Annotated in this window: 49 protein-coding genes (1 of these 49 running past the window's edge); 26 read left to right on the top strand and 23 right to left on the bottom strand. The window is 71.1% G+C overall.

The genetic code is table 11. The features are described 5' to 3' along the window. Positions 1-588 carry the start of an NADP-dependent phosphogluconate dehydrogenase gene (gene gndA / locus ACZ7MG_RS21980; protein ID WP_471391203.1) on the bottom strand. The gene continues 852 nt to the left of window position 1, outside the view, so 588 of the gene's 1,440 nt are visible here — the first part of the coding sequence; the start codon lies at positions 586-588; the stop codon falls past the left edge of the window. Between the two features lie 335 nt (positions 589-923). On the opposite strand from gndA, the gene ACZ7MG_RS21975 reads away from it, so the two are divergent. Next, positions 924-2,075, top strand: a complete 1,152-nt coding sequence (locus ACZ7MG_RS21975; RefSeq protein WP_471391205.1) for a transglycosylase family protein — start codon at positions 924-926, stop codon at positions 2,073-2,075. A 45-nt stretch (positions 2,076-2,120) separates the two neighbouring features. On the opposite strand, the gene ACZ7MG_RS21970 is transcribed toward ACZ7MG_RS21975, so the two are convergent. Further along, complete coding sequence (locus ACZ7MG_RS21970; protein ID WP_471391208.1) at positions 2,121-3,275, bottom strand: DMT family transporter; 1,155 nt, start codon at positions 3,273-3,275, stop codon at positions 2,121-2,123. A gap of 228 nt (positions 3,276-3,503) precedes the next feature. On the opposite strand from ACZ7MG_RS21970, the gene ACZ7MG_RS21965 reads away from it, so the two are divergent. The 5 genes from ACZ7MG_RS21965 (at position 3,504) to ACZ7MG_RS21945 (ending at position 10,054) form a co-directional block, all read left to right on the top strand. Beyond that, on the top strand, positions 3,504-4,244 hold the full coding sequence (locus tag ACZ7MG_RS21965) for a (2Fe-2S)-binding protein (RefSeq protein WP_471391211.1): 741 nt from the start codon (positions 3,504-3,506) through the stop codon (positions 4,242-4,244). A 94-nt stretch (positions 4,245-4,338) separates the two neighbouring features. Continuing rightward, positions 4,339-5,490, top strand: coding sequence for a glycogen synthase (glgA, locus tag ACZ7MG_RS21960; RefSeq protein WP_471391213.1), 1,152 nt, complete (start codon positions 4,339-4,341; stop codon positions 5,488-5,490). A gap of 55 nt (positions 5,491-5,545) precedes the next feature. Next, complete coding sequence (glgC, locus tag ACZ7MG_RS21955) at positions 5,546-6,766, top strand: glucose-1-phosphate adenylyltransferase (protein ID WP_471391216.1); 1,221 nt, start codon at positions 5,546-5,548, stop codon at positions 6,764-6,766. A 177-nt stretch (positions 6,767-6,943) separates the two neighbouring features. After that, positions 6,944-8,290 carry a wax ester/triacylglycerol synthase family O-acyltransferase gene (locus ACZ7MG_RS21950; RefSeq protein ID WP_471391219.1) on the top strand — a complete coding sequence of 449 codons (1,347 nt, stop codon included), beginning with the start codon at positions 6,944-6,946 and terminating at the stop codon, positions 8,288-8,290. A gap of 261 nt (positions 8,291-8,551) precedes the next feature. Then, entirely contained in the window at positions 8,552-10,054 is a 1,503-nt protein-coding gene (locus ACZ7MG_RS21945; RefSeq protein ID WP_471391222.1) for an SDR family NAD(P)-dependent oxidoreductase, read from the top strand. Here the strand turns inward: ACZ7MG_RS21945 and ACZ7MG_RS21940 are convergent. After that, on the bottom strand, positions 10,033-10,530 hold the full coding sequence (locus tag ACZ7MG_RS21940; RefSeq protein WP_471391224.1) for a hypothetical protein: 498 nt from the start codon (positions 10,528-10,530) through the stop codon (positions 10,033-10,035). The genes ACZ7MG_RS21945 and ACZ7MG_RS21940 overlap by 22 nt on opposite strands. A 495-nt stretch (positions 10,531-11,025) precedes the next feature. On the opposite strand from ACZ7MG_RS21940, the gene ACZ7MG_RS21935 reads away from it, so the two are divergent. Beyond that, the gene (locus ACZ7MG_RS21935) at positions 11,026-11,196 is read left to right on the top strand and encodes a hypothetical protein (RefSeq protein ID WP_471391226.1); all 171 of its coding nucleotides are present in this window, start codon (positions 11,026-11,028) and stop codon (positions 11,194-11,196) included. Positions 11,197-11,247: 51 nt separating this feature from the next. After that, on the top strand, positions 11,248-11,730 hold the full coding sequence (locus ACZ7MG_RS21930) for a GNAT family N-acetyltransferase (RefSeq protein WP_471391228.1): 483 nt from the start codon (positions 11,248-11,250) through the stop codon (positions 11,728-11,730). A gap of 6 nt (positions 11,731-11,736) precedes the next feature. On the opposite strand, the gene ACZ7MG_RS21925 is transcribed toward ACZ7MG_RS21930, so the two are convergent. Next, a complete protein-coding gene (locus ACZ7MG_RS21925; RefSeq protein ID WP_471391231.1) occupies positions 11,737-13,092 on the bottom strand; it encodes an amidase in 1,356 nt (451 codons plus the stop codon). Between the two features lie 138 nt (positions 13,093-13,230). Further along, positions 13,231-14,655, bottom strand: a complete 1,425-nt coding sequence (locus tag ACZ7MG_RS21920; RefSeq protein WP_471391389.1) for a lipase maturation factor family protein — start codon at positions 14,653-14,655, stop codon at positions 13,231-13,233. A gap of 77 nt (positions 14,656-14,732) precedes the next feature. Here ACZ7MG_RS21920 and ACZ7MG_RS21915 point away from each other — a divergent pair, with 77 nt between their 5' ends. Then, on the top strand, positions 14,733-16,817 hold the full coding sequence (locus ACZ7MG_RS21915; RefSeq protein WP_471391234.1) for a SpoIIE family protein phosphatase: 2,085 nt from the start codon (positions 14,733-14,735) through the stop codon (positions 16,815-16,817). Positions 16,818-16,984: 167 nt separating this feature from the next. Further along, on the top strand, positions 16,985-17,854 hold the full coding sequence (locus tag ACZ7MG_RS21910) for an Fpg/Nei family DNA glycosylase (protein ID WP_471391236.1): 870 nt from the start codon (positions 16,985-16,987) through the stop codon (positions 17,852-17,854). Between the two features lie 130 nt (positions 17,855-17,984). Here the strand turns inward: ACZ7MG_RS21910 and ACZ7MG_RS21905 are convergent, their stop codons facing one another. The 4 genes from ACZ7MG_RS21905 to ACZ7MG_RS21890 form a co-directional block, all read right to left on the bottom strand. Then, a complete protein-coding gene (locus ACZ7MG_RS21905) occupies positions 17,985-18,644 on the bottom strand; it encodes a hypothetical protein (RefSeq protein ID WP_471391239.1) in 660 nt (219 codons plus the stop codon). A gap of 228 nt (positions 18,645-18,872) precedes the next feature. Beyond that, a complete protein-coding gene (locus tag ACZ7MG_RS21900) occupies positions 18,873-19,388 on the bottom strand; it encodes a hypothetical protein (protein WP_471391241.1) in 516 nt (171 codons plus the stop codon). 155 nt (positions 19,389-19,543) lie between these two features. Continuing rightward, positions 19,544-20,089, bottom strand: coding sequence for a sigma-70 family RNA polymerase sigma factor (locus tag ACZ7MG_RS21895; protein ID WP_450943071.1), 546 nt, complete (start codon positions 20,087-20,089; stop codon positions 19,544-19,546). A 164-nt stretch (positions 20,090-20,253) separates the two neighbouring features. After that, entirely contained in the window at positions 20,254-20,715 is a 462-nt protein-coding gene (locus tag ACZ7MG_RS21890) for a universal stress protein (RefSeq protein ID WP_471391245.1), read from the bottom strand. A gap of 151 nt (positions 20,716-20,866) precedes the next feature. Between ACZ7MG_RS21890 and ACZ7MG_RS21885 the strand changes: the two genes are divergently transcribed. Continuing rightward, the gene (locus tag ACZ7MG_RS21885; protein ID WP_471391246.1) at positions 20,867-21,724 is read left to right on the top strand and encodes a polysaccharide deacetylase family protein; all 858 of its coding nucleotides are present in this window, start codon (positions 20,867-20,869) and stop codon (positions 21,722-21,724) included. 36 nt (positions 21,725-21,760) lie between these two features. On the opposite strand, the gene ACZ7MG_RS21880 is transcribed toward ACZ7MG_RS21885, so the two are convergent. After that, complete coding sequence (locus ACZ7MG_RS21880; RefSeq protein ID WP_471391392.1) at positions 21,761-22,432, bottom strand: class F sortase; 672 nt, start codon at positions 22,430-22,432, stop codon at positions 21,761-21,763. Between the two features lie 345 nt (positions 22,433-22,777). On the opposite strand from ACZ7MG_RS21880, the gene ACZ7MG_RS21875 reads away from it, so the two are divergent. Beyond that, the gene (locus tag ACZ7MG_RS21875) at positions 22,778-23,269 is read left to right on the top strand and encodes a hypothetical protein (RefSeq protein WP_471391249.1); all 492 of its coding nucleotides are present in this window, start codon (positions 22,778-22,780) and stop codon (positions 23,267-23,269) included. 130 nt (positions 23,270-23,399) lie between these two features. On the opposite strand, the gene ACZ7MG_RS21870 is transcribed toward ACZ7MG_RS21875, so the two are convergent. The 3 genes from ACZ7MG_RS21870 to ACZ7MG_RS21860 form a co-directional block, all read right to left on the bottom strand. Then, positions 23,400-23,918 carry a hypothetical protein gene (locus tag ACZ7MG_RS21870; protein WP_471391251.1) on the bottom strand — a complete coding sequence of 173 codons (519 nt, stop codon included), beginning with the start codon at positions 23,916-23,918 and terminating at the stop codon, positions 23,400-23,402. Positions 23,919-24,158: 240 nt separating this feature from the next. Next, complete coding sequence (locus ACZ7MG_RS21865) at positions 24,159-24,923, bottom strand: bestrophin-like domain (protein ID WP_471391253.1); 765 nt, start codon at positions 24,921-24,923, stop codon at positions 24,159-24,161. 27 nt (positions 24,924-24,950) lie between these two features. Then, positions 24,951-25,616, bottom strand: a complete 666-nt coding sequence (locus ACZ7MG_RS21860; protein WP_471391256.1) for a hypothetical protein — start codon at positions 25,614-25,616, stop codon at positions 24,951-24,953. A gap of 273 nt (positions 25,617-25,889) precedes the next feature. Between ACZ7MG_RS21860 and ACZ7MG_RS21855 the strand changes: the two genes are divergently transcribed. The 3 genes from ACZ7MG_RS21855 (at position 25,890) to ACZ7MG_RS21845 (ending at position 30,154) form a co-directional block, all read left to right on the top strand. Further along, positions 25,890-26,885, top strand: a complete 996-nt coding sequence (locus ACZ7MG_RS21855; RefSeq protein WP_471391258.1) for an SCO0930 family lipoprotein — start codon at positions 25,890-25,892, stop codon at positions 26,883-26,885. 315 nt (positions 26,886-27,200) lie between these two features. After that, positions 27,201-28,013 carry an SAM-dependent methyltransferase gene (locus tag ACZ7MG_RS21850; RefSeq protein ID WP_471391260.1) on the top strand — a complete coding sequence of 271 codons (813 nt, stop codon included), beginning with the start codon at positions 27,201-27,203 and terminating at the stop codon, positions 28,011-28,013. After that, entirely contained in the window at positions 28,010-30,154 is a 2,145-nt protein-coding gene (locus tag ACZ7MG_RS21845) for a putative bifunctional diguanylate cyclase/phosphodiesterase (protein ID WP_471391263.1), read from the top strand. The genes ACZ7MG_RS21850 and ACZ7MG_RS21845 overlap by 4 nt, the downstream gene beginning before the upstream one ends. Positions 30,155-30,300: 146 nt before the next feature. On the opposite strand, the gene ACZ7MG_RS21840 is transcribed toward ACZ7MG_RS21845, so the two are convergent. Next, a complete protein-coding gene (locus tag ACZ7MG_RS21840) occupies positions 30,301-31,185 on the bottom strand; it encodes a LysR family transcriptional regulator (protein WP_471391265.1) in 885 nt (294 codons plus the stop codon). Positions 31,186-31,323: 138 nt separating this feature from the next. On the opposite strand from ACZ7MG_RS21840, the gene ACZ7MG_RS21835 reads away from it, so the two are divergent. The 6 genes from ACZ7MG_RS21835 (at position 31,324) to ACZ7MG_RS21810 (ending at position 37,767) form a co-directional block, all read left to right on the top strand. Further along, positions 31,324-31,995, top strand: a complete 672-nt coding sequence (locus tag ACZ7MG_RS21835; RefSeq protein ID WP_471391395.1) for a succinate dehydrogenase — start codon at positions 31,324-31,326, stop codon at positions 31,993-31,995. A 2-nt stretch (positions 31,996-31,997) separates the two neighbouring features. Beyond that, positions 31,998-33,956, top strand: a complete 1,959-nt coding sequence (locus ACZ7MG_RS21830; protein ID WP_471391268.1) for a fumarate reductase/succinate dehydrogenase flavoprotein subunit — start codon at positions 31,998-32,000, stop codon at positions 33,954-33,956. Then, a complete protein-coding gene (locus tag ACZ7MG_RS21825) occupies positions 33,953-34,702 on the top strand; it encodes a succinate dehydrogenase/fumarate reductase iron-sulfur subunit (RefSeq protein ID WP_471391271.1) in 750 nt (249 codons plus the stop codon). The genes ACZ7MG_RS21830 and ACZ7MG_RS21825 overlap by 4 nt, the downstream gene beginning before the upstream one ends. Positions 34,703-34,898: 196 nt before the next feature. Continuing rightward, positions 34,899-35,924, top strand: a complete 1,026-nt coding sequence (locus ACZ7MG_RS21820) for a hypothetical protein (RefSeq protein WP_471391273.1) — start codon at positions 34,899-34,901, stop codon at positions 35,922-35,924. A gap of 156 nt (positions 35,925-36,080) precedes the next feature. After that, on the top strand, positions 36,081-36,851 hold the full coding sequence (locus tag ACZ7MG_RS21815) for a GNAT family N-acetyltransferase (RefSeq protein ID WP_471391276.1): 771 nt from the start codon (positions 36,081-36,083) through the stop codon (positions 36,849-36,851). Between the two features lie 4 nt (positions 36,852-36,855). Next, positions 36,856-37,767: a lysophospholipid acyltransferase family protein gene (locus ACZ7MG_RS21810; RefSeq protein WP_471391279.1), complete on the top strand. Its 912-nt coding sequence runs from the start codon at positions 36,856-36,858 to the stop codon at positions 37,765-37,767. Here the strand turns inward: ACZ7MG_RS21810 and ACZ7MG_RS21805 are convergent. From ACZ7MG_RS21805 to ACZ7MG_RS21780, 6 genes are all read right to left on the bottom strand, one after another. Further along, entirely contained in the window at positions 37,760-38,785 is a 1,026-nt protein-coding gene (locus tag ACZ7MG_RS21805) for an LLM class flavin-dependent oxidoreductase (protein ID WP_471391282.1), read from the bottom strand. The two genes, ACZ7MG_RS21810 and ACZ7MG_RS21805, sit on opposite strands and share 8 nt — an antisense overlap. Positions 38,786-39,024: 239 nt before the next feature. After that, entirely contained in the window at positions 39,025-44,220 is a 5,196-nt protein-coding gene (locus ACZ7MG_RS21800; RefSeq protein ID WP_471391285.1) for a family 43 glycosylhydrolase, read from the bottom strand. A gap of 261 nt (positions 44,221-44,481) precedes the next feature. Next, positions 44,482-45,441 carry a GNAT family N-acetyltransferase gene (locus ACZ7MG_RS21795; protein ID WP_471391288.1) on the bottom strand — a complete coding sequence of 320 codons (960 nt, stop codon included), beginning with the start codon at positions 45,439-45,441 and terminating at the stop codon, positions 44,482-44,484. A gap of 359 nt (positions 45,442-45,800) precedes the next feature. After that, positions 45,801-46,523: an FAD:protein FMN transferase gene (locus tag ACZ7MG_RS21790; RefSeq protein WP_471391290.1), complete on the bottom strand. Its 723-nt coding sequence runs from the start codon at positions 46,521-46,523 to the stop codon at positions 45,801-45,803. Positions 46,524-46,527: 4 nt separating this feature from the next. Next, positions 46,528-47,244: an FMN-binding protein gene (locus ACZ7MG_RS21785; RefSeq protein ID WP_471391293.1), complete on the bottom strand. Its 717-nt coding sequence runs from the start codon at positions 47,242-47,244 to the stop codon at positions 46,528-46,530. A 27-nt stretch (positions 47,245-47,271) separates the two neighbouring features. Beyond that, positions 47,272-48,615, bottom strand: a complete 1,344-nt coding sequence (locus ACZ7MG_RS21780; RefSeq protein ID WP_471391296.1) for a ferredoxin reductase family protein — start codon at positions 48,613-48,615, stop codon at positions 47,272-47,274. Positions 48,616-48,763: 148 nt separating this feature from the next. On the opposite strand from ACZ7MG_RS21780, the gene ACZ7MG_RS21775 reads away from it, so the two are divergent. Genes ACZ7MG_RS21775 through ACZ7MG_RS21760 form a run of 4 tightly spaced genes read left to right on the top strand, consistent with a single transcriptional unit; the run spans position 48,764 to position 52,826 of the window. Next, on the top strand, positions 48,764-49,453 hold the full coding sequence (locus ACZ7MG_RS21775; protein ID WP_471391299.1) for a response regulator transcription factor: 690 nt from the start codon (positions 48,764-48,766) through the stop codon (positions 49,451-49,453). Then, entirely contained in the window at positions 49,450-50,910 is a 1,461-nt protein-coding gene (locus ACZ7MG_RS21770; RefSeq protein ID WP_471391301.1) for a sensor histidine kinase, read from the top strand. Before ACZ7MG_RS21775 ends, ACZ7MG_RS21770 begins: the two co-directional genes overlap by 4 nt. Positions 50,911-50,941: 31 nt before the next feature. Next, positions 50,942-52,117, top strand: coding sequence for a sensor histidine kinase (locus ACZ7MG_RS21765; RefSeq protein WP_471391304.1), 1,176 nt, complete (start codon positions 50,942-50,944; stop codon positions 52,115-52,117). Between the two features lie 52 nt (positions 52,118-52,169). Further along, entirely contained in the window at positions 52,170-52,826 is a 657-nt protein-coding gene (locus ACZ7MG_RS21760) for a response regulator transcription factor (protein ID WP_471391306.1), read from the top strand. Positions 52,827-52,875: 49 nt separating this feature from the next. Here ACZ7MG_RS21760 and ACZ7MG_RS21755 read toward each other — a convergent pair whose 3' ends face one another. The 3 genes from ACZ7MG_RS21755 to ACZ7MG_RS21745 form a co-directional block, all read right to left on the bottom strand. Beyond that, positions 52,876-54,348, bottom strand: coding sequence for a DUF1996 domain-containing protein (locus ACZ7MG_RS21755; RefSeq protein ID WP_471391308.1), 1,473 nt, complete (start codon positions 54,346-54,348; stop codon positions 52,876-52,878). A 205-nt stretch (positions 54,349-54,553) separates the two neighbouring features. After that, positions 54,554-55,597 carry a zinc-dependent alcohol dehydrogenase gene (locus ACZ7MG_RS21750; RefSeq protein WP_471391310.1) on the bottom strand — a complete coding sequence of 348 codons (1,044 nt, stop codon included), beginning with the start codon at positions 55,595-55,597 and terminating at the stop codon, positions 54,554-54,556. Positions 55,598-55,663: 66 nt separating this feature from the next. Then, the gene (locus tag ACZ7MG_RS21745) at positions 55,664-56,431 is read right to left on the bottom strand and encodes an SDR family NAD(P)-dependent oxidoreductase (protein ID WP_471391312.1); all 768 of its coding nucleotides are present in this window, start codon (positions 56,429-56,431) and stop codon (positions 55,664-55,666) included. Between the two features lie 119 nt (positions 56,432-56,550). Here ACZ7MG_RS21745 and ACZ7MG_RS21740 point away from each other — a divergent pair, with 119 nt between their 5' ends. Further along, complete coding sequence (locus ACZ7MG_RS21740; protein ID WP_471391315.1) at positions 56,551-57,027, top strand: MarR family winged helix-turn-helix transcriptional regulator; 477 nt, start codon at positions 56,551-56,553, stop codon at positions 57,025-57,027. The last annotated feature ends 164 nt before the right edge of the window (positions 57,028-57,191 follow it).

The following is a 57,191-nucleotide window of genomic DNA, read 5'->3' as shown; positions in this document are numbered from 1 at the left end:
CATGTCGGCGTACTCAATGCCGTTGTGGACCATCTTCACGAAGTGCCCGGCGCCGTCGGGGCCGACGTGCGTGACACAGGGCGCGCCGTCGGCGGCCTTCGCGGAGATCTTCTCCAGCATCGGGCCGAGGGAGTCGTACGACTCGACCGGGCCGCCCGGCATGATGCTCGGCCCGTTGAGCGCGCCCTCCTCGCCGCCGGAGATACCGGCGCCGACGAAGTGGATGCCCTGCTCGCGGAGCGCGGCCTCGCGGCGGCGGGTGTCGGCGAAGTGCGCGTTGCCACCGTCGATGATCATGTCGCCGGGCTCCAGGAGCGGCGCGAACTCCTCGATCACCGCGTCCGTCGGCCCGCCCGCCTTCACCATGACGACCAGGCGCCGGGGGCGCTCCAGCGCCTGCACGAAGTCCTTGGCGGTCTCGGCCGCGATGAAGTCGCCCTCGTGCCCGTGCTCCTCGATCAGCGCGTGGGTCTTCGCCGCGGAGCGGTTGTGGACCGCGACCGTGTAGCCGTTGCGGGCGAAGTTACGGGCGAGGTTGCTCCCCATGACCGCGAGGCCGGTGACGCCGATCTGGGCTGAAGTGCTCATACGGTTGGCTCCTATGGATCCTGATATCGGTGGTGCCGTTCCTGCCCGCCAGTATTGTCCTTCCGGCCATCCTGACGTGCACCGGCCCCGTCCGCGCTGCGCGGCCTGCCGTGGGTGAGTACGGGGGAAGGGCCCTACCTGCCTCAATGGGGAGCGCAACCCGGGTGTTTGTGCGCCGTCGCTCGTCACGCGCGCGCCGGAGGGCGTCACTTACGCGCCGGAGCAGGGCGCTAACCCGCCACGCACGGGACGGGAGCGGCTGATTTTTCGTCTTGTCATGGCCGGTTCGGGGCGCTTACTTTTGCGGCTCATGGCATAGGCGAGGGGGCTCTTCCATGGCCGTACGCGGTCGGCACCGTCGGTACCAGCCGAACAGGATCAATCGCGCCTCACTCACGGTCACGGCGGGCGGCGCCGGGATGGCGCTCCCGCTGATCGGCACCGGGGTCGCGGAAGCGGCCGATGTCGAGACCTGGGACAAGGTCGCGGCCTGCGAGTCCACCAACGACTGGAACATCAACAGCGGGAACGGCTATTACGGCGGTCTGCAGTTCAGCCAGTCCACCTGGGAGGCCTACGGCGGCACCGCCTACGCCGCCCGCGCGGACCTGGCCACCAAGGAACAGCAGATCGCGATAGCCGAGAAGGTCCTCGACGGACAGGGCCCGGGCGCCTGGCCGGTGTGCTCGCAGCGCGCGGGCCTCACCCGCGGCGGTGACGGGCCCGCCCGGCAGATCGAGGATGTGAAACCGCAGACCACGCCCCAGTCACAGGCCGGCAAGGTCGAGATGTACACGGTCGTCCGGGGCGACACCCTGTCCGAGATCGCCGACTCCCAGGACGTCCGGGGCGGCTGGCGCAAGCTCTACGAGGCCAACCGCAAGGCCATCGGCTCCGACCCGGACGTGATCATCCCGGGCCAGCGGCTGAGCCTCGACACGGCGGGCCAGAAGAAACAGCAGAAGCAGGAAGGGAAGCAGGAAAAGAAGCAGGAGAAGCAGAACAAGCAAGAGAAACAAGAGAAGCAGAAGCAGAAGCCGCAGAAACAGAAGCAGCAGGCGTCCGACAAGCAGCAGGAGTCGGCGTCCTTCGTCGCCCCGGTCAGCGCTTCCCTCGGCACGCCCTACCGCGCCTCGGGCTCCTCCTGGTCGAAGGGCTACCACACGGGCGTCGACTTCCCCGTGTCGACCGGCAGCACGGTGAAGTCCGTGGCCGCCGGTCAGGTCGTCACCTCGGGCTGGGGCGGCTCCTTCGGCTACCAGGTGGTGATCCGGCACGCCGACGGCCGCTACACGCAGTACGCGCATCTGTCGGCGATCTCCGTGAAGGCCGGCCAGAGCGTGGGCACGGGCCAGCGCATCGGCCGCTCCGGCTCCACCGGCAACAGCTCGGGCCCGCATCTGCACTTCGAGGTGCGGACCGGGCCCGGCTTCGGCAGCGACATCGATCCGATCGCCTATCTGCGGGCGGGAGGGGTCCGGATCTGACGTGGCCACCTGACATGGTGCGGGAGGCCCGTCCGGGCCTCCCGCTCAGGTTTTCACGCGGTCGCGATGCCGGTCGAGGAGAGTCCTGGGCACGTACAACTCGCCGTGGAAGGGCTGCAGCAGCAGGCCGGGCGCACCGTCGTCCGCGCCCGCCGTCGCCGTGCTCCGCCCGAGGAACGGCGCCGGTACGACCACCCGCTGGTCCAGGCCGATCGTGGCACCGGCGCCGGTGACCTCCGCGGTCTGTCGCGGAAGCCCCGCGAGCAGCTCCTCCAGGGTCAGGGACTCCCGCTCCCGGCCGGTGACCGGAACCGTGGCGTCCGCGCCGGCCGCCTCGGCCCGCTCCAGCTCGGCCCGCTCCGCCTCGGCCTCGTCGCCGAGGCGCTCGGTGGTCAGCAGGATCAGACCGCCCGCCGCGACGACACCGCAGCCCAGCGCGAGCAGGGTGCCGGTCGTGCCGTAGCGGAACGTCTCGCCGAACATCGTGATGCCGACCGCGGCCGCCACCACCGGGTTCACCACGGTGAGCGTGGCCAGTGGGGCGGTGAGGCCGCCGCCCCGGTAGGCCGCCTGGGACAGCAGCAGACCGGCCGTGGCGAAGACGCCTATGACGGCGAGGGTCGGCAGGTCGGAGAGGGTGACGCCGTCCGTCCAGTCGACGGCGACCGTCTTGGTGAAGACCGAGGACATGCCGAACGCGACACCGGAGGCGATCGCCAGCAGGATGCTGCGCACCGCCGGATGCCGGTGCGCCGCGCGCGCCGCCACCATCAGCGCGGCCACCCCGCCCCCGCTGACCATGCCCACCAGCACCCGCTGGGTGGTGTCCAGCGACTGCGCGTCCGCCGTGCCCACCAGGGAGAGCAGGCCCGCCAGACCGACCGTCGCCATGATCGCGCCCCGCCAGGCCGTCGCGCCCGCCCTGCGGCCGACGAAGAGCGCCGCCATGGGCAGGGCGAAGACGATGGTCAGCGCGCCCAGCGGCTGCACCAGGCTCAGCGGGCCGTAGGCCAGGGCCACCACGTGCAGGACCCCGCCGAGGCCGTTCAGCCCGACGGCGGCCCACCAGACCGGCCGGCGCAGCGGCGCGTAGGACTGGCCGGGTGAGGACACCGCGACACGCTCCTGGACGATCGCCCCGCCCGCGTACGCCACGGCGGAGACGAACGACAACAGCACGGACAACGCGAGGGCGCTCATGTGCGGCTCCTCAGCGAAGCGCGGGGGCTCCCGGCCCGGCGCGGTGAACGCTCGGCTTTCATGGTGACCACGATGCCTCGCCGAAGCGCTCACGTCGTCGTACCTGAGCACTCAATACGTCCTACTGCCGTTGGAGTACGACCGACCCCACGTCATACCCAAGGTGGGCGACACGGAGTGCAGACCTCCAGGCGAACTCGCCCCCGCGGCCTGGTACTACTCGTCCTCGTGAATCACGACCCCGGCCTCACCGCGCTCGCGGCCCTCGGCGGTTTCTCCGTACTACGCACGGGAGAACCGCCGCACGGCCGGCCGCCGACCCTCGCGGAGGCCTACGCGGCACGGGATGCCGATGTGAAAGAGGAGGTTTACGCGAATCCCGTAATTTTTCGTGTCCGCAAGGTCGCCCGGAGTGTGCGGGCCCCCGAGCCGCGCGTGGCCGCCTCCCTCGCCCACCTCGGCCTCGCCGCCCGGCTGTGGTCGGTGGCCCTCGGCGCGGCCGCCCTGTACGGCCGCGTCCCCGACCTCGATCCGCGTCTGCTGCGCTGGGACGCGGACGCGAGCGCCCCGGACGACCTGTGGCTGACCGAGCTACGGAGCCTGCCCGCCGAGCGGATCGGGGAGGTCGTCCGGGACGGCCATCTCCTGCCGCTGGCGGCCGCCCTGCGCGCTCAACTGCCCGTCTCCGAGCGGCTGCTGTGGGGGAACGCGGGGTCCGCGCTGATGGGCGCCGTGCGCCAGATCGACCGCTGGGCCGCCGCCAACGGCCGTACGGAGGTGGCGAGTCGGGCCCGCGCGCTCGCCGCGGAGCTGTTCGCGCTCCCGGGCCTGGCGGGCACGCTCGACCCGGTGACGTACCGCCGTCGCAGCTGCTGTCTCTACTACCGGCTGCCCGGCGGCGGGCTGTGCGGCGACTGCTGCTTCGACCGCACGCCCGGCGCACGCCCCCTCCGGGGTCCCCGCCCCTGACATCCGGCGCGCGCCCGCGCGCAATCGTGGTCTTCCGCAACCGACCCTTCTGGGTGACCATGTGGGAACCAGCCGCTGAGACAGGGGGTTCCGGGTGCGAGTCGGCCTGCTGACCCGGGAGTATCCGCCCGACGTCTACGGTGGCGCGGGCGTCCATGTCGAGTTCCTCGCCCACGAGTTGCGGTCCCTCGTCGACCTGGAGGTGCACTGCTGGGGCGAGGGCGCGAGCGGCGGTGTCGTACGCCACCGGCCCTGGTCCGCGCTCGACGGCGCCAACGACGCGCTGCGCACCTTCTCCGTGGACCTCTCCATCGCCGCCGGCCTCGAAGGCCGCGAACTGGTCCACTCCCACACCTGGTACGCCAACCTGGCCGGGCACTTCGGCAAGCTGCTGCACGGCATCCCGCATGTGATGACCGCCCACTCGCTGGAGCCGCTGCGCCCCTGGAAGGCCGAGCAACTGGGCGGCGGATACGCCCTGTCCGGCTGGGCCGAGCGCACCGCCGTCGAGTCCGCCGACGCGGTGATCGCCGTCTCCGGCGCCATGCGCGACGACATCCTCGGCTGCTACCCCGCCCTGGACCCGGCGCGGCTCCATGTCGTGCACAACGGCATCGACACCTCCCTCTACCGGCCGGACCACGGCACGGACGTCCTCGACCGCATCGGGATCGACCCCGGCCGCCCGTACGTCCTGTTCGTCGGCCGGATCACCCGGCAGAAGGGCGTGCCCCATCTGCTGCGCGCCGTCCGGGACATCGACCCGGGCGCGCAGGTCGTGCTCTGCGCCGGCGCACCCGACACGCCGGAGATAGACCAGGAGTTCCGCGATCTCTTCGCGGAACTGAGCCGTGTGCGCGAGGGCCTGTTCTGGATCCCGCAGATGCTGCCGCGTCCGGACGTCATCCAGCTCCTCACGCACGCCGCCGTGTTCGCCTGCCCGTCGGTGTACGAGCCGCTCGGCATCGTCAACCTGGAGGCCATGGCCTGCGGTACGGCCGTGGTGGCGTCCCGGGTCGGGGGCATCCCGGAGGTCGTGGAGGACGGCGTCACGGGTCTGCTGGTGCCGACCGGGGACGGCTTCGAGGACGGGCTGGCCCGTGCCCTCGACTCGGTGCTCGCCGACCCCGCGACGGCCGCCCGGATGGGCGAGGCCGGACGGGAGCGCGCGGTGCGCGAGTTCGGCTGGGACGCGGTCGCCCGGCGGACGGTCCTGCTTTACGAGGAAGTCCTCAAACAGGGGTAGTCAAGGGGCAGGCAAGGGCAGGGTTCGGCACGAGCGGGTGTAGAGGGGCGGCGGCATGCGGCGCGGTGGACCTTCGGTGCTGGGAATCGTACTGGCGGGCGGCGAGGGCAAGAGGCTGATGCCTCTGACCGCCGACCGCGCGAAACCAGCGGTGACCTTCGGCGGGACGTACCGCCTGGTGGATTTCGTTCTCTCCAACCTCGTCAACGCGGACATCCTGCGCATCTGCGTGCTCACGCAGTACAAGTCGCACTCGCTGGACCGGCACATCACCACGACCTGGCGGATGTCGAGCCTGCTGGGCAACTACGTCACCCCGGTCCCGGCCCAGCAGCGGCTGGGCCCGCGCTGGTACCTGGGCAGCGCGGACGCGCTCCTGCAGTCCCTGAACCTGGTGCACGACGAACGGCCGGAGTACGTGGCCGTGTTCGGCGCCGACCACGTCTACCGCATGGACCCCCGCCAGATGCTGGCGCAGCACATCGAGGGCGGCGCCGGGGTCACGGTGGCCGGTATCCGGGTGCCGCGCACGGAGTCGTCGTCCTTCGGGGTGATCACCCCCGGCTCCGACGGCCGGACCGTCGAACGCTTCCTGGAGAAGCCGGCCGACCCGCCGGGCCTCGCCGACGACCCCGAATGCGTGTTCGCCTCGATGGGCAACTACCTCTTCACCACCAAGGCCCTGGTGGAGGCGCTCCAGCGGGACGCGGAGGACGAGGACTCCGTCCACGACATGGGCGGCTCGATCCTGCCCCAGCTCACCGACCGGGGCGAGGCCCAGCTCTACGACTTCAGCGCCAACCACGTCCCCGGCGAGACCACCCGCGACCAGGGTTACTGGCGGGACGTCGGCACGCTCGACGCCTACTACGACGCCCATATGGACCTGATCGCCGAGCGCCCCGCCTTCAATCTCTTCAACCGCAGCTGGCCCATCTACACCAGCTCCGGCCAGCTCTCGCCGGCCCGGTTCAACGCGGGCGGCATCGCCAGCGAGTCGATCATCAGTGCGGGCTGTCTGATCCGCGGCCAGGTGACGCGGTCCGTCCTCTCGCCGGGGGTGGTCGTGGACCCGGGCGCCGTGGTCCAGGGCTCGGTCCTGCACGACAACGTCCACATCGGACGGGGTGCGGTCGTCCGCGGCGCCGTGATCGACAAGAACGTCCAGGTGCCCCCCGGCGCCACCATCGGAGTCAACCCCGAGCGGGACGCCGAGCTGTACACCGTCTCCCAGGGCGGGGTGATCGCGTTGGGCAAGGGTCAGCAGGTGCCGTAGCCCCGGAGATAGCCCTTCAGGGTGACCCCTGTGCACACAGATGTCCCATGAGTCCCGCCTCTCTCACGTGGCGGGACTTAATCTGTTGTTAACTGTGCGTAGCTTGATCGTACTTGACCGTAATCGGCCAACAGCGATTGACTGCTGACTCACCCGTCGTCGACGCGAGGCAAGCCCTTGACTTCTGACCTGCTCGCCCCACTCGACCTGGCGTTCTGGAACATCGAGTCCGCCGAACACCCCATGCATCTGGCCGCCCTGGGGGTCTTCACCGCGAACTCGCCCACCGCGGGCGCCCACGCCGCCGAGTTGCTCGCCACGCGGGCCGCCGCCGTGCCCGGGCTGCGGATGCGGATCCGGGACGTCTGGGTCCCGGACGTACGGCTGCCGCTCGCGTTCGGCGGCGCGACCCGGGAGCCCGTCGCCGACTTCGAGCCCTTCGACCACGTACGGCTGCACGCGCCGACCACCGACTTCCACGAGGTGGCCGGACGGCTCATGGAACGCCCGCTGGAGCGCGGCCGGCCGCCGTGGGAGGCGCATGTGCTGCCGGGGGCGGACGGCACCTCCTTCGCCGTGCTGTTCAAGTTCCACCACGCGCTCGCCGACGGACTGCGGGCGCTGACGCTGGCCGCCGCCGTGATGGACCCCATCGACATGCCCGCGCCCCGGCCGCGCCCCGCCGAGCCGCCGCGCGGCCTGATCGGCGAGGTGCGCAAGCTGCCCGACCTCGTCCGGGGGACCCTCTCCGACCTCGGGCGGGCCCTCGACATCGGCGCGTCCGTCGCCCGCACCACACTCGACGCGACCCTCGGCGCCCGCTCCTCCGCCGCACTGACCTCCGAGGCCAGCGGCACCCGCCGTACGGCCGGGGTCCTCGTGGACCTCGACGACGTGCACAAGATCCGCAAGACCGTCGGCGGCACCGTCAACGACGTCCTCATCGCGGTGGTGGCGGGGGCGCTGCGGCGGTGGCTGGACGAGCGCGGGGACGGCAGCGAGGGGGTCGCGCCCCGGGCGCTGATCCCGGTCTCCAAGCGCCGGCCGCGCACGGCGCATCCGCAGGGCAACCGGCTCTCCGGATACCTGATGAAACTGCCGGTGGACGACCCCGACCCGCTGCGGCGGCTGCGCACGGTCCGGGCGGCGATGGACCGGAACAAGGACGCCGGGCCGAACCGGGGTGCGGGGGCGGTCGCCCTCCTCGCCGATCATGTGCTGCCGCTCGGCCACCGCCTCGGGGGGCCGCTGGTGAGCCAGGCCGCCCGCCTCTGGTTCGACATCCTCGTCACCAGCGTGCCGCTGCCCAGCCTCGGCCTCCGCCTCGGCGGCTGCCCCCTCGCCGAGATCTACCCCCTCGCTCCGCTCGCCCACGGTCAGTCCCTCGCCGTCGCCGTCTCCACGTACCGGGGCAGCGTCCACTACGGCCTCGTCGCCGACGCGGAGGCCGTCCCGGACCTGGAGCGGCTCTCCTCGGCGGTCACCCGGGAGGTGCGGGAGCTGTTGGCGGCGTGTGAGGTGTGACGCGTCGGGGTGCGTCGCCGGGTGCGGGTTCGGTGGGGCTTCTCGCGCAGTTCCCCGCGCCCCTGAAAAGCAGGGGCTGCGCCCCGTGTTTTTCGGCCCGAAAGGGCCGTAGGCCCTTGAGGGGCGCGGGGAACTGCGCGACCAGCCCCCACCGGACCCGCACCCGAAGTTTGGTCACCACACCCCCCGCTCCGTACAATTCCCCGTTCGACAGCGGACGCGCCTGGGCGGGCCGCGGTGATTCAGGGAAACGGCAGCGCGATGACGGTGACAGAGGACGGCCCGGCGACCACGGACGAGGTCGCGTACGGCCCGGGGATCGACCCGGAGCGGCTCGCCGTGTGCCTCAGCGTGCTGGACGAACTGGACAAGCTGGAGGTCGACCACCCCGACGCCATCGCGGTGCGAAGGGCGACCGCCGGTGTGTACCGCACGGTCAAGCAGCGCCGCCGCCAGGAGCGCCGCGCCGCCAAGACCGCCCACGACAAGGCGGTCACCGAGTCCACCGCCACCGGCTCAGCCCAGCGCATCGACGACGAGACCGAGGGCATCCTGCCGTCGTCCGTCACCGAGGAGGGCAAGATCGCGGGGATACTCCAGCGCCCCCGCTCCTGCTACACCTGCAAGACCCGGTACGTCGAGGTCGACTACTTCTACCACCAGCTCTGCGCCGACTGCGCCCGGCTGAACCGCGGCAAGCGCGACGCCCGCGCCGACCTCACCGGCAAGCGCGCCCTGCTCACCGGCGGCCGCGCCAAGATCGGCATGTACATCGCCCTGCGGCTGCTGCGCGACGGCGCGCACACCACGATCACCACGCGTTTCCCGAAGGACGCCATCCGCCGCTTCAAGGCCATGGACGACTCCGCGGACTGGATGGACCGCCTGGAGGTCGTCGGCATCGACCTGCGCGACCCGGCCCAGGCCGTCGCCCTCGCCGACCAGGTCGCCGAGGCCGGCCCCCTGGACATCCTCATCAACAACGCGACCCAGACCGTCCGCCGCCTGCCCTCCGCCTACGCCGCCCTGGTCGACGGCGAGAGCGCCCCGCTGCCCGTCGGCGAGCTGCCCCCGTACCACGTCATCGGCGCCTTCAACTCCGGCGCGGTGGACGGCCTGACCGGGAGCGCCGCACTGCCCGTCGGCACCAGCGGCCTCGACGCGCAGCGGGTCGCCGACCTCGCCCTGGTCGCGGGCAACGCCAGCGTCGCCCGGCACCTCGACGGCACCGCCATCGACGCGGGCGGCCTCGTCCCCGACGTGGTGGACAGCAACACCTGGGTGCAGACCATCGAGCAGATCTCCCCGGTGGAACTGCTGGAGACCCAGCTCTGCAACTACACGGCCCCCTTCATCCTGATCAGCAAGCTCCGCCCGGCCATGGCCGACGCCGCCCGGAAGGCGAGCAGCGGACGGGCGTACGTCGTGAACGTCTCCGCGATGGAGGGCGTCTTCGGCCGCGGCTACAAGGGCGCGGGCCACCCGAACACCAACGCCGCCAAGGCCGCGATGAACATGGTCACGCGGACCAGCGCCCAGGAGATGTTCCAGTCCGACGGCATCCTGATGACCTCGGTCGACACCGGCTGGATCACCGACGAGCGCCCCCACTTCGACAAGCTGCGCCTCGCCGACGAGGGCTTCCACGCCCCGCTCGACCTCGTCGACGGCGCGGCCCGCGTCTACGACCCCGTCGTCCTCGGCGAGCGGGGCGAGGACGTGTACGGCGTCTTCCTGAAGGACTACGCGCCCGGCAAGTGGTGAGTGGACCGGGCCCGGTCCGACACCAACTCCAGTACCGTCCGCCAGTCCTCCAGTACCCCGGCGTCCACGCCGGGTGTCCAGCCCGCCTCGTCCGCGTGGCGCAGGGCGAGTACGTCCTCGACGAGCACGGCGTCCGCCCAGCCGCCCGCGTGCATCCGCACGAGGTCGTCCGCGCCGAGGGCGTGCAGGCGTACGAGCCGGGCGACCCGTTCGCCGAGCAGGGGCCGTACGGTGTCGGCCGCCAGGTCGGCGTGGCCGGTGTCGTCACCCGGACGGAGCAGATGGCCGATGGCGTGCACCAGACCGGCCACCTGGAGTTCCTTGTCGGCCGGCCGCCCCCGGCGCAGCAGCGCGGCGGTCTGCAGCGCGTGTTCGCGGGAATCCACCGGGGTGCCCCGGCGGCGGTCCGGCGCCGTGCCGCCGTCCCGGCAGGCGTGCAGCAGATCCATCAGCTCGTCGACGCTGCGCAGTTCCATCCGCCGGTCCTCCCGAGTCCGCCCGCGAGAAATGCCGTTGCGACACATGAGCAGATCATGGTCGGCTTGCTATTCGGCCAACGGGACCTGAACTACGTGCCGAGGCCAGCGATCCGATGGGTCGTCGGACCGGTGCGGGGTTCGAGTACTGAGCCGAACGGGTGATGAGAAAACCTGCCAAATGGGTCAAATTGCCCTAGGGTAAGGGCTGCTGGGCGCTGAACGACTCAAGACAGTTACCTCTTGTTTTCAGCCCCATCGAGCGGCCGCCCGCTCATTTGGTTACTCTGTACCGGACGGACAGCCTTATATGGGTCCCACCCACACCCACGGTCCGTCCCGGGACAAGCCGGTCACCACGGCCTGTTCTCGCACCCAGAAAATCCGGCGCCACCGCGTCCGAACTGACATCGACTCAGACCCGAGCGGACGTCAGGCGCACAGCGGCAGGCTGGCCGACGTCCCGAGGGTGACCCGACACATAAGGAGTGCGCGGTGACACCAGAGAAATCGAATGGCGATCAACGCCCCAAGGAACGCACCGAGGGCGGCCGGTCGAAGAAGGAACTCGGCAGCCTGGACGTGTGGGCCAGGTCCGCCCCGATCCGACTGGCGGGCTACGAGGACGACCTCGCCGAGCCCCACATCCTGCCCAGCGTGGACTGACCGGCAGGACCGTGTGATCGCCGTCTGCATGGGCGTGCCAGACTCGCGCCCATGCAGATCAGAGAAGCCACCGCCGCCGACTGGCCCGGGATCTGGCCGTTCTGGCACCGCGTCGTCGCCGCCGGTGAGACCTACACCTGGGACCCGGACACCACCGAGGAAGCCGCCCGCGCCCTGTGGATGGCGCCCGCGAAGCGCGTGTACGTCGCCGAGGACGAGACCGGAGCGGTGATCGGCTCCGCCTTCCTCACCCCCAACTACGGTGGCCCCGCCGCCCGTATCGCCAACGCGGGCTTCATGGTCGACCCCGACCGGGCCGGCCGTGGCATCGGCCGCGCCCTCGCCGAGCACATCCTCACCGAGGCCGTGGCCCAGGGCTTCCGGGGCATGGTGTTCAACGCCGTCGTCGAGACCAACCCCGCCGTACGCCTCTGGACCTCCCTCGGCTTCACCGTCCTCGGCACCGTCCCGGACGCGTTCGACCACCCGAAGGACGGCCGGGTCGGGCTGCACATCATGTACAAGGCGCTCTGAAACCGCCTAGTCCATGGGCGCCGTCCGCCGCCACGGGTTCAGCTCCTCCAACCGGCCCGCCACCGCCAGGAGTTCGAGCTCCGAGCCCGGGCGGCCCACCAACTGCACCGCACAGGGCGCACCCGACGGCAGGGTGCCGAACGGCACCGACAGCGCCGGCCAGCCCGTGAGGTTCCACGGCGGGGTCAGCGGCGAGTAGCTGGTGTTCACCAGCAGATTGCGCAGCCAGCCCCGCTCGTGCCAGTTGGCGGCGGCCGGCCCGCGCCGGGCGAGCGCCGGGGTGAGCAGCACATCGTGCTCGGCGAAGAACGGCCGCAGACGGCGGCGCAGTTGCTCCCGGCGGTCGCCCGCGCGCACCCCCTGCACGAAGCGCCGCCCCAGGGCCGCGTGCACCCGCGTGCGCCGGGTGAGCAGCCGCGGGTCCAGGTCCTCGGCGTCCACCGCCGTCCCCGCCGTCCAGTGCGCCAGCGAGGTCGTGCCCAGCCAGACCGGATACGAGGGATCCGCCGGCCGTACGGTCAGCCCGGCGCCGGTCAGCAACTCGGCGGCCCGGCGCGCGGCATCGGCGTACGGGCGGGTGACGGCCACACCGGGCAGGGGGCTGCGCACGGACAGGGCGACGCTCGGCGAGGTCGGGGACGGGGCGGGCTCGGACGGCTTTTCGGTGGCCGAGCCCGCGAGTATCCCGAACATCAGCCGGGCGTCCTCGACCGTCGTCGCGAGCGGGCCGTTCTCCGACATGCCGAACCAGTCGCCGTGCCCGATGTCCGCCGGGACGACACCGAAGCCCGGCTTGAGGCCGAGCAGACCGCAGTTGGCGGCCGGTATCCGCAGCGAGCCCATCCCGTCGTTACCGAGGGCCAGCGGCACCATCCCGGCGGCCACCGCGGCCGCGCTGCCGCCCGAGGAGCCGCCGGTCGTGCGGGAGAGGTCCCACGGGTTGCGGGCGATGCCGTGCACACCGTCCGTCGTACCGAAGACACACAGCTCGGGCACGTTCGTGAGCCCCACGACCACCGCGCCCGCGGCCCGCAGCCGGGCCACGGTCACATGGTCCTCGTCGGCGGGTGTCTCCGGGGTCGCGGCGGACCCGTTGCGGGTGGCCTCGCCCCGTACGGCGAGGTTGTCCTTGATCGCCACCGGCACGCCCGCCAGCGGCAGTTCGGCGAGATCGGCCCGCCCGGCCACCTCGTCGGCCTCCGCGAGGGCCGCCGCCGCCCGGACCGTGCGGAACGCGCCGACCCGCCCGTCCAGCGCCTCGATCCGGGCCAGATGCTCGGCCACCACCGCACGCGGGGTGACCCTCTTCTCCCGTACGGCGGCGGCGATCTCGGCGGCGGTCCGGCCGGCCCACGTGGTCACGGGCGCTCCCTGGCGGTGTCGTGCGCGCCGGTGCCGGACGCGACAGAAGGGCGTACCCGTGAGTAGTGATCGAGTACGGCAGCACTGTGCCCTGTGGGGCGCCCCCGCGTCGAGAGTCCGCCGGGAAGTCGTGACCGGCTACGGCTCGCGCGCGGGCGGACCGGCCAGCCGGGTCGGCGGCAGGAACTCCCGTACGTACGTCCGCTCCCAGCAGGCCCCGGTCCGCCGCAGCTCGTGCCAGGTCGTGTAGCGGTAGCGGAAGAGGCGGGCGCGGACGAAGCGGGGCGGGGCGTCGGCGGGGAAGGGGGAGCGGCGGAGCAGACGGAGGGTGTCGCGGTCGTTCTCCAGGAGGCGTTCCACCAGGGCTCCGAACCAGGAGTCGGCGTACGCGGGGGAGAGCGCGGCGAACCACATCAGCCAGTCGAGCCGCAGATGGTAGGGGGCGAACTGGCGCGGCCAGCGCCGGGGATCGCCCGGCTTGCCCTTGAACTCGTACGCCCGCCACTCGGAGTCCTCGCGCGGCGTCTCGTCCGCCGTGCCCTCGATCACCACCTCGTACCGCACCCGGCTGATGCTGCCGAACGCCCCGTAGGTGTTGACCAGGTGCAGCGGGTCGAAGGAGCGGTTCATGACCTGGCGGCGGGAGATCATGTTGCGGACCGGGTGGTAGCTGAGCCCGAGGACGAGGGCGGCGACGGCGAGCACGACGACCGTGTACCAGAGGGGTGCGTCCGGGGTGTCCGGTGCGGTCGTGCCGAAGTCGACGGCGGACAGGGCCAGCACGACGGTGATCCAGTTCAGCCAGGAGAAGTTGCCCGACAGGATCAGCCACAGCTGGGTCAGGATCATCAGCGAGGCTGCGGCCGTGGCGATCGGCTGCGGGGCGAAGAGCAGGAACGGGACGACGAGCTGGGTGACGTGGTTGGCGGCCACCTCGACGCGGTGGAACGGCTTCGGGAGGTGGTGGAAGAACCAGCTGAGGGGGCCCGGCATCGGCTGGGTCTCGTGGTGGTGGTCGAGACAGGTCAGCTTCCGCCAGCACTCGTCGCCGCGCATCTTGATCAGCCCGGCGCCGAACTCGACCCGGAACAGCACCCAGCGCAGCAGGAACAGCACGACCACCGGCGGCGCCACCTCGTCGTTGCCGAGGAAGACGGCCAGAAAACCGACCTCCAGGAGCAGCGACTCCCAGCCGAAGGAGTACCAGGTCTGCCCGACGTTCACGATCGACAGATACATCGCCCAGGGCACGAGCCACAGCAGCATGCCGGCCCACAGGGGCAGCGCCGAGTCCACCCCCGCGACCAGCGCCGCCGACACCGCACAGCCCGTCCAGGCCCAGCCCGCGAAGAAACGGTCCGAATAGTGGCGGTGGAACACGCTCGGCGCGCGCCGGAACGGCACCCGCTTGACGAAACGGGGGATCGGCAGCATCCCGCGCTCACCGAGCAGCGCGCGGAAGTGCAGGGCCGCCCCCAGGAAGGCGACCAGATAGAGGACGGCCAGCGCCCGCTGGAAGAGCAGCCGGCTCAGCCAGTAGTCGGGCCCGGTGAACCACTCCACGTCACCGACGATAGTGGCCGGATCGGCGATGGCTGCCTCCACTCGAATATTCAGGCAAATGCTGTCAAAGTGTCCCCATGGTTGATCGGGGAGCGAGCGACTCCGACGTCCCGGACGACTGGCTCTCCCACCCGGACCCCGTCCTGGCACTCAATCTCATGGGCACCTTCGACTGGGACCTCGACGCCGGTGCGTTCCACATGGACGCCAAGGCCCATGAGATCTTCGACGTCCGCCCGGACGAGTACGACGGCAACCCCGAGACCCTGTCGCTGCGGGTGCCCCCGATGGAGGGCCGCAGACTCGACACCCTCGTCTCGCAGGCACTCAAGGACGGCAGCGAGAACTACGGGGCCTACTTCCGGATCCGGACCCGCGAGGGCACCCTGCGCTGGACCCACACCCAGGGCTACATCCGCCGTGACGCCACCGGCCGCCCGTACCGCGTGATCGGCATCGTCCGCGACGCCACCCGGGAGCTGCGCGAGATCCGCTCCCGCACCGAGCGGGCCGCGCACGACGAGGCCCGCCGCCGACAGCCCAACGTCGTCCAGGTCATCACGGCCGCCCTGGCCCACGCCCGGACCGTCCAGGACGTGATCGACGTGCTGGAGGACACCGACGGACTCACCCACCTCGGCGCGACCAGCCTGGTCATGGGCCTGGTCGAGGCGGGGCGGGTCCGGATGGTCGCCGCCGGCCCCGAGGACAGCTATGTGCCCGGCACCCGGATCACCCGCCTCGACGTGAAATACCCGATGAACGAGGTCGTACGGCATCTCGTGCCGCACTTCATCGAGTCGCCGGAGGAGTTCGCCGAGTCGTACCCGCTGCTGTGGCCGCACATCACCGACCTCAAGATCACCTCGGCCGCCTATCTGCCGCTGATCGTGCAGGCCCGGCCCATCGGCGCGATGGGGCTGCTCTACAACGACCGGCGGGGCTTCACCTCCGAGGAGCGCGACGTCCTCATCGCGCTCGGCAGCAGCATCGCCCAGAGCCTCCAGCGGGCCATGTTCTACGAGGGGGAGAAGGACCTCGCCGAGGGACTCCAGCAGGCCATGCTGCCCCGGTCGATCCCCAGCGTCCCGGGCGCCGACATCGCTGTTCGCTACCGGGCCGCGTCCTTCGGCGGCTCGCTCGGGAGGGACATCGGCGGCGACTGGTACGACCTCATCCCGCTGCCCGGCGGGCGCGTCGGCGCCGTCATCGGCGACGTCCAGGGCCACGACACGCACGCGGCGGCCGTCATGGGCCAGCTCCGTATCGTCCTCAAGGCCTACGCCACCGAGGGGCACACCCCGGCCACGGTGATGGCCCGCGCCTCCGCCTTCCTCCACGAACTCGACACCGACCGCTTCGCGACCTGTCTGTACGCGGAGGCCGACCTGTCCACCGGGGTCGTCCAGGTGGTGCGGGCCGGGCACATCGACCCGCTGGTGCGGCACACCGACGGCACCTGTCACCGGGTGGTCGTGGAGGGCGGGCTGCCGCTCGGGTTGTCCGCCGAGTTCGGCGGTCTGGAGTACCCCGTGACCACCGTCGAGATGTTCCCCGGGCAGACGCTGCTGCTCTGCACCGACGGGCTCATCGAGCAGCCCGGCGCCGACCTCGACGACGGCATGCGGACGCTGAAGGCGCTGATCGCCACGGGGCCCGACGACGTCGACGATCTCGCCGACCGGCTCATCGACGTGGCGGAGGAGCGGGGCGGCGACGACGACGTGGCGCTGCTGCTGCTCCGGCGGCGCAGCCGTAGTGCGGAGCAGCCCGGTGGGCGGCTCCAGCAGCATGTGGGGCCCGGGGATCCGGAGGCGCTCACCGAGGCGCGGCACATGATCGGGGCGGCGGTGCGGACGTGGGGGGCGCGGGATCGGGCCGACGAGATCGAGCTGGTCGCGGATGAGCTGATCACCAATGCGCTCATGCATACGGAGGGGGCGGCGATCGTGACGTTGCGGGCGTTGGCGGGGTCCGATCGGCGGTTGCGGGTGGAGGTCGAGGACTCGTCCAGTGCGTTGCCGCGGCGGAGGGAGGCGGGGGAGGCGGGGGTGTCGGGGAGGGGGTTGCTGTTGGTGGACCGACTGACGGATGTGTGGGGGGTGGAGGCGCGGGGTGGGGGGAAGTGTGTGTGGTGCGAGTTCGTGCTGCCGGGTGCGTGAGGGGGCGGGGCCTTTGGGGTGCGTGGTCGGGTGCGGGTGCGTGGGGCTTCTCGCGCAGTTCCCCGCGCCCCTGAAAAGCCGGGGCTGCGCCCCGTGCTTTTCGGCCCGCAGCCCCACCGGACCCGCGGTCGACAACGCGCTGCGGACACCCATGGCACTCTGGACTTATGCCTGAATTGCCCGAGGTGGAGGCGTTGCGGGACTTCCTGGGTGGGAGTCTGGTCGGTCATGAGGTCGTCCGTGTGCTGCCCGTGGCGATCAGTGTGCTGAAGACGTACGACCCGCCCGTGAGCGCGTTCGAGGGGCGGGCGGTCACGGGCGTACGGCGGTACGGGAAGTTCCTGGACATCGAGGCGGACGGCGGCGAACTGCACCTCGTGACGCACCTGGCGCGAGCCGGCTGGCTGCAGTGGCGGGACCGGCTGCCGGACGGCCCGCCGAAACCCGGCGGCAAGAGCCCGCTGGCCCTGCGCGTCGCCCTGGAGACCGGCGAGGGCTTCGACCTCACCGAGGCCGGGACGCAGAAACGGCTGGCGGTGTACGTCGTACGGGACCCGGCGGAGGTGCCGGGCGTCGCCCGGCTCGGTCCGGACCCCCTCGCCGACGAGTTCGACGTGACCCGGTTCGCGGGGCTGCTCGCGGGGGAGCGGCGGCAGCTCAAGGGCGCGCTGCGGGACCAGAGCCTGATCGCCGGGATCGGGAACGCGTACAGCGACGAGATCCTGCACGCCGCGAGGATGTCGCCCTTCAAGCTGGCCTCCTCGCTGAAGCCGGAGGAGGTCCGGCATCTGTACGAGGCGTTGCGCGGCACCCTCACCGAGGCCGTGGAGCGTTCCCGGGGGCTGGCGGCCGGGAGGCTGAAGGCGGAGAAGAAGAGCGGGCTGCGGGTGCACGGCCGGACCGGGGAGCCCTGCCCGGTGTGCGGGGACACCGTCCGGGAGGTCTCCTTCAGCGATTCCTCGTTGCAGTACTGCCCGACCTGTCAGACGGGCGGCAAGCCCCTCGCCGACCGACGCCTGTCACGGTTGCTCAAATAGCGACTCGGCCGGCGCGAGGCACCTGGCGTGACCATGGCGCAGAGGGCCTCGAAACGGCCCCGGTCCGAGTCCGACCATGATCCGCAACCATTGAAGGTACGGACCAATGTGCGGGTCGATGGGGGCCAGCTCAGCGCCAGGCCGGGGCCTTGAGCGTCGCCAGAACCTCGCCGTCCTGGCTGCGCACCTCGAAGTGGCTGATGTCCTCGCGCTGCATGGCGGTGCCGCCCACCATCTCGGAGGCCTTGTCCGCGCCCTCGGGGGACTTCCAGTTGGCGGCCGTCTCCTCGGAGCCGTCCTTGCCGATCACGACGAGCCGGCAGGCGTGGGCGCCGTCCGCCTCCTTGACCTTCAGCTCGATGTCGCTGCCCCAGACCCGTTCCTCGGCCTTGATCTCCGCCCATACGCCGGTCTTGGCGTCCGTGGCGGCGACGGTGTCCGGTGCCTCGCCCGGACCTGCGAGAACGGCCACGGCGGGGCCGCCCACGGCGATGACCACGGAGGCCGCCAGGGCGAACAGCCAGCGCCTGCGCTTGGCCCGGTGGCGGGCGGCCACCTCGTCGAGCAGCCGTCCCAGCATCCGGGGGCCGGGCGCGGCGAAGGGGTGCACCGCACGCGGGGTCGCGTTGCGGTACAGCATCAGCTGGCGGGCAGCCGGGCGGAACTCGGTGACCTGTACCGCGCACTGCGGGCAGCCGCGGACATGGTCCTCGAAGTGGAACGAATCCACCTCGTCCAGCACGCCCAGCGCGTACGCGCCGACGTCGTGATGACGATCCTGGGACCACATGGCAATTCCTCGGGCCGGTGTGCGGTGGGGGTTGCTTCCTGCCCCCACCGGTACGGACCTGACCGACGAATCACTCAAGCCCCGCGACCATTGCCAACCAAAAGATTCGGAGCCCTCCGCCGGGCGGATTGGTCCGGGATCGAAAAAGTTGGTCCATCGGGGCCGCGACAGCCGGATGGCCGCCACCTGAACACGGGGTGTCTGGGCCCGGGCCCGGGACGGCCGGGCTCAGAACAGGTGGATCGCCAGATGCCCCAGCGGCAGACCGAGCCGCCAGGCCGGGGTCCAGACCTTCGGCCCGTCGTCCTCGCCCAGCACCGCGCCGCCGCCCGGCACCGCGTCCAGGTCGGGGGCGAGCAGCTCCGTCTCCTCCAGCCAGCGCCAGGCCGCGGCCGCCAGGTCCAGGTCCGGTGACGGGTCGCCCGACTCCAGCGCCTCGGCGGCGAAGTGCGCCATACGCTCGCACACCCAGTCCTGCCACGGCTGGTCGTACGCCGTCAGCGACAGCCAGGTCTCCAGCTGGGTCACGACCCGGATGCCGGAGAGCTCACCGCCCGCGTCCGAGAGGAAGATGGTCAGCGCCAGGGCGTCGCGCCCCGCACGGAACTCGAAGGACGTCGGCGGCATCAGGTCGCCCGTCCGCAGCAGCTCCTCCGCGATGTACTCGGCGTAGAACCACGCCATCGGGACGGCCAGTTCGCCGCCGCCGGCGCCGTCCGTGCTCTCCTGCCCTCTGTGCAGCATCCCTTCCTGCCTTCCTCCGGTGCGTGCGCGTCGCCCGACCCCGGGCCTGGAGACCAGGCCCCGGCCCCCATCCGAAACACGGATAGAAGACAGCTGATTGCTCAACCGGGGTATTCAGCAAGGCGCTTTACGGAGGTTTGACTCGGCCATGGGTTTCACCGCAGGTCGGCCGCGTATCCGGGAAGCACCCGGCGCAGGGCGCGCAGCGCGTAGTACGCGCGGGACTTCACCGTACCGGGCGGGATCCCGAGGGCTTCGGCGGCTTCCGCCACACTCGCCCCCTGGAAGTACACCTGCACCAGTACTTCCCGGTGTTCGGGAGTGAGTGTCTTCACAGCTTCCCGTACATCGAGGGTCGCCACCGACCGTTCGGCGTGATCCGCCATCACTCGGGCGTTCTCCAGCACCGCGTCCCCCACCTCGGCGGGGCGCGCCTGCCGGGCCCGCCGCGCGTCGATGGCGAGCCGCCGCCCGACGGTGAGCAGCCAGGGGCGTACGGAGTCGAAGTCGTCGGCGCGCAGCGCCTCGGGGTGTTGCCAGGCGCGCACGAGGGTCTCCTGCACCAGGTCCTCGGCGCGGTGGCGGTCTCCGTCGGAGAGCCGCAGCAGCAGGGCGAAGAGAGGGCGGCCGTGTTCGCGCTGGAGCTCGGCCAGCTCGTGTTCGGCGGTCGTCCCGTAGGTGATCGTGGTTCCGGCCGTCATGGCCGTATGGGAACGCGGGCCGTGGCGCGGGGACAGGGGCCCGTCACGGGTGTGCGGCGGGCGGTCGAACCTGTCGACGAACGGTGCGACGAACGGTCTGCCGGTCCTTCGGAGGCTTTGCCTCCGGTACCCGGTCGACCTGAACGGCCCCACCGGATCGGCGCCTACGGCACCACCGTCACCGGCCAGCGGCCCGCCTTCACCAGGCGTAGGGCGACCGAGCCGACGATGCGGTGGCCGGCCTGTTGGGAGGCGCCCACCACGACCGCGTCGGCCTTGAGCCGGTCCGCCGCCGTCACCAGGCCGTTGAACGGGTCGCCGCGGAAGGTGTGGAACTCCCAGCGCACCTCGAAGATGCCCTTCACCTGCTCGGCGGCCTCCCGGATCTCCGCCACGAGGTGTTCGGCGATCTCGTCGGTCGTGCCCGCCACCGGCACCCCGAGCGCGGCACTGGCCGCCAGCAGCGGCTGCACGTACACGATGGCGAGCAGCGCGTGCTGGCGGCGGGCGAGGCCGGCGGCGTAGGACACGGCCCGCAGCGAGGTCTCGGAGCCGTCCAGTCCGACGAGGACGACCTTCGGTCCGTCGGTGCCGCGTTCGAACCGGTGTGCTTGCTGATCGGTCACGGTCGCGAGGCTATCCGAGCACCCGGGCACCGGCGTGCGCCGGGCGCCCGCCGGGAGCGCGGCGCGGCGCATTACTCCGATCGGGTGTTTCCATGCCGCCGCACCGGTGTCGTGGTGGTGCGCCGTCCCCGCCTTGGTCGACTGATGAGTCATGACGAAGGATCAGATGTTCACGCGTCGCCATCTGGTGACGGGCGCCGCCGCCCTGCTGGGCGCGGGCACCACGGTGGGGACCGCCGCTCTGCTCATCGGCGACGGGGGCTCCGCTCCGGCACCGGCCGGCGCGCCCGCCCCGGCGGCCGGCTCCGGCGGCCGCCCGGTGCTCCGGCCCTCCTCCTACCGTCTCCAGCCCCTCACCGGCTACGGCCGGCCCGCCCGGCGCCGCGCCCTGCTCCCGGCCGGCGTCCGCAGCGAGCCGTTCCTGCGGATGGAAGGGCGCGGCCGGAGCATGGTGCTGTCCTTCGACGACGGCCCCGACCCCCGCTACACACCCGACATTCTGCGCATCCTCCGCGACCACGACGTCCGCGCGATGTTCTTCGTCTGCGGCGAGATGGCGGTCCAGCACAAGGACCTGCTGCGGGAGATGGCCGACGACGGCCATGTGGTCGGCAACCACACCTGGTCCCATCCGCTGCTCACCACCCTCTCCCGGTCCCGGGTCCATGACGAGATGGCCCGTACCAGCGACATCATCGAGAAGGCCTACGGCGAACCGCCACTGTGGTTCCGCGCCCCGTACGGCGCCTGGAACCGGGCCGCGTTCCGGTTCGGCGCCGAACTCGGTATGGAGCCGCTGGGCTGGACCGTGGACACCCTCGACTGGCGGACCCCCGGCGCGCACACCATCGCCGAGCGGGTGACGGACGGAGCGGGCCCCGGTGTCGTCGTGCTCTCCCACGACGCGGGCGGCGACCGCTCGCAGAGCGTGGCGGCCCTGCGCGACTACCTGCCCGAACTGCTGGACTCCGGATACCGCGTCACCGTGCCCCAACGGAAATACGCCTGACGCCTTACGGACTGTCGCCCGCCCGGCCGGGAACGCTCAGCGCACCTCGACCAGGCGGGCGAACACGACGACGTTCCCGTCGTAGCCGTTCTGCTTGGAGAATCCGCCCCCGCAGGTGATGACCCGCAATTCGGGAATCCCGCTGTTCCCGTAGACCCGGTCGCCCGGGAAGTTGTTCTTCTCGAAGACCTCGATGCCGTAGATCTCGAAGACGGCGGTCTTTCGGTCCGCGCGCCGGATCTCGACCTCGGTGCCCTTTTTCAGTGCCCCGAGTCCGTAGAACACGGCGGGCCCCTGATTGTTGTCGACATGACCGACCACGACGGCCGTGCCCTTCTCGCCGGGGGAGACCGCGCCGGTGAACCAGCCCGCGAGGTTCGGATCCCGGGCCGGCGGCGCGTCCACCCAGCCCTGCGCGTCCAGCCCGACGGGCATGGCCGGCGCGTCCACCCGGATCGAGGGGATCCGCACCCGGTCGACCATGGAGTACGGCAACGGGTCGGGAACGTCGGTGAAGGTGCCGTGCGGGGTGCCGCCGCTGTCGGCCGCCGCCGCGGACGCCGGCTGCGGCGGGCCCACGTCGAACTCCCCCGAGCCGTTCCGGATCAGAGCGAGACCGGTCAGCAGAACAAGCGCTATCACGCCCCAGGGAGCGCGCTTCTTCCGCCGCTCCTCCCATTCGGCCTCGGCCGGTCCGGACGAATACATTCGCCATCCCCTCTCGACCCGGCCGTCGCCGTGTCCGTCGCGCATACGACAAAAGCTAAGCGTGCCGCACGTCGAAGGCGACGGGGGCAGGTACGAACGGGTGGCGGCGGAGCCGACTTCTGCGCCATCCGAGTTCGCCGCCCGGAGGTTTTTTCTGACGGTCCGTGACCTGCGGTGATATCCGATCGTACGGAGATATCCCCGGCGTGTCCCCGACCGGCACTCACCAGGACGGACCAGCGCCGAAATGCGGCCCCGCGCACGGCATCTGAGGGTCGTTCCGGGAGACGCTTTCTCGCCGATCGACCGGGGACGGGACCCGGGGCGTCTTCCGCGGAGGATCACATGCGTAACTCTCGTGTCCTGGCGGCCTCGGCCGCCGCGGTCGCCCTGGTCGGCGTCGCCGCGCCGACGGCCGCCGCCTGGGACCAGCCGAGCAGGGTGACGGCCGCCCCCAACGTCATCGCCCGCGGCGGGCAGCTCGTCCTCACCGTCAGCGGCGGTGACGCGTGCGCGATCGCCGGCAGCACCATCAGCTCCAACGCCTTCCCCACCACCAACCTCACCTCCATGGGCGGCACGACCGCCTCGGCCACCGTGCGGGTCAACTCCGACGCGAGCCCCGGTTCGTACAGCGTCACCACCCACTGCGAGAGCAAGCGCAAGACGTTCACCGGTGTCTTCACCGTCATCGGCGGGGTGCGAGGCGGCCTCGGCGGCAGCACGTCCACCGGGGCCACGACGACCGACATCGCGATCGGCGGCGGACTGGTGACGGCGGCGGTCGTCGGCGGCGGGGTGTTCTGGATGCGCCGCCGCGCCGAGAGCAAGCTCTGATTCGATAGCAAGCTCTGAGCCGAGAACAGGCGCTGAGCCGAGAACAAGCTCGCCGAGAAGCACAGCCCTTCGCCCCGGAGCCCGTAACGGTCCGGGGTGGAGGGCTGTCGCGGTGCGGCGGGGACAGTGGTCAGCTGTGGCCGCCGTCCTCAGGACGGCGGCCCGACCAGTGCCAGGCCACGCCCAGCGTGCCCGCGACGAGTGCGGCACCCAGGCCGATCTCCGTGAGGTCGAAGCCGGCGACGGTGCCGCCGGCCCCGGCGTGGGAGCCCCGGGAAGGATGATGGGTGGGGTGGTGCGTCGGGTGGCCGGAGGCGATGGTGAGATCCGTCCGCCCGGTCTCGTCACCGCACTGGAACGTCACCTCGTACACCGTGCCGGGCCTGGCGTCCCGGTCGACGCTCGCCGTGGCGGAGGAGTGGCCGTGGGGGATGACGACGGCGTCGAACACACCCGAGGACACCGTCGTACGGTGCCGGCAGCCGTCCACGCGCAGGGTCACCTGCCCACCGGGGGCGACCGTCGAGGGCACGACACCGAAACCGAACGACGTGATGTCGCCGGCCCGTGCCGCGTGGGCGGCGGGAGCGGTCAGGGAGAGGGCGGTCACGCCCAGCAGAGCGGCCGAAGCGACGCGTATCGCGCGCATGGATGAGCCTCCGGGTCCCCGAGGAGCCTGCCGCGGACCGATTCCGCCTGCGCCGGAAATGCACCTCGATGACCGAAACGCTAGGAAGGCGCGCCGTGCGGCGCGATCTCAGTCGCGCGAATGGGGCACGGATGTGCTCCGCTCAGGGGACCGGCATACGTACGGCCGGGGGACGGGCGCGGCGTGGCGCCCGTCCCCCGGCCGTGGAACCTGATTCCGGCGACCGGGCTTGAGGGACCGTCACCCGCCCGCGTTCGGGAACAGGGCGAGGAACGGATCCGCGGTGGCCGACAGGCCCCGGCTGTAGGGCGCGTCGAAGTCCCAGACGAGGAACAGCAGGAACGCGATGAGGGCGGAGAACAGACCGGCGAGGATCAGCTCGCGCGGTGTACGCCGGATCTGCAGCGCGAACACCATGCCGACCGTGACGACGGCGCCGATGATCAGGCCGAACCAGACCACGCCCGGCATCGTCTCGCCGGTGGAGTCCGCGCGGTTGCCGCGCGCGGCGTCGGCGGCGGCCACCTGGTCGAGCAGTGGCTGATACGCCTGCGCCTCGAAGTCGCTGCGCGGCTCGTAGTCGGTGACCTCGTGGCGCACGGTGTCGAACAGGGCGGTGCCGCGCTCGGTCACCTCGCCCTTCTCGGCCATGACCTTCCACTCGGTGGTCACCACGTGGCCGACATAGGCGTCGATGTCCGCGCGGATCCCGTCGCGCACGTCCTCCGGGTACACCCGCACCCGCTCACTGATCTCGTGCAGGGCCTGTGCCTCGGCCTGGACCTGGTCCTGGGCGGCGCTGCGGGCCTCCCAGACACCGGCGATCGCCAGGCCCAGCACGATGGCGTACACCACGCCGATCATCATGGTGATGTACTCGATGACGTCCGGGGTCTCGGACGGGTCCTCGTCCGCGGGTGCGGCGTGATGCCGTACTACGGCCACGATGAGGACGACCAGACAGGCCGCCCCCATCGCGAGGGTGAGAACAAGCCATTCCGACAAGAGGTTCCTCCAGGGATCGGAGCGGTTCTAGCGCGGACGCAGGGCGGCGGCGGCGAACACCGCGGGGACGGTGACGAGCAGGGCCATGGAGACGAGGGACGGGCCGGAGGGCTTGGCCGCCGAGTGGGACGGGGCCCGGTACGGGGGATAGCTGACCGGGGTCGGCGACACCTCCGGACGTGGACTCGGCGAGGGCTTCGGCTTCGGCGGGGGAGGCAGGGCGGGGGCCGGCCGGGGCGCCACGGTGACGGGCGGCGGTGGCGGTGCCGGTGGTGGTGGGGGAGGCGGCGGTGGCGCGGGCCTCGGGGGCGGGGTGGGCGACGGCTTCGGAGGCGGCGGAGGATCCGGAGTCGGATCCGGGGTGGGTGTGGGTGTGGGAGTGGGCGGGGGATCGGGGGTGGGGTCGGGCGACGGCGTCGGCTCCGGGGGGCACGACGGCGTCGGGGACGGCGTCGGCGGTGGTGGGGGCGGTGGAGGAGGGGGCGGCGGGGTGGTCGGGGGTGGCGACTCGCAGGAGCCGGTGCTCCCGATCGCCACGGCGACCGCGCCGCCGCTGTCCGGGCCGACGACGGCGTACGCGCAGGCGTCGGCGACCGCCGTGCCGCTCGGTGCTCCGGTGAGGAGCCAGGTCAGTGCGAGCAGGGCCGGCAGCCGCAGGGCGAGAGCGGATCGGGTCCGTTGGGGTCCTTGCACGTCGGAGATCATCCGTGGTCGCGCGCCCGCGTACGCGTGAGCACGGATGGATTGCTCCAAATGAGGGAAAAACGGGCCCCGAATGTTTGAGTGCGAGGGCCCGGTGCTGACCTCTTTTTCGATGCCGCCGCACGCCGCGCCCCACACTCCGTCACAGAGTTCCGAAAGAAATTCGTGCAGCGTTGAACACATCAGCCACCCCCACGCGTACCTAGGACCAGCAAGCGGCGCAGTAGGGCGCTGCAACACCCACCGGATACACGGGGAGTTGGAATGAAGACCTCCTGGCGGAGCGCCTCACTCGTAGCGACAGCTGCGGCTGTACTGGTGCTGACGACGGCGTGCGGTCAGGAACAGGGGTCGACGTCCTCGCAGAACGTGGGCGCCGCTTCCACACCGACGCTCGGTGCCGGAACCATCGCGGGCACCGGAACCGGCACGGCCGGCGCCGGCGCGGCGGGCTCCGGTACGTCCGCCCAGTCCACCACGGCCGCCTCGGCGGGGCAGCTGACCGTGTGGAACAGCGACGAGTACGGCAAGGTCCTCACGGACAGCGCCGGCCGCACCCTGTACCGCTTCGACAAGGACTCCTTCGAGCCGCCGAAGACGACCTGTGAGGGCGAGTGCGCCACCACCTGGCCGCCGGTGCCCGCCTCGGGCGCCACCGCCGCCGAGGGTGTCGACAAGGCGCTGCTCGGCGAGGTCAGCCGTCCCGACGGTACCAAGCAGCTGACGGTCGGCGGCTGGCCGATGTACTACTTCGCGAAGGACACCAAGGCCGGCGACATCAAGGGCCAGGGCCTCAAGGGCACCTGGTTCGCGTCGGACCCGAACGGCAAGAAGGCCTCCACCAAGGGCGGTTCCGCCGGCGGTGACGCGGGTGACACCGGTGGCGACGCGGTCGAGCAGGCCGGTCTGACCACCCGCAAGGACGCCAAGCTCGGCGAGATCGTCGTCGACAAGAACGGCATGACGGTGTACCGGTTCCTCAAGGACACCCAGTGGCCGATGTCGACCAAGTGCACCGGCGCCTGCCTCGACAAGTGGCCTGTCGTCGCCCCGGTCGACAAGAACGACACCAAGGGCATCCTGCTGAAGGGCTACACGGTCTTCGACCGTCCCGACGGCATCAAGCAGCAGACCATCAACTGCATCCCGCTCTACACCTTCGCCAACGACAAGTCCCCGGGCGACACCAACGGTCAGGGCGTCGGCGGCACCTGGTTCGCCATCAACGGCGACGGCGAGCCCATCGGAGCCGACAAGTAGGTCGCGCGCCTTCCCCACGCACCGCAGCAGCGCGGCCGATCCAGGTCCGCCCCCTCCGCACCGCACGGAGGGGGCGGACCGCTTGGCATGCCCGGACCCGGCCGAACAGGCGCGTCCGGGCCCGGTGTTCCCCGGCCCCGGGAATGTTCGGGTCCGAACAGGCATGGTCGGGGCGGCGGTTGGGCATGTGCCATCGGCAGCGACCTTGAACGGACGGTCAATTTCCGTTTTTACTCGCTCCTTCGGCGGACGATCAGTAGCCTCAGCTCGAACACCGGATCGCCTACGCCACCCCCGACGCGTTGGAGAACACAGATGGAGCGTCCCGCCTGGGCGCCGCGGAACATCGACATCTCGATGCCCTCCGTGGCGCGCATGTACGACTACTACCTGGGCGGTTCGCACAACTTCGAGGTCGACCGGGAAGCGGCGCGCAGGGCCATGGAGTTCATGCCGGGCCTGCCCAAGATCATGCAGGCGAACCGGGCGTTCACCCGCCGCGCCGTGCGGCACGCGGCGGAGCGGGGTGTCACCCAGTTCCTGGACATCGGATCCGGGATCCCCACCTTCGGAAACGTGCACGAGGTCGCCCAGGACGCCAGCCCCGGCGCCCGCGTCGTCTACGTCGACCACGACCCGGTCGCAGTAGCACACAGCCAGGCGGTTCTGAAGGGGAACGACGACGCGGACGTGGTCGCGGCCGACCTCCGCAAGCCCCGTGACATCCTCACGAGCCCCCAGGTCGAGCGACTGATCGACCTGAACCGGCCGGTGGCCCTGCTCCTGGTTGCCATACTGCACTTCGTGGAGGACACGGACGACCCGTACGGAGCGGTGGCCGAGTTGCGTGACGCGCTCGCGCCCGGCAGCTTACTCGTCGTCTCGCATGCCTCCTACGAGGGCATTCCGCTTCCCCAGGAGCGGGCCGAGGGCGCGGTGGACGTGTACAAGGACATTCGCAATCCGCTGATCATGCGCTCTCGAGGTGAGATCGCGCGGTTCTTCGAGGGGTACGACATGGTGGAACCCGGACTGGTGCCGATGGCGAAGTGGCGGCCCGACACGGCTCCCGAGGACGAGGATCCGTACGCCTTCGCGGGGTTCGCCGGCGTGGGGACCAAGGCGTGAGGGCGGAGCCGGACGGGCCGGAGGGAAGACTCCGCCGGTTCGCGACCATCTGGAGCCGCGCGGTCTTCCCCGCCACCTCCACGTCGCTGACCCGACCCGAGTTCGAGGAACAACTGCTGCCGCTGGCCCGCCGGCTCAGCGAGGCGCTGCGGGCCAGGACGTACGACGCCGAGGCGGGCCGGGCCGTCGGCGCCGCGCTCGTCGACGCGCACTGCACCGAACCCGAGGCGCTCAGCCGGACCCTGGACTGCGTCGACGCCTATCTGGTGCTCTACTGCGGCGGCGACGGCCCCCAGGACGATCTGCGGGCGCGGGCCGCGCGGCTGCAGTCCGCGATGGCCGCCGGATACGCCGAGGCGCTGCGGCAGCGGACACTGGCCGAGCAGGAGGCGATCGCCCGCGCGGCGCTGGAGGCCCAGGGCGCGGTCGCCCGGGCGCTGCACGCGACCGAGGCCCGCTTCCGCGCGGTGTTCGAGGGTGCCGCCATAGGCATCGGCATCGCCGACCTCGACGGCAACATCCTCCAGGTCAACGGCGCGCTGCTGCGGATGTTCGGGGTCACCGAGCAGGCGATGCGCGGGCGCCGCGTCCCCGAGTGGAAGCACCCCGAGGACGCACCCCAGGTGTGGCGCCTATACGACGAACTGGTCGGCGGCGACCGCGAGCACTACCACACCGAAAAGGCGTTCCACCGCCCCGACGGCACGGTCCTGTGGACCAATCTGACGGTCTCCCTGCTCCGGGACGCGGACGGCCGGCCCCAGTACCAGCTGGCCCTCATGGAGGACACCACCGAGCGGCGGCTGCTCAACCTCCGCCTCCGCTACGAGGCCACCCATGACGCGCTCACCGGACTGCCCAACCGCACCCTGTTCTTCGAGCGCCTGGAGAAGGCCCTCGCGGCGGGCGACGGCCAGCGGTTCGGCCTCTGCTACCTCGACCTCGACGGCTTCAAGACCATCAACGACAGCCTCGGGCACGCGGCCGGCGACCGGCTGCTCGTCGAGGTCGCCGACCGGCTGCAGTCCTGCGCGACCGCGCCCGGCGAGATGGTCGCCCGGCTCGGCGGCGACGAGTTCGTGGCGCTGACCACCGGCACCGACACCGAACGCGAGGTCGACGAACTCGCCGACCGCATCATGAACGCGCTGGTCACCCCCGTCCGCATCGAGGGCCGCGAACTGCTGGTCCGCGGCAGCATCGGCATCGTCGAGGGCCCGGCGGGCGAGCGGGGTCCGGCGGAGGTGCTGCGCAGCGCCGACATCACGATGTACCGGGCCAAGTCCGCGGGCGGCAACCGCTACGAGGTCGCCGACGCGGAGGCCGACGCCCGCGCCATCACCCGGCACGGCCTCACCACCGCGCTGCCCGCCGCCCTGGACCGGGGCGAGTTCTTCATCGAGTATCAGCCGCTGGTCCACCTCGGTGACGGGACCGTACGCGGCGCCGAGGCCCTCGTCCGCTGGCTGCATCCGCAGCACGGCGTGCTCGGCCCCGACCGCTTCATCCCGCTCGCCGAACGCACCGGGCTGATCGTGCCGCTCGGCCGCTGGGTCCTGGAGCAGTCGGTGCGCCAGGCCCGGGACTGGCAGGAACGACACGGCGGCACGGGAGCCACCGGCCCGCTGCGGGTCAACGTCAATCTGTCGCCGTGCCAGTTGACCCATCCCGGGCTGGTCCAGGACACCGTCGACATCCTGGAGCGCGCGGGCCTCGAACCCGACGCGCTCTGCCTGGAGGTCACCGAGTCCGCGCTGATCGGCGCCGACGACGACCTGCTCAAACCGCTGCGCAGGCTCTCCGAGATGGGCGTCGACATCGCCCTCGACGACTTCGGCACCGGCTACTCCAACCTCGCCAACCTGCGCCGACTGCCGGTCCGCGTCCTGAAGTTGGACCGGTCCTTCACCCAGAGCATGCAGCAGTTCCCGGCCGACCCCGTCGATCTGAAGATCGTCGAGGGCATCGTCTCCCTCGCCCACAGCCTCGACCTCGCGGTCACCGTAGAGGGCGTCGAGACCGGCGCCCAGGCCGAACAGCTGCGCATACTCGGCTGCGACACGGCCCAGGGCTGGTACTACGCCCGCCCGGGCCCGCCGGACCGCCTGCACGAACTGGCTTTGGTGGACGCGACGGGATAGGGGGCCTTCTCAACCGCCGGGCTCCTACTTCGGGGGGCGCGCAGCGCCCCTCAGGGGCGCGGGGAACTGCGCGACCAGCCACAACGCACCCGCGGACCCGAACGGCGCTCACCACCCAAGGCGAGACCGGGCCCGGCACCGTACCCTCACCGCTCGACCAACATCCGCTGCAACTCCCGCGCGGCCCGAGGCGGAGCCACATCACTGCGGTGGGCCAGCGCGATCGTCCGATGCAGCCCGGGCCGGGCCAGCGGGGTGACCCGCAGGCCCCGCCCGGACCGGGTGGCGACCATCCGCGGGACGACGGCCACACCGAGCCCCGCCCGCACGAAGCCCAGGACCGCGTCCATCTCCCCGCCCTCCACCGCGAAATCCGGCTCGAACCCCGCGGAGCGACACGCGGCGACGGTGAGTTCCCGCAGGTCGTAGCCGTGGCGGAACATCACCAGACGCTCGCCCTCCAGGTCCGGGACACGGACCGTACGGCGGCCGTTGCCTGGCCTCGGCGCGTCCGGGGACGAGACCACCACCAGGTCCTCGCGCAGTAGCTCCACCGTGGTCAGCGCCGGGGAGGGCGTGGGCAGCGGAAGGACGACCAGGGCCAGGTCCAGCGCGCCGCGCGCCAGTTGTCGTACGAGGTCGTGCGAGCCGCCCTCCTCGATCAGCAGCCGGATACCGGGATAGCGGTCGTGGAAGGCGCGCAGCACCTCCGGGAGCAGACCCGTGCACACGCTCGGGGTCGCGCCGAGCCGGACCCGGCCCCGCCGTAGCTGCACCAGCTCCTGCACCTCGTGCCGGGCGGTGTCCGTGTCGGCGAGGATGCGGCGGGCCAGCGGCAGCAGCGCCTCACCGGCGTCGGTCAGCGTGATGTTGCCGCGCGCCCGCCGGAAGAGGTCCGCGCCCAACTCCCGCTCCAGCGCCTTGATCTGCTGCGACAGCGACGGCTGCGCCACATGGACCAGCTCGGCGGCCCGGGTGAAATGCCGGGTCTCGGCCACCGCCACGAAGTACTGGAGCTGCTGGAACTGCATCCCTCCACGATACGTGACGATAGTTTCCGGCTATCGAAACGAGCTGTTTCATGTCTTGGACCGATGGGGCATCCCGGTTCTAGCGTCGGTCCCATGGCTCTGGCAACGCGGACGGAACGGGCGGAACGAAAACCGTCCATGGCACGCTCGGTGTGGGACAGCTCCCTCGGCAAGAAGACGGTGATGGCCGTCAGCGGACTGATCATGCTGGCGTACCTGGTCGTCCATATGCTCGGCAACCTCAAGATCTTCTTCGGCTCCGACGAGTTCAACGGCTACGCGCACTGGCTGCGCACCCTCGGCGAGCCCTTCCTGCACTACGAATGGGCCCTGTGGATCGTTCGCGTGGTGCTCGTCGCCGCGGTCGTCGCCCATGCCACCGCCGCCTACCAGCTCAGCCGCCGCGACCTGCGGGCCCGGCCGAGCAGGTACGTCCACAAGAAGCGCCGGGCGAGCTACGCGACCCGCACCATGCGCTGGGGCGGCGTCATCCTCGCCCTGTTCATCGTCTGGCACATCCTCGACCTGACGACCGGCACCGCCCACCCCGGCGGTTTCGAGGCCGGACACCCGTACCAGAACGTGATCGACACCTTCTCCACCTGGTACGGCAACGTCGTCTACATCGTCGCGGTGCTCGCGCTCGGCCTGCACATCCGGCACGGCTTCTGGAGCGCCGCCCAGACCCTCGGTGCCGGCAGCCGCACCCGTGACCGGGCCCTGAAGACCACGGCGAACGTCCTCGCGCTGGTGCTGACCGCGGGCTTCGTCTCCGTACCCGTCGCCGTCATGACCGGAGTGGTGAGCTGACCATGAGTACGTCCTCCGAGTACGCGGACTATGTGACCGGTGACCCGGTCGTCGACGGCAAGGCCCCCGAGGGACCGGTCGCCGAACGCTGGGACCGGCGCCGGTTCGAGGCCAAGCTCGTCAACCCCGCCAACCGCCGCAAGCACACCGTGATCGTCGTCGGCACGGGCCTCGCGGGGGGCTCCGCCGGCGCCACGCTCGCCGAACAGGGCTACCACGTCGTCCAGTTCTGCTACCAGGACTCCCCGCGCCGCGCCCACTCGATCGCCGCGCAGGGCGGTATCAACGCCGCGAAGAACTACCGCAACGACGGCGACTCGGTGCACCGGCTGTTCTACGACACCGTCAAGGGCGGCGACTTCCGGGCCCGGGAGTCGAACGTCCACCGGCTCGCGCAGATCTCCGTCGAGATCATCGACCAGTGCGTGGCCCAGGGCGTGCCGTTCGCCCGGGAGTACGGCGGGCTCCTCGACACCCGTTCGTTCGGTGGCGTGCAGGTGTCGCGGACGTTCTACGCGCGAGGGCAGACGGGGCAGCAACTGCTCCTGGGCGCCTACCAGGCGCTGAGCAGGCAGATCGCGGTCGGGAACGTGGAGATGCATCCGCGTACCGAGATGCTCGACCTGATCGTGGTCGACGGGCGGGCGCGCGGGATCGTGGCCCGGGACCTGATCACGGGGAAGATCGACACGTACTTCGCGGACGCCGTGGTGCTGGCGAGCGGGGGGTACGGGAACGTCTTCTATCTGTCGACCAACGCCATGAACTCCAACGCGACCGCCGTGTGGCGGGCGCACCGGCGGGGCGCGCTGTTCGCGAACCCCTGCTTCACGCAGATCCATCCGACGTGCATCCCGCGCACCGGCGACCACCAGTCCAAGCTGACGCTGATGAGCGAGTCGCTGCGCAACGACGGCCGGATCTGGGTGCCGAAGGCCCAGGGTGACACCCGCCCGGCGAACCAGATTCCCGAGGACGAGCGCGACTACTACCTGGAGCGGATCTATCCCTCCTTCGGCAACCTCGTCCCCCGTGACATCGCCTCCCGCGCCGCGAAGAACGTCTGCGACGAGGGGCGGGGCGTCGGCCCGGGCGGGCAGGGCGTCTACCTCGACTTCGCCGACGCCATCGCACGGATGGGCCGCAAGGCCGTCGAGGCCAAGTACGGCAACCTCTTCGACATGTACCAGCGGATCACCGACGAGGATCCGTACCGGGTGCCGATGCGGATCTACCCGGCCGTGCACTACACGATGGGCGGGCTGTGGGTGGACTACGACCTCCAGACCACTGTGCCCGGCCTGTTCGCGATCGGGGAGGCCAACTTCTCCGACCACGGCGCCAACCGGCTCGGCGCGTCCGCGCTGATGCAGGGCCTCGCCGACGGGTACTTCGTCCTGCCGGCCACCATCAACGACTATCTCGCCCGGCATCCGCGGCAGGACGGGATCGGCCCCGAACACCCCGCCGTGCAGGAGGCGTTGGCCGAGACCGAGGACCGGCTGAACCTGCTGCTGGCCGTCGACGGCGACCGTACGCCCGACTCCTTCCACCGTGAACTCGGCGAGCTGATGTGGGAGTTCTGCGGCATGGCCCGTACCGACAGCGGGCTGCGGAAGGCGCTGGAGCGGATTCCGCAGATCCGGGAGGAGTTCTGGCGGCGGATCAAGGTCCCGGGGACGGGCGAGGAGTTCAACCAGTCCCTGGAGAAGGCCAACCGGATCGTCGACTATCTGGAGTTGGCCGAGCTGATGTGCCTCGACGCGCTCCACCGCGCCGAGTCCTGCGGCGGTCACTTCCGTGAGGAGTCCCAGACGGCCGACGGTGAGGCGGAGCGCCGCGACGAGGAGTTCTCGTACGCCGCCGCCTGGGAGTTCACCGGCACCGGCACGGCCCCCGTGCTGCACAAGGAAGACCTCGTCTTCGAGTACGTCCACCCCACCCAGCGGAGCTACGCATGAAGCTCACCCTGCGCGTCTGGCGGCAGCGGTCCGCCGACGCCGACGGCGCCATGTCCACGTACGAGGTGGACGACATCTCGCCCGACATGTCCTTCCTGGAGATGCTCGACACGCTCAACGAGGAACTCATCCTGCGCGGTGACGACCCCGTGGCCTTCGACCACGACTGCCGGGAGGGGATCTGCGGGGCCTGCTCGCTGGTCATCAACGGGGACGCGCACGGGCCGGAGCGGACGACGACCTGTCAGCTGCACATGCGGTCCTTCTCGGACGGCGACACGATCGATGTGGAGCCGTGGCGGGCGTCGGCGTTCCCGGTGGTCAAGGACCTCGTCGTGGACCGGTCCGCGTTCGACCGGATCATCCAGGCCGGGGGGTACATCACGGCGCCGACCGGGACCGCGCCGGAGGCGCACGCGACGGCTGTGCCGAAGCCGGACGCGGATTTCGCGTTCGAGCACGCGGAGTGCATCGGGTGCGGGGCGTGTGTGGCCGCGTGTCCCAACGGGGCGGCGATGTTGTTCACCTCGGCCAAGATCAACCATCTGAGTGTGTTGCCGCAGGGGGCGCCTGAGCGGGAGACGCGGGTGTTGGACATGGTGGAGCGGATGGATGAGGAGGGGTTCGGGGGGTGCACGTTGGCCGGGGAGTGCGCTACGGCTTGTCCTAAGGGGATTCCGCTGGTTTCGATCACGAGTATGAACAAGGAGTGGTTGCGGGCTGCGCGGAAATCCGGGAAGCGGTAGCGCCGTTGGGGGCCTGTTGGATTCGGGGTGCGCGTCCGTTGTGGCTGGTCGCGCAGTTCCCCGCGCCCCTTGAGGGGCGCGTTGCAGCGGGACGTGGTCGCAAGTGGACGTTCGCCTAGTCGGGCGGGCGGGCGGGGTCGGGAGTGGTGCTCATCCCCGGCCCCGTCTGGATTTTCTGTGTGGGTAGGCTGCGCGCATGATGTTCGGGCGGAGGGGGAGGCAGCGGTTTCTGGAGGCTGTCGCCGCCTTCGACGCCGCTGTGCGGGAGCGGGACGGGGCCCGGACCCAGCGCGCCTACCAGGAGATGCACCGGCGGTTCGAGGGAGCCGGGCGGCACGAGATCGTCCAGGCGGCGCCCCGGCTGGCCGCGTTGCTGCCGGAGCTGCCCGCGGGGCCCGACACCATGGTCGCCATCGTGATCGGGGCCTGTGTCGAGCGGGGCGCGGACCCGGCCGACTGCGCGCCGGCGATCTTCCAGGGGCTCGACTGGGCGCTCGACGCCACCGGCGAGTTCTGCGAGCGCTGGGTGGCCACCGGCGGCGGGGACTTCCCCGAGCCGGACCACGGGGACCCCGACCCGGCGGTCGTCGAACGGGTCGGCATGGAGGCCGCCCTCGGCTGGTGGCTGCTGCCGCGCTGGGAAACGGCAGCCGTCGCCCTGCTCGGCCACTCCGCCGTACGGACCGGGCTCGACGCCGGGCGGCGCACCCGGCTGTTCCGGGCGCTGCGGGCCGTCGAGGAGGCGTCCGGGCACGACTTCAAGTGCCTCGCGTACGCCCTGCTCGTGCTCGACGACGAGCCGCTGATCGTGCTGCACCGGCCCAGCGGTACCGGGTACGCGCTGCGGATGAGCGGCATCGGGGACAACTTCCAGCTGCACACGCTGCTCGCCGGAGTGCTCGTCGGCGGCGGGCATGTCGACGGGCGGGCGCCGTCCGAGCGGGAGGTCGCCGTCTGCCGGGACGCGCCGGGGCAGGTACCGACGACCGGGGCCTTCAACCTCGTGACGCCCGGCGGGGAGTGGGTGTGGAACGAGGGCACGCCCAGTGACCTCCCCGTCGTCGACGGTGTACGGCTGCTGGTGCTCGATCCGCCGCCGTACGAGCGGAGCTGGCCGGCCGGACGGTTCTTCCCCGGGATGACGGGCGATCTGGTCCTGGAGCGGGTCCTCGGCACCGATGAAACCCGCACGTGGCTCGGGGGTTGCGTCCCGGCCAGATGACGGCCACCGGGACCGTTCCGTTCAACAAGCGCACATCCGGGCTCCCGCAACCGGTCACGCCAGTGTCAGTCGGCGTAGGAAGAACTGGGGCGGCGGACCGCACGTCCCCAGGTCCGCCCCTGATGCCGCCGAGTCGGCCCGTGACCAGGAGATGCCATGACCGCCTCCACCCTCGACAGCCCGCCCCAGTCGGCCGCCCCCACCCGCTACACCGTCACCCTGGCCCGCAGCGAGGAGGACGTCCGTGCCGCGCAGCGGTTGCGGCACGAGGTGTTCGCCGGGGAGATGGGCGCACTGCTGGCATCGCCGCAGCCGGGGCTGGACGTCGACCCCTTCGACGCCTACTGCGACCACCTGCTCGTCCGGGACACCCTCACCGGACAGGTCGTCGGCACCTACCGGCTGCTGCCGCCGGAGCGCGCCGCGGTCGCCGGACGGCTGTACTCGGAGGGCGAGTTCGACCTCGGCCGGCTCGACGGGATCCGCCCCTCGCTGGTGGAGGTCGGCCGGTCCTGCGTCCACCCCGACCACCGCGACGGCGCCGTGATCAGCCTGATCTGGGCCGGGATCGCCCGCTACATGGTCCAGGGCGGCCACGAGTGGCTGGCCGGCTGCTGCTCCATCCCGCTCGCCGACGGCGGGGCGCTCGCGGCGGGCACCTGGGACCGGGTGCGGACCAGGAACCTCGCGCCGGAGGAGTACCGGGTACGGCCGCTGCTGCCCTGGGTCCCGAAGGCCGAGGCCCCGCAGGGCCACACCGAGCTTCCGCCGCTGCTGCGCGGCTACCTGCGGCTGGGCGCCTGGGTCTGCGGCGAGCCCGCGCACGATCCGGACTTCGGGGTGGCCGACATGTACGTGCTGCTGTCGATGCGCCGGGTCAACGCCCGCTACCTGCGGCACTTCCTCTCCCTCGTCCCGGCGGCGTGACCCGATGAGCGTATGGCTGCCCAGCGCGCCCTGCAGCCCGCGGGCGTGTGTGGAGGCGAGCGGATCGGCCGCCGCCCTGCCCCGGGCCGGCGTGCGGTTCGTGGCGGTCGTGGCGCTGGTCCTCGTCGGGGTCCTGGTGAGCGTCGTCGGGCTGCGGCTGCCGGCCGGAGTGGTGCGGCGCTGGTGCCGGTGGACCGTACGGGCCTCGGGGGTCCGGATTCGGATCACGGGCGCCGCCCCGCCCACCGGCGGACTGCTGCTCGTCGCCAACCATGTCTCCTGGCTGGACATCCCGCTGCTCGGCGCGGTGCGTCCGGCGCGGATGCTCGCCAAGTCGGACATCCGGGCCTGGCCGGTGGCGGGTGCGCTCGTCGCCCGCAGCGGGGTGCTGTTCATCGAACGGGACCGGATCCGCGCGCTGCCGGAGACGGTCGCGCGCATCGCCGACGCCCTGCGCGGCGGCGCGGCCGTCGTCGCCTTCCCCGAGGGGAGCACCTGGTGCGGGCGCGCCCAGGGCCGCTTCCGGCGGGCCGTGTTCCAGGCGGCGCTGGACGCGGACGTGCCCGTGCAGCCGGTGCGCGTCCGCTACCGGTTCACCGAGGGCGGGGCGAGCACCGCGCCCGCCTACGTCGGCGACGACTCGCTGCTCACCTCGGTGTGGCGGGTGGTGTCCGCGCGCGGCGTCGTCGCCGAGGTGGACGTACGGCCCGTCCTCGCCCCGGCCGCCCACTTCGACCGGCGGGCCCTCGCGGGGGCCGCGCAGACGGCGGTGATCGACGTGGCGGCGACGGCCGAGCACGTGCCGGACACGGGCGACGGCTGCCGGGGCGGACGCCCCGGTTCCGCACGAGGATTCCGCCGCAGGCCCACGCCGACGGCGGAGCTCGGCTCCGGGCCACGGCTGGGGATCAGCTGAGGCCGGTGGCCGGGGGGCGGCCGAGGCCCGCGATCCGGGCCAGCCTCGTGTAGGAGTCCAGGAGGGCTTCGCGGTCGTACGTGCTGGTCGTGACCAGGATTTCCTGGGCGCCCGTGTCTTTGATCAGCGACTCCAGTTCGTGCGCGACCTGCTCCTCGGTGCCGTACACCTGGCCGGTCAGCCCGGACTCGTAGAAGCCGCGCTCCCTGGCCGTCATGGTGCGCCGCTCGATCTCGTCCGCCGGGGCGAGCGGCGGGAACGTGCCGTGGGTGCGGGAGTGGGCCATCGCCCAGGCCTCGGGCAGGAGGATGCGGTGTGCTTCCTCCGGGGTGCGGGCCACGGCGACCGTGCCGGAGACGACGACGTACGGTTCCCGCGCCCAGGCGGACGGGCGGAATCCGGCGCGGTAGCGGTCGATGCCGCGCCGCATCTTCTCCCGGTCGCGGAGGTCGCCGATCACCATCGGCAGGCCCGCCCGCGCGGCGATGTCGGCGCCCTCGCCCATCGCCAGCACGAACGGGGGTACGGCCAGGCCCTCCGACGGGCGGGCACGCACCCCGGTCGGGGAGGTCCCGGCGAACCAGCCGAGCAGCTCGTCGAGCTGGCCCGCGAAATCCTCGGCGTCGTCCTTGTCCCGGCCCAGGGCGCGGCGGACGCCGTCCGTGAAGCCGACGGAGCGGCCGAGGCCCATGTCGATGCGGCCCGGGAACAGGGACTCCAGGACGCCGAACTGCTCCGCGACGATCAGGGGGCGGTGGTTGGGGAGCATGACGCCGCCGGTGCCGACGCGGATGCGGTGGGTGGACGCGGCGATGGCCGCCGCCAGGACGGTGGGGGCGGAGCCGGCCACTCCGGGGACGCCGTGGTGCTCCGCGACCCAGAAGCGGTGGTAGCCGAGGCGTTCGGTGTGTTGTGCGAGGTGCACGGTGTCGCGTAGGGCCTCGGGGGTGGGGTGGGTCTCGCGGGTGCGGGAGCGGTCGAGGACGGAGAAGCGGGTGTCGGAGAGGGCCGGGGTCATATGGGGTTCAACGTTCTGGGGGTGGGGGGATTCCCGTGCGTCGCGGGCTGTGGGTGGGTGGGGGCTGGTCGCGCAGTTCCCCGCGCCCCTTTAAAGCGCCGGGCGCGACCCATGCCGTTAAGGGGCGCGGGGAACTGCGCGAGAAGCCCCACCGGGCCCGCGGATGACCACGCACCCCGAAAAGACCGAGCCGCGCCCGGAAGGGTCCGGGCGCGGCTCGGTCTCAGGTGGGTCGGGGGTTACTTGCGGCCGATGGTGATCCCCTTCGTCTTCGCGGCCGTGGTGTTGTCGTAGACAACCGCGTCCGTGGACTTCTGCCAGATCTTGATCCTGAACGTGTCCGGGTCGTCGGTGGCGGTGACCCGGAAGAGGTAGCCGCCCTTGCCGTTGACCGTGCCGAAGCCCTGGTAGACGGCCTTGGAACCGGTGACCACGAGCCAGGAGGAGCTGGTGGAGCGGAACTTCAGCTTGGCCCCGGCGAAGTCGAGCGAGGCCTTCCCGGACGGCGTGCTGTCGTTCTTGCCGTACTTGGCGGTGAAGGAGAACTCCGCCTTGCCCGTCAGCTTCGGATGGGCCGGGAACGCCCCGGCGGGTGAGGTGAAGCTGCCGTCACCGGTCGCGGACCCGGCGCTCCGGTCGTAGACGACCAGCTCGGCGACCGTGGTGCCGACCGAGGCGCCGTCGTCGTCGGTGACGGTGATCACCGGGGCGAAGATGCCGGCTTTGCGGTAGCTGTGCTCGGCCTTGCAGCTGCCGGCGGTGACCTTGCCGGCCGTCGGCTTGCCGCCGTCCTTCCAGTCGACGACGCAGGTGTGCTGGTCGCGGGTGCCCGGGTCGGTGAACTCGACCCTGATCCTGGCGTCCTTGCCCGTCGGCGTGGTCTTCGGGCTGCTCACCGAGGTGATCTCCGGTGCCGCGTTGGTGACGGTGACGGTCGCCGTGTCGCTGCTGCGGCCACCGGTCAGGGTGAGCGTGTAGGTGCCGTTGTCGGCGCAGGTGACCGTGGTCTTCGCGGACTTGGCGTCGGCGAGGACGCAGGGCACGTCATTGCCCATCGTCCACTGGGCGGTGCCCGCGCCGGAGACCGTGCCGTTCAGCTGGATCTTGGCGCCTTCCTTGCCGGAGGCGTCCGCGCCGGCCCGGGCGATGGTGACCGGGTCGATGCTCTCCAGGGTGGGGACGACCTTCTTCATCAGGCCGTCGGCGTCGAACTCCAGCTTGTCGATGGTGGTTTCGCGGTGCATGCCGTCTCCGCCGGGGATGGCGAAGCGGTGGTAGACGATGTACCAGTCGTCGGTGTTCGGGACGTGGACCACCGAGTGGTGGCCGGGGCCCTTGATGCCGAGCGAGAGGTCCTTCTCCAGGATCAGGCCCTGCTTGGTCCAGGGACCGGTGGGCGAGGGGCCGGTGGCGTAGGCGACCTGGTAGTTCTCGTCACGTGTGTCGTTCTCCGACCACATGAAGTAGTAGGTGCCCTTGCGCTTGATGACGAAGGTGCCCTCGTTGTAGTTGCTCGGCGTCATGTTGGTGACCTTCGAGGCGTCGAAGGAGACCATGTCGTCGTTGAGCGGGACCACGTAGGCGCGGCCGTTGCCCCAGTAGAGGTAGGTCTGGCCGTCGTCGTCGGTGAAGGTCGCCGGGTCGATCATCTGGCCCGTGTAGGCACCGGCCTTCAGCAGCGGCTTGCCGAGCGCGTCCTTGAACGGGCCGGTGGGCGAGTCGGAGACCGCGACACCGATGTTCGCGTCGGCGCAGAAGTAGAAGTAGTACTTGCCGTTCTTCTCCTCCATCGCCGGCGCCCAGGCCCTGCTGTCCGCCCAGGAGACGTCCGGACCGAGGTCCAGGATGACGCCGTGGTCCTTCCAGTTGACCAGGTCCTTGGAGGAGTACGCCTTGAACTGCGTACCGCTCCAGCCCTCGAAGCCGTCGGTGGTCGGGTAGATGTAGAAGGTGTCACCGAAGCGGACGATGTTCGGGTCCGCGTTCAGGCCCGGCAGCACCGGGCTCTTCATCTCCACGGCCGACACCGTCCAGGTGCGCTTCTTGCCGTCGGAGCCGGTCACCTCGTACGTCACCGGCTTGGTGAAGTCGCGCAGGGTGCCGGAGGCGGGGCTGATGGTCGCGCCGTGGGCGAGCGTGAACTCGGGCGCCAGGGCCTTGACATCACTGCCCGGGGTGAGCGGCAGGACGATCTTGCTGTCCTTGTCGGTGATGATCGCGTCGGTCTTCAGCGCCGGGTGGGTCGCCGCGGCGATCCCGGTGGTGTTGCCGCCCAGCTCCAGGACCTCGGCGGGCGTCAGGGCCCGGTTGTAGATCCGGAAGTCGTCGACCTCGCCGCCGAAGTACGGGTCGGGGGAGTAGAGGGACTTGCCGATGTAGCCGGAGTAGTCCTTCGCCGAGTCGTACAGCTCGGACGGCTTGATGGTGACCCCGCTGACACGGGCCGTCTCGGCGCCGTCGACGTAGAGGATCGCCGTCTCGGTCGCGCCGTTCAGCGTGACGGTGACGTGCTTCCACTCGCCGGCGGTGAGCTTGGAGCCGCCGATCATCTGCTTCTCACCGGACCAGGTGGCCTTGGTGATCGCGGAGAACAGCTTGCCGCCGCCGTTGGACGGGGAGGCGAACAGGTACTTGTTGCTGTCCGGGCCGAGGCCGAACAGCCACTGGAAGTTGTCGCCGCCCTTCCACTTGACGTACGTGGCGACGGTGACGCTGGTGGTGTCCTTCAGCACGCCGTTGGGGATCTTGACGTACGGCGAGCTGGAGCCGCTGTTGCCGCCGGACATCTTGAACGAGCCGCCCTCGACGCCGGTCCCGAAGTCGGGCGTACGGACGTAGGTGCCGTGGTAGCCGTGGCCGCTGGAGTCGCGGGCGATGCTGCCGCCGGTCTCGTCGAAGTCGTAGTGCAGGAGCAGATCGGCCGGGACGTCCGGGCCGTCGGCGGAGACCGTGACCTCGGCGGTGACCGCGATCGCGGAGTCGCCCGCGATGTCGCCCTTCACGGTGAAGGTGCCGGCCTGCGCGTACTGCGACGCGTCCACGTTCTCCCAGGTGACGGCGATGGGCCGCTTCACCCCGGCGCCGGTCTCGGCGATGACGGTGGCCGGCAGGACCGGGGCGTCACCGACGCGCGTCTCGACCTTGACGTCCTCGACGCTCGTGATGATCTCGTCCGGCTGGTACGTCTTCAGCAGCCGGTCGTACTCGGCCTGGGTGACCGGGAGCACTGTGCCGTGCCGTGGCTTGGACGGCAGGTCGTAGCCGGTGGACGGGGTCCAGACACCGGAGTCGAGGTCGGTCGTCTCGAAGGGGATGTAGCCGCGACCGCCGAACTCGTCGAGGAACGCGTACCACTTCTCCTCGGTGTTCGACTTGAACACCAGCGGGCCCTCGGCCGCGTTCATCGCGCCCTTGCCGATGCCCTCGGCGACGGCGGTCCAGGAGAGGTCGCGGAGCGTGTCGCTCTTCTCCTCGAAGATGAACTTGCTGTTGGGGGTGGAGGAGGTGTTGTTCCGCTCGTCCTTGGAGAGGCGGAAGTACTCGCCGTCGTGCTGGATGACCGTGGAGTCGATGACCGAGTAGCCGCGGTCGACCCAGACCTTGGGCTCGCTGAAGGTGTAGAAGTCACGGGTCGTCGCGTACATCATGCGGTTGTACGTGTCGCCGGAGTGGGCCTCGTTGTCGTACAGCTTCGACGCCCAGAAGACCACGTACTCGCCGAGCTTCTCGTCGTAGTACGCCTCGGGGGCCCAGGTGTTGCCGGCCGAGTCGGGGGAGACCTTCACCAGGCGCTGGTTGGTCCAGTTCACCAGGTCGGTGGACTCCCAGACCATGATCGACTTGCTGCCGGTGCGCTGGGAGGCGTCCCAGTCGCCGTTGCCGTAGATCCTCAGGTCGGTGGCGATCTGGTAGAACTTGTCGCCCTCGGGGGAGCGGATGATGAACGGGTCGCGCAGACCCTTCTCACCGAGCGTGGAGGTCAGGACGGGCTTGCCGTCGTTCAACTCCCGCCACTTCAGCGGGTCGTTGCCCTTGCTGAGCGCGGCGTACAGCTGCTCGCCGTCCGAGGTGCCCTCGCCGGTGAAGTAGCTGAACATATAGCCCTTGAGGGCTTCCTTCTTCGGCAGTTCCGGAACCTTCGCGGTGAAGGTGCGGGTCTTCTTGGCGTCGCCCTTGGTGACGGTCGCGGTCAGCTCGACGGTCGTGGCGCCGTCGCCGTGCGCGGGACGCTTCACCACGCCCTCGGCGGAGACCACGTCCGGGTTCGCGGAGGACCAGGAGACCTCGGTGCCGAAGGTGCCGGTGGCCGGGAGCGTCAGGTTGCCCCGGGCGTCGTCGACGTTGTGCACGGCGAGCGCTTCGGCGGCCTGCTGGACGGCGGTGGTGTCGTCGAAGGTCGGCAGGACCGTGACCTCGAAGGTCTTGGTGGCGCTGACCGGGCCCTTCTTCAGGGTCGCCGTCAGCGTGGCGTGACCGTCCGGCTCACCGGCGGCGGGGCGGGTCACCGCGCCGGAGTTCGAGACGACGTCCGTGTTGTCGCTCGCCCAGCTGATGGTCGAGCCGCCGGCCGTACCGGTCTTCGGCAGATCCAGATCGGCGGTCACCGCGCTGGTGTCGCCCAGGGTGAGCGCGGCCTTGTCGGCGGCGAGGCCCTCCTCGGCGATGGGGAGCGAGAGCTGCTCGACCTCGGAGCCGGCCAGCGCCCGGTCGTAGACCCGGAAGTCACGGATCTTGCCCTTGAACAGCTTGTCGCTGGTGTAGACCGACTTGCCGATGTAGTTGGCGGTGGTCGTGCCCGAGCCGATCGACCCCGGGGTGATGCTGACCGAGGTGTTGCGGCCGACCTCCGCACCGTCCTCGTAGAGCACGCCCGTGGTGCCGGTCTGGGTGTAGGTGAGCTGCTTCCACACCGACCGGGTCAGGTTGTGCGAGTCGGAGGGCCGGGTGTTCTGCTCGGTCGACCAGTTGCCGGACGCGATGGAGGTGCGCAGCGAGTTGCCGGTGGCGAAGAGGTAGCCGTTGCCCGCGCCGCTGGTGGTGTTGCCGAAGCCGTAGATGAAGTACGGGCCCACCTGCGACTCGTCCATCAGCACGTCCATGGAGACGCTGATCGAGTCCATGCCCTTCATGACGTCGTTCGGGACCTTGATGTAGGTGTCCGAACCGTTGAAAGACAGGCCCTGGCCGTCGCCCGTCCAGCCGGCGGTGCCGTTGACCGTGCCGTCCCGGCCGTTGCCGGAGGCGTCGGTGGCCGTGGTGCCGGAGGTGGCGTCCAGCTTGTACCAGAGGGCCAGGCCATCGGTGAGGTCGGCGGTGTCCGCGGCGGCCGGGGCGGAGGGCCCGGCGAGGCCGAGGAGAAGTGACGCGGCGGTCAGTCCGGCGAGCGGACCCGCCCAGCGTCTCGCGCGGCCGCGCAGACGTTCTCTGTACGTCATGTCGAGTATCCCTGCTGAGAGCACGGCTGATGAAAGGGGTGGCGAAGGCAAGGGGGATGGCATGGGGAAGGAGGGCGGAAAGGGGCGGGAACCCTCGCCCTGGGCGTCCCGTTGTTTCGGCCTTGTGACGTCGTGTTGCGAGAGTGTCAATCGGGGTGTGGCGGGGCGTCAAGAGGTTTCGAACAATGTCCGATGGGTCGAACGGGCGGAAACGCACGAAACCCCCGTTCCCTCAGGGAAACGGGGGTTTCGGTGCGGTGGCTACTTCACGGGCCGTACCAGTTCCCAGGTGTCGACCGCGAAGTCCAGCTTCATGCCGTGCCGTTCGTAGAGCGCGAGGGCCCCGGTGCTGTTGTCGGTGTCCACACCGAGGCCGATACGGTCGCGGCCGAGCGCCGCGAAGTGGCCGAAGGCGTGGCGGAGCAGCAGACTGCCGAGGCCACGGCCCCGGGCCTCGCGCAGCACACCGATGCTGGAGATCCAGGCCATCGCGGAACGGTCGTTGCGGGACCGCAGCGCCGCCACATCTCCGAGGCCGTCGACGTGTGCGATCCAGACCAGCGACCAGTCGACGTTCTCGGCGTCGATGTCGTTCAGCCACTGCTCGTACGTCCGCGGCTGGAAGTCGAAGTGGTCGGCGAAGCTCGTCTGCAGCAGGGCGTGGGCCTTCCGGCGGTCCGGTTCGCCGCCGGTGCAGGCGCGCAGGGTGACGCCGGGCGGGGGCGTCGGCGGCGGCTCGGTGGGGGAGAGGGGGCGGGCCAGCACGTTGTAGCGGCGGACCGTGCGCCAGCCGCGTCCGCGCAGGGCGTCCAGGTCCATGGTCGGCGCGATGTTGAGGTGCAGGTGGACGACGGCGCGGTCCGCGCCGTTGGCCGCGGCGCGCTCCGCCGCGCGGACCTCCATCAGGTCGAACAGGTGCAGGGCGCCCAGGGGGTGGTCCGGCAGCGCGTAGTGGTCCATGTCGACGCGCTCGCCGCCGGACTCGTCCCACAGCAATCCGTACGCCACGAGGTGGTCCCCGTCGAACAGCAGCCAGGAGTCGCGCTCCAGGTCCGCCTCGGGGTGCTTCAGGTCGGCCTGCACCTCGGCCAGTTCGGTCTCGGCCCGGCCGACCTCCAGCACGTCGATCTCGTTGAGCAGCGCGCACACCGTCTCCGCGTCGGCGAGGGTGGCCGGGCGTACGGTCAGGCCGGGTGGGAGGGGGGTGGACGTCGTTGTCATGGGCCCACTGTCCGGGGGGTGGGGTGGGAGGCGCAACGGGGTTTTTGGGCCGGGGTGGGGTGGGCCGGGGTTCGAGGGGTGCCCTCCGCCGGGGCTGGGCGGGGTGGGTTCCGCCGCTCGGCGGTTACGAGGTGCCCCCTGCGCCCACCCGTGCCGCCCCAGCGGCACGATTGCCCGCAGGGGGAGGCGGGACTGTGGCAGCCGGGTCCACCCCTCTAGGGGCGCGGGGAACTGCGCGATCAGCCACGTACTACCCGCGGCCGCCGAACAACCCGCATCCCCGAGCTGTCACGCGCCCTCGACCCACCACGCACCCCCGAGCTGTCACGCGCCCACGACCCACCACGCGCCCCGAGCTGTCACGCCGCCACCGGCAACCCCGGGGTCCGGAAGACCCGCTGCTCCGCGTCCACCGCGAAGACCTCGCAGCCCTCTCGCGACGCCGCCCACTCCACACCCTCCGCGCCCATCGCGAACGCCGCCGTGGCTGTCGCGTCGGCCTCTGTGAGGGTCGGGGCCACCACCGTGAGGCTGAGCAGGCCCGTCGCCGGGCGGCCGGTGCGGCCGTCGAGGATGTGGTCGCCGCGCTCGTAGCGCGCGGACGTCGCCACCGCGCCGTCCGTGACCGACAGGACCACGCAGAGGCGGTCGGCCCGCTCGGGATGGCGTACGCCCACCCGCCACGGACCCCCGGTGGCCGCCACGTCACCACCGGCGTTGAGGCAGAGCCGCCGCGCGCCCCCGTCCGTCAGCAGCTCGGCCGCCCGCTGCACGGCCCACCCCTTCACCATGGCGCAGGGGTCGAGCCCGCGCCCCGGCAGCCGTACGTCGAACGCGCCGCCCGTGGCCACCCGGTACTCCTCGCACAGGGCCAGCACCTCGGCCAGGTCCGGGCTGACCTCGTCCGGGGCCAGCTCGCCCCGGTCCAGCCGGGACACCTCGCTGTCGGCGCGGAACGGGCTGAACCGGGCGTCGACCTCGCGCAGCCAGGCGAACGCCGGCTCCGCGGCCTCGGCCGTGGCGCCCTCGTCCTCGATCAGCAGCGAGATCGGGAACCCCATGATGTGTTCGACGCGGCGCACCGGATCAGGCCTTCGCGTCGATCGCGGCCTGGAGGGACTCCCGGTAGCCGTCGCTGGTGATGGTGGCGCCGGAGACGGTGTCGATGTCGGCGCTCTGCGCCGCCAGTGTCTCCTTGATCAGCACCGGGACGGCCGCCTCGGTCTGCGGGTGGTTCGGCTGCTTCAGCATCTCGACGGCGGTGATCTTCTCGCCCTCGAACGTCACCTGGACCTGGACGTCACCCTTGGAGGTGCCCACCGTCGAGCCCGCGACCGTCTGTGCGGCGCTCTCCGCCGAGGAGGAGTCGGACGCCGAACCGGAGTCGTCGGACGAGGCCGCCGACTTCCCGTTCTCGTCGATCGCGGCCTGGAGGGACTCCCGATAGGCGTCGCTGGTGATGGTGGCGCCGGAGACGGTGTCGATGTCGGCGCTCTGTGCCGTCAGGGTCTCCTCGATCAGCACCGGCACCGCGGCCTCGGTCTGCGGATGGTCCGGCTGCTGCAGGAACTTCACGGCGGTGATCTTCTCGCCCTGGAAGGTCGCCTGGACCTGGACGGGTCCCTTCTCGGTGTCGATCGTCGGGCCCGTGACCACGGTGGAGCCCGACGACGTGGACGCGGAGGCCGACGGGGCGGGTTCGGCGGTCGTCGTCGTGGACGTCGTGTCGGTCGAGGGCGCGTAGCGCCAGACGGGCACCAGCGCGGCGGCGCTCAGGACCAGGGCGGGTATGGCTCGTTTCACTGTGCTGTCCTCGTGTCCCGGTGTCCGTCAGCCGGCCAGGCTGAAGCGTTCGAAGTGGATCTGCGGCTTGGGCACGTCCAGCTCGCGCAGGCTGCCCAGGACCGCGTTCATCATCGGCGGCGGCCCGCACAGGAACACGTCCCGGTCGGTGATGTCCGGCACCATGCGCTGCAGTTCGCGCGGCGCCAGCAGGTCGGGGCTGACGGGGCCGGAGACCAGGTGCAGTTCGGCGCCCTTGTCGAAGGCGAGCTGCTGCAGCTCGTTGTAGAGGACCGCGTCCTGCTTGTTCGCCACCCGGTAGATGACCACGGCGTGGCCCTGGATGTCCTCCAGCAGGGCCCGGATCGGGGTGACACCGACGCCGCCCGCGATGAGCACGGACTCCGGCCGGGTGCGGTGCATCGCGGTGAAGGCGCCGTAGGGGCCCTCGGCGAAGACCCGGGTGCCGACCTTCACATGCCGCAGGGCGGCGGAGCCCTCGCCGGCCGCCTTCGCGGTCAGCCGCAGCTGCCTGCCGTCGGGCGCGGCCGACAGCGAGAACGGGTTGGCCTGCCACCAGCGGTCCCGGGTGAGGAAGCGCCACAGGAAGAACTGGCCGGCCTGGGCGGGCATCCGGTCCAGGTCACGGCCGGTCATGTAGATCGAGACGACGTTGTCGGCCTCGGGGACGACGGCGGTGACGCGGAGCTGGTGCCGCCAGTTGCGCCACAGCGGGAGCACCAGCCGGCCCAGGAACACCGAGGTCAGGGCCGCGCCCCACAGCACGTACCAGTACGCGGTCGCTGCCTCCGACGAGGCGAAGGACGTACCCGCCGTGACCTGGTGCGTGAAGGCCAGCACGACGGCGACGTAGGTGTACAGGTGGATGAAGTGCCAGGTCTCGTAGGCCAGCCTGCGGCGGGCGAAGCGGGCCGAGACGACACCGATCACCATGATGATGCCGAGCGCGACGATCGAGCGGAGCACACCCTCGACGGTCTCGGCGAGGTCGACCAGCTGGCTGACCGGGTCGAGGTCCGAGGACTGGGCGTAGCCGAAGGTGATGAAGACGCCGTGCGCGACCAGCAGCCACAGCACCGAGAAGCCGGTCCAGCGGTGCCAGGAGGTCAGCCGGTCCATGCCGATACGGCGGTCGAACCAGGGCAGCCGGGCCACCAGCACCAGCTGGAAGGCCATGAGCAGCGCGCCGAACAGGCCGGTGAGACGGCCCAGCACGATGAGGGCGTTGGAGGCGAAGCCCGCCTGGACGAAGAAGAAGGTCACCGCGGCGACGTTCGCCGCCAGCACCAGGTACAGACCGGTACGGGCGACCACTTTGGGACGTGCTCCCGAGCGGTTGGCCGCTGCGGGGCGTTGTTGGACGGTGGTCACGGGGAGAACTCCTTGATCGAGTGGGGGATACGAGCTTCTCCGGTGACCGCTGTCGTTTTCCTGTCGGACAACTTTCAAGTTTTTATCGATCCGCTGCCAAGATGCGAGCGGCTATGGCAGGACACGATCGGTAGCGCAGTATGAGCGTGTGGAAAAAGTGCGACTGCTCGTGGTGGACGACGACCCGCCGATCGCGGACCTGGTGGCGACCGTCGCCCGCTACGAGGGCTGGGACGCGGTGACCGCGCACTCCGGCGAGGAGGCGTTGCGGCAGGCGGCCGCGTTCCATCCCGACATCGTGGTCCTGGATCTGATGCTGCCGGGCGTGGACGGCTTCGGCGTGCTCGACCGGCTGCGGCAGTCCGGCACCATGGTGCCCGTGGTGTTCCTGACCGCCCGGGACGGCGTCGCCGACCGGGTCGCCGGCCTCACCCGGGGCGGCGACGACTACCTGGTCAAACCGTTCGCCGTGGAGGAGCTGATGGCCCGGCTGCGCACCGTGCTGCGCCGCAGCGCCGGACCCGCCTTCCAGCGGTCCGTGCTCCAGGTCGCCGACCTGTCGATGGACGAGGACACACGGGAAGTCCGCCGCGGCGACAAACTCCTCACACTCACCCCCACCGAGTACGAGGTCCTGCGCTACCTGATGCGCAAGTCCCCGACCGTCCTCACCAAGGCGCAGATCCTCGACCACGTCTGGGAGTACGGCTTCGGCGGCCGCTCCAACGTCGTCGAGCTGGTCGTCAGCCGACTGCGCCGCAAGCTCGACGACACCGGGGAACCGCTGATCCACACCGTCCGGGGCTTCGGCTACGTCCTGCGCCAGGCCACCGAGTGATCGCCCGGCTCCGTCGGACGTACCGCTCGATGCGCCTCGGCACCCGGCTGGCCCTCGGCCTCGGTGCCCTGGCGCTCGTCGTGTTCGCCGTCGTCGGCAGCGCGCTGACCATGTACATGCGCGACTATCTCTCCGCGCAGCTCAACGAACAGCTGAAGATCGCGCAGATCGCCCAGTCCAAGAGCATCGCGGACTACGGCACGCTCAAGGGCAAGAAGTACTACCGCTGGTACTACGCGGTGTACGACACCTCGGGCGGCACCCCGGTGCTCCAGAAGCCCGAGGACCCCGGCGACCTGCCCAAGGACATCGACGACTTCACCCTCGTCGCCAAGGCGCTGACCGTCGAGGGCACGGAGGTCACCCGCACCGAGCACCTCAAGGGGCAGGGCCAGTACCGGCTGCGGGCCTGCGAGGTCGAACCCGGGGTGATCCTGGTCAGCGCCGCGCCCATGGACGACATCGAGGACACCGTCGGCCAGCTGGTCACGGTCCAGGTCGTCACCTTCGTCCTCGCCCTGATGGCGCTCGTCGTCTTCGGCCGGGCGATGCTGCGGCGCGGCCTCAAACCCCTGAGCGACATGGCGCACACCGCCCGCGGTATCACCTCGCACGATCTGACGGACTCGGCGCGGCTGCCGGTCCGCCACGACAACCGGGACGGCGGCCCCGAGGTCGAGGAGCTGCGCACCGCCTTCAACACGATGCTGGAGCACATCGACGACGCGCTCGCCGTCCGCACCGAGGCCGAGCAGCGGCTGCGCCGCTTCGTCGCCGACGCCTCGCACGAGCTGCGGACGCCGCTGATGTCGGTACGCGGGTACGCCGACCTCTTCCAGTACGCCGCCGCGCACAGCCCCGAGGAACGCGACAAGCATCTGGCCCGGCTGCGCGCCGAGGCCGCCCGTATGGGGTATCTGCTGGACGACCTGCTGATGCTCGCCCGCCTGGACGCCGCCGATGTGGAGACCCCGCTGCGGCTGGAGGACGCCGACCTGGTGCGGCTCGCCCACCAGGCGGGGGACGCGTTCCGCGCGGGCCACCCCGGCCATCCCCTCACCATCACCGCCGGCCCGGCGCCGATCCCCCTCCGCCTCGACCCCCTCCGCCTCCGCCAGGTCCTCGACAACCTCCTCACCAACGCGGCGGTCCACACACCGCCGGGCACGGAGGTGTGCCTGGAGGTCGTGGTCGAGGCGGGTGGCGCCGAGTCGGGCACGGTGGACGTACGGATCACCGACTCCGGGCCCGGTATCCCGGCCGACGACCAGGAACGAGTCTTCGACCGTTTCTACCGCGTCGACAAGGCCCGCAGCCGTGACCGCGGCGGCAGCGGCCTCGGCCTCGCCGTCGCCCGCTCCCTCGTCCGCGCCCACGGCGGCACCATCACCCTGACCAGCGAGCCGGGCACGACGACGTTCACGGTCCGCCTGCCGCTGGACGGGGGGCGGGCGTAGCCGGGGCGTCCGGTCGCCTAGGCTGATGCGCATGGGCAAGGCGGTGCGGCAGGCCGGGCGGGCCACGCTGCATCTGGGTGTTGCGGCGGCGATGGCCTTCGGGCTGTACCTCTTCGTCACGGTGCTGCTGATCACCGCGATCGCCACGCTCGCCGTCGTGGGCGCCTGGATGCTGCCCGAGACCGTGACGCTGATCCGCCGCATCGCCGGGGCGAAACGCCACTGGACGGCGGCCTGGACCGGGCGGACCGTCCCCGAGGCCTACCAGCCCATCGAGGGCACCCTGCGCGAACGCCTGCGGATCGCCGTCCGCGACCCCGGCACCCACACCGACGCCCGCTGGATGCTCGCGTACTACGTCTACGGCGCGCTCTTCTTCCTCGCGGTCCCCCTGTGGCCGCCGGCCCTGCTCGTCGACGGCGTGTGGTGCGGCCTGGCGCGCCGCGCCCCCGTGGTCCTCCCCTGGATCAGCCGCCTCGCCGACCTCGACGCCCGCTGGTCCGAGACCCTGCTCAAGCCGTCCCCGAACGCCCGCCTGGCCGAGCGGGTGGAGGAGCTGACGGCGACCCGGGCCGACGCGATCGCGGCCCACGGCGCCGAGCTCCGCCGTATCGAACGCGACCTGCACGACGGCGCCCAGGCCCGCCTGGTCTCCCTCTCCATGCGGATCGGCCTCGCCCGACGCGCGTACGACCGCGACCCGGAGGCCGCCCGCAAGCTGCTCCTCGACGCCCAGGACCAGGCCGAGGCCGCGCTCACCGAACTCCGCCACGTCGTACGCGGCATCCACCCCCCGATCCTCACCGACCGCGGCCTCGCCGGAGCCGTACGGGCACTGGCGGCGAGCAGCGGCCTCGAAGTGACCGTCGACGTACGCGGGTTGGAGGACGCCGACGGCCCGCGTCCGCCCGCCGCGGTGGAGGCCGCCGCGTACTTCGTGGTCGCCGAGGCCCTCACCAACGCGGCCCGGCACAGCGGCGGCGACCACGCCGAGGTCCGCCTCGCCCGCACGGCAAGGGGCATCCGGGTCTCGGTGCGCGACGACGGCCGGGGCGGCGCGGAGACCGGCTCCGGGGCATCCGCGATGGGCGGGTCCGGGCTGCTCGGGATGCGGCGGCGGGTCGCCGCGCTCGACGGGAGCATGGCGGTGACCAGCCCCGTCGGGGGTCCCACGGTGATCGACGTGGAGCTGCCCTGCGTATGGTGAGCGACAAGCGGAACGGAACCGACGGCCGCTCCGGGACAGAGGTGGGACTGCCGTGCGTGTGGTGATCGCCGAGGACAACGCCCTGCTCCGGGAGGGCCTGGTCCTGCTGCTGACCTCGGCCGGACACGAGGTGGCGGCCGTCGCCGGCAGCGGCCCCGAGGTCCTCCCCGCCCTGCTGGAACACCACCCGGACGTCGCCGTCCTGGACGTCCGGATGCCGCCCGGCTTCCGCGACGAGGGCCTGCGTGCCGCCCTGGAGGCCCGCCGGAAGATCCCCGGCCTGCCGGTGCTGGTCCTCTCGCAGTACGTGGAGGAGTCGTACGCCGCCGAACTGCTCGGCGGGGGAGCGGGCGGGGTCGGCTATCTGCTCAAGGACCGGATCGGCCGGGTGGACGAGTTCCTGGACGCGCTCGACCGGGTCGCGGCCGGCGGCACCGCCCTCGACCCGGAGGTGGTGACCGAACTGCTGACCCGCCGCAGGGACTCACCGCTCGACTCGCTCACCCCGCGCGAACGCGAGGTGCTGGCGCTGATGGCCGAGGGGCACGACAACGCCACCATCGCCCGGACCCTCGTCGTCACCGAACGCGCCGTCAGCAAGCACATCGGCAACGTCTTCCTGAAGCTCGGCCTGCCGACCAGCGACAGCGGCCACCGCAGGGTGCTGGCCGTGCTGGCGTATCTGAAGAACAAGCCCTCCAGCAAGTAGGGGCGCCGTCAGAACGACGGCGCCCCCACCCCTTACTGCCGGACCGGACTCAGCTGCACTTACGTCCGGTGTTGATGCACTGCACCGCCTTGTTCATCAGCTTCTGGTCGAAGACGTTGATGAAGTCGCCGTGGTCGGTGACCGGCTTGTGCTGCTGCTCGGGGAAGCTGTCGAGCGAGTAGAACGGACGGGTCTTGCCGTTGTCCTTCACGCTGGGCGCGTCCACGTCGTACACCAGACGCTGCACCAGCTGCGGGATGGCCTTGAAGCCGGCCGCGCAGTTGCCGTTCGCGTCGGCGAACGCCACGTGGGTGCGGTGGTTGGCGCTGTCGATGTTCTTGCCGTCCCAGCAGCTCTGGAACTTGAAGGTGCGCACCACGTCGCTGCCCGACGGGCAGAGCGGGTACTTGTCCTTCAGCTGCACCTTGTTCTCGAAGCCGGTGCAGCTCCAGGACGCGTTGGCGTTGGCGGGGCCGTTGACGAACGCCTTGGCGTCACCGGTGATGATGCGCAGCAGCCTGGGCATCGCCACCACCTTGCCGCGGGGGCTGCCCACGAAGTTCAGGGTGGCCTGCTTGGCCGTCAGGATCCGGCCCGTGTTGCCCTCGGCGCCGCCGCCCTGCTGCGCGGCGTCGAACTCCTTGGTGCCGTCCTGGAGACGCAGCACCGGCCAGAAGTACGACGACCGGTCGCCCTTGTTCCTGCAACTGGTCCCGGCCTTGGCGAGGTCCTGGTCGCTGGAGAAGGCGTCGTTGTCCTGGTTGCCGACGTAGTCGTGCATGTGGTGCGCGCCGTTGGTGACACCGGGCGCGACGATGACGTTGTCGCTGTTGTACAGCTTGTTGGCGTTCACACCGCACTTGGTGACGAAGCTGCCCTTCGAGGCCTTCGACGACCTGGCGGGCGTGCGCACATTGGGCTTCACCTTGGTGATGTCCACGAAGTCGGCGGCGACGGGACCGTTGCCGGCCACACCCGCGTTCGTGTTGTTGCCACCCTGGTTGTTCCCGCCCTGGTTGTTGCCGCCGCTCTGCGCGGGCGCGGGCTGGTTGCCGGTGGCACGCAGGGTGCAGGCCGCGAGGGCGTCGAGGCCCTGCGGCTTGGCCGCCACCCGGCCGATGGCGGTGGCGATCCGGTCGATCGTCGCCTTCCGCTTGTCCTTCAGCGGGCCCACGATCGCGTTCTGCGCGAAGTTGGGGTCCTGCTGGATCGCCCGCTGCGAGGTGGACAGGCGCTGGTACGCCTCGGAGATCTGCTTGTCGAGCAGGGCCAGTTCCCTGTCGACCTGAGCCTTGGCCTGAGCCGGCACCGACGTCAGCTTCTGCCCCACGTCGGGGCAGTCGATGGTGGACGTTCCGGCCGCGAGCACCTGGTTCTGGGCGGAGCCCTTCGACGCACCGGTCTCACCCGCCGAGGCGTAGATGTTGACCGCTACCAGTCCACCGGCGCCGACGGCCACCGCGGCTGCCGCGCCCACCAGTCGGCGGGCGGTGTTCGATCTCTTTCGCGTGTTGCGTCTCATCAGGCCTCTCAAGGACGACTCCGGAGCCGGCGGGACGACCGGCACGGGTCAAGCGCCTCCTTACCTACGTAGCCCGCAAACCGAATGCTCAGCCAATTCTCAGATTCGTAGATTCATCCATGAGCAAAGCTCGCGCACCCTCCCAATCCTGGCCGGGGCGACCGTCGTTGGGACGCCCCGGCCAGGATTGGGCCCACTCTCGGCCCTACTCGTCGAACGTCACGACGACCTTCTCCGCCGCCCCCGGCGTCAACGCCAGCTCGAAGGCCCGGCCGACCTCGGAGGCGGGCACCCGGTGGCTGATCAGCTGGGCGAAGCGCTCGTGGTGCTCGACGATCTCGGGGGTGACCTCGAAGATCTCGGTGGGGTAGCCCTGCGAGGCGATCAGGGTCAGCTCGCTGCGGAGCATGCCGCCGAGGTCGATCTCCGAGCCCTTCTTCTGCACGGCGACCATGACCAGCTTCGCGCCCCACTTCGCGGAGCCCACCACGGTGTTGAACACGGCGGGCGCACCGGCCGCGTCGATGAAGATGTCGGTGCCGGGCCGGGGCTGGCCGAGCGCGTTGGCGGTTTGACCGTGCAACTCGGTGAGCCGCGCGGCGACATCCTCGTTCGCCGAGTCGATCACCGCGTCCGCGCCCACGGCCAGTGCCTTCTCCAGCCGGGACGGGATGACGTCGGCGACGACCACGTGCTTCACCCCGCGCAGCTTCAGCCAGATCGCCGCGCCGAGTCCGATGGGCCCGGCACCGAACACCACGACCTTGTCGTCGGGCCCGGCCCCGGAGCGGTTGACGCAGTGCCGGGCCACGGCCATCGGCTCGTTGAGCGAGGCGACATCGAAGGGCACGCTGTCGGGAAAGACGGCCACGCTCTTGCCGGCCTCGGCGTTCTCGATCAACAGGTACTCGCTCATCCCGCCGTACCTGCCGCCGCAGCCGATGATCCCGGTCGGCGCGTCCTGCGGATTCACCACCACCCGGTCCCCGACCGCGAGGTGGTCGACCTCGGCGCCGACCTCGACGATCTCCCCGGCCGGTTCGTGCCCGAGCGCCACCGGGATCAGCTCACCGCCCAGATGGGCGCGGGACGGTACGCCTCCCATGTGGAGGAAGGTGACGTCGGTGCCGCAGATGCCGCAGGCGCGGACGCGGACGAGCACGTCCTTGGGGCCGGGCACGGGACGCTCGACATCCACGATCTCGACCTTGCCGACACCGGCGGTCCGGACGGACTTCATCGTCGCCATGGGGTGACTCGCTTTCTGGTGGAACGGGGACGGCGCAGGGCGGAAGCCCTGGGCCGGGAGGAGGAATCAGACGGCGGCCCAGGCGTCGTCGACCGGCAGCACCACACCATTGACGAAGGCGGCGGCGTCCGAGGCGAGGAACAGAATCGCGTCGGCCTGCTCCTCGGCCGTGCCGAGCCGCCCGATGGTGGCGCCGATCAGCCCGCCGATGACCGCCGGGCCATGGGCCTGCTGGTCGGCGTCGACCTGGATGTTGGTCATCGTGGGACCGGGGGCTATCGCGTTGGCCCGGATGCCCTGCTTGCGGTACATCACCGACAGGCTCTTCACCAGGCCGACCACACCGTGCTTCGACGCGGTGTACGCGGCACCGGCGGCGCTGCCCCGCAGCCCGGCCTCGGAGGCGGTGAAGACGATCGAGCCCCGCTCCGCCTTCAGCATGTGCGGCAGGGCGGCCCGGGTGAGCAGGAACGGCGCGGTCAGATTGACCCGGATGACCCGCTCCCACTCGCTGTCGTCGACATCGGCGAGGGCGGACATCCGATCCATGATCCCGGCGTTGTTCACCAGGACGTCCAGCCCGCCGAAGGCCTCCACGGCACGCGCGACGACCTGGTCCACCACCGCCTGGTCGCTGAGATCGCCGACGACCGCGACCGCGGTGCCACCGGCCGCCCCGATCGCCTCGACGGTCTCCTCGGCGGCCTCCTTGTTGAGATCGGCCACGAGCACCTTCGCGCCCGCCGCGGCGAACTTCAGGGCCGCGGCCCGGCCGATGCCGGACCCGGCGCCCGTGACGACGACGCTGCGGCCGTCGAGACCGATGCTGCTCATGAAGTGTCCCTCTTCCATCGGTTTCCGGAGCCGCTCGTCCGACCCCGTCGCATTGCTTGAGTTAGGCAAGCACATGTGACTTACTTGAGTCAAGCAATGAGAAGGGTAAGGTGACGTCCATGTCCCCATCGCCGCCGGCGGCCGTCCCCGCCTCCCCGGAAGTGATCGAGATCGAACGGGCGCTGACGCAGATCACCTATCTGAGCACCAGAGCCCGCCAGCACGAGCGGCTGATGGCCCTCGCCGGAGTCCTCCTGGACCGCGCCGCCGTGGCCCTCCTGCGCCAGGTCGCCGACTCCGAACCCCTGCGCCCCGGGGAGCTGGCGGACCGCCTCGACGTCGAGGCCTCCCATGTCACCCGCCAGGTACAGCGGTTGGAGAGGTCCGGCCACCTCGCCCGCGTACCCGACCCCGGCGACCGCCGCATCCGCCTCACCCCCACCGGCCAACACGCCATCGACCGCATCCGCGAGGCCGGCGCCCTGGGCATGACCCTCGCCCTCTCCGACTGGCCCCCCGCCCACCTCACCCAACTCGCCACCCTCTTCCACCGCCTGCTCGCCTCCTTCCCCGCCCCACCCCCACAAGCCGACTGACAAAAGGCGCCCCGAAGTGACCGTGCGAGGCAAGGTGCAGGCGAGGAACCGCCGAACCCTGCAGAGACGGCCCCCGAACGGCGGGGAGGCCGCAAACGGACGCGAGGGGCCGTGCCGGTGCGTAGCAGTCCGTCGCATACAGCGGCCCAGAGAACGGCTCCCTA

The sequence above is a fragment of the Streptomyces sp. NPDC107538 genome (assembly GCF_055657445.1).
Note: the sequence above shows the minus strand (reverse complement) of the source record. Positions and strands in the feature narration are given on the sequence as shown.

Excerpts from the sequence above, each read along its gene's own strand:
- ACZ7MG_RS21750 (WP_471391310.1), bottom strand. The coding sequence starts at position 55,597 with ATGGCGACGATGAAGTCCGTCCGGACCGCCGGTGTCGGCAAGGTCGAG.
- ACZ7MG_RS21800 (WP_471391285.1), bottom strand. The coding sequence starts at position 44,220 with ATGACGTACAGAGAACGTCTGCGCGGCCGCGCGAGACGCTGGGCGGGT.
- ACZ7MG_RS21905 (WP_471391239.1), bottom strand. The coding sequence starts at position 18,644 with ATGTGGTCCCAGGATCGTCATCACGACGTCGGCGCGTACGCGCTGGGC.
- ACZ7MG_RS21875 (WP_471391249.1), top strand. The coding sequence starts at position 22,778 with ATGCGTAACTCTCGTGTCCTGGCGGCCTCGGCCGCCGCGGTCGCCCTG.
- ACZ7MG_RS21885 (WP_471391246.1), top strand. The coding sequence starts at position 20,867 with ATGACGAAGGATCAGATGTTCACGCGTCGCCATCTGGTGACGGGCGCC.
- ACZ7MG_RS21930 (WP_471391228.1), top strand. The coding sequence starts at position 11,248 with ATGCAGATCAGAGAAGCCACCGCCGCCGACTGGCCCGGGATCTGGCCG.
- ACZ7MG_RS21765 (WP_471391304.1), top strand. The coding sequence starts at position 50,942 with ATGGGCAAGGCGGTGCGGCAGGCCGGGCGGGCCACGCTGCATCTGGGT.
- ACZ7MG_RS21975 (WP_471391205.1), top strand. The coding sequence starts at position 924 with ATGGCCGTACGCGGTCGGCACCGTCGGTACCAGCCGAACAGGATCAAT.
- ACZ7MG_RS21835 (WP_471391395.1), top strand. The coding sequence starts at position 31,324 with ATGGCACGCTCGGTGTGGGACAGCTCCCTCGGCAAGAAGACGGTGATG.
- ACZ7MG_RS21840 (WP_471391265.1), bottom strand. The coding sequence starts at position 31,185 with ATGCAGTTCCAGCAGCTCCAGTACTTCGTGGCGGTGGCCGAGACCCGG.
- ACZ7MG_RS21820 (WP_471391273.1), top strand. The coding sequence starts at position 34,899 with ATGATGTTCGGGCGGAGGGGGAGGCAGCGGTTTCTGGAGGCTGTCGCC.
- ACZ7MG_RS21755 (WP_471391308.1), bottom strand. The coding sequence starts at position 54,348 with ATGAGACGCAACACGCGAAAGAGATCGAACACCGCCCGCCGACTGGTG.
- ACZ7MG_RS21745 (WP_471391312.1), bottom strand. The coding sequence starts at position 56,431 with ATGAGCAGCATCGGTCTCGACGGCCGCAGCGTCGTCGTCACGGGCGCC.
- ACZ7MG_RS21740 (WP_471391315.1), top strand. The coding sequence starts at position 56,551 with ATGTCCCCATCGCCGCCGGCGGCCGTCCCCGCCTCCCCGGAAGTGATC.
- ACZ7MG_RS21815 (WP_471391276.1), top strand. The coding sequence starts at position 36,081 with ATGACCGCCTCCACCCTCGACAGCCCGCCCCAGTCGGCCGCCCCCACC.
- ACZ7MG_RS21940 (WP_471391224.1), bottom strand. The coding sequence starts at position 10,530 with ATGGAACTGCGCAGCGTCGACGAGCTGATGGATCTGCTGCACGCCTGC.
- ACZ7MG_RS21830 (WP_471391268.1), top strand. The coding sequence starts at position 31,998 with ATGAGTACGTCCTCCGAGTACGCGGACTATGTGACCGGTGACCCGGTC.
- ACZ7MG_RS21910 (WP_471391236.1), top strand. The coding sequence starts at position 16,985 with ATGCCTGAATTGCCCGAGGTGGAGGCGTTGCGGGACTTCCTGGGTGGG.
- glgC (WP_471391216.1), top strand. The coding sequence starts at position 5,546 with ATGCGGCGCGGTGGACCTTCGGTGCTGGGAATCGTACTGGCGGGCGGC.
- ACZ7MG_RS21810 (WP_471391279.1), top strand. The coding sequence starts at position 36,856 with ATGAGCGTATGGCTGCCCAGCGCGCCCTGCAGCCCGCGGGCGTGTGTG.
- ACZ7MG_RS21945 (WP_471391222.1), top strand. The coding sequence starts at position 8,552 with ATGACGGTGACAGAGGACGGCCCGGCGACCACGGACGAGGTCGCGTAC.
- ACZ7MG_RS21895 (WP_450943071.1), bottom strand. The coding sequence starts at position 20,089 with ATGACGGCCGGAACCACGATCACCTACGGGACGACCGCCGAACACGAG.
- ACZ7MG_RS21850 (WP_471391260.1), top strand. The coding sequence starts at position 27,201 with ATGGAGCGTCCCGCCTGGGCGCCGCGGAACATCGACATCTCGATGCCC.
- ACZ7MG_RS21900 (WP_471391241.1), bottom strand. The coding sequence starts at position 19,388 with ATGCTGCACAGAGGGCAGGAGAGCACGGACGGCGCCGGCGGCGGCGAA.
- ACZ7MG_RS21805 (WP_471391282.1), bottom strand. The coding sequence starts at position 38,785 with ATGACCCCGGCCCTCTCCGACACCCGCTTCTCCGTCCTCGACCGCTCC.
- ACZ7MG_RS21795 (WP_471391288.1), bottom strand. The coding sequence starts at position 45,441 with ATGACAACGACGTCCACCCCCCTCCCACCCGGCCTGACCGTACGCCCG.
- ACZ7MG_RS21915 (WP_471391234.1), top strand. The coding sequence starts at position 14,733 with ATGGTTGATCGGGGAGCGAGCGACTCCGACGTCCCGGACGACTGGCTC.
- ACZ7MG_RS21855 (WP_471391258.1), top strand. The coding sequence starts at position 25,890 with ATGAAGACCTCCTGGCGGAGCGCCTCACTCGTAGCGACAGCTGCGGCT.
- ACZ7MG_RS21870 (WP_471391251.1), bottom strand. The coding sequence starts at position 23,918 with ATGCGCGCGATACGCGTCGCTTCGGCCGCTCTGCTGGGCGTGACCGCC.
- ACZ7MG_RS21880 (WP_471391392.1), bottom strand. The coding sequence starts at position 22,432 with ATGTATTCGTCCGGACCGGCCGAGGCCGAATGGGAGGAGCGGCGGAAG.
- ACZ7MG_RS21825 (WP_471391271.1), top strand. The coding sequence starts at position 33,953 with ATGAAGCTCACCCTGCGCGTCTGGCGGCAGCGGTCCGCCGACGCCGAC.
- ACZ7MG_RS21970 (WP_471391208.1), bottom strand. The coding sequence starts at position 3,275 with ATGAGCGCCCTCGCGTTGTCCGTGCTGTTGTCGTTCGTCTCCGCCGTG.